General features: G+C 69.2%; 56 protein-coding genes (2 of these 56 cut by a window edge). 16 read left to right on the top strand and 40 right to left on the bottom strand.

Features of this window, described 5'->3' with window-relative positions; translation table 11 throughout:
- The 10 genes from PP359_RS00850 to PP359_RS00805 form a co-directional block, all read right to left on the bottom strand.
- A protein-coding gene (locus PP359_RS00850; RefSeq protein WP_112931661.1) for a UDP-N-acetylglucosamine--N-acetylmuramyl-(pentapeptide) pyrophosphoryl-undecaprenol N-acetylglucosamine transferase crosses the window boundary here: on the bottom strand, positions 1–743 show its 5' portion. Its footprint begins 355 nt before the window's first position; only the first 743 of its 1098 coding nucleotides appear in the window; it begins with the start codon at positions 741–743; its stop codon lies off the left edge, out of view.
- Positions 744–753: 10 nt separating this feature from the next.
- Positions 754–2016, bottom strand: a complete 1263-nt coding sequence (ftsW, locus tag PP359_RS00845; RefSeq protein ID WP_499249713.1) for a putative lipid II flippase FtsW — start codon at positions 2014–2016, stop codon at positions 754–756.
- Complete coding sequence (gene murD / locus PP359_RS00840; RefSeq protein ID WP_499249712.1) at positions 1979–3580, bottom strand: UDP-N-acetylmuramoyl-L-alanine--D-glutamate ligase; 1602 nt, start codon at positions 3578–3580, stop codon at positions 1979–1981. The genes ftsW and murD overlap by 38 nt, the downstream gene beginning before the upstream one ends.
- Positions 3562–4671 carry a phospho-N-acetylmuramoyl-pentapeptide-transferase gene (gene mraY, locus PP359_RS00835; RefSeq protein WP_499249711.1) on the bottom strand — a complete coding sequence of 370 codons (1110 nt, stop codon included), beginning with the start codon at positions 4669–4671 and terminating at the stop codon, positions 3562–3564. Before mraY ends, murD begins: the two co-directional genes overlap by 19 nt.
- On the bottom strand, positions 4668–6071 hold the full coding sequence (locus PP359_RS00830; protein WP_499249710.1) for a UDP-N-acetylmuramoyl-tripeptide--D-alanyl-D-alanine ligase: 1404 nt from the start codon (positions 6069–6071) through the stop codon (positions 4668–4670). The genes mraY and PP359_RS00830 overlap by 4 nt, the downstream gene beginning before the upstream one ends.
- 49 nt (positions 6072–6120) lie before the next feature.
- Positions 6121–7932, bottom strand: coding sequence for a peptidoglycan D,D-transpeptidase FtsI family protein (locus PP359_RS00825; protein WP_036316624.1), 1812 nt, complete (start codon positions 7930–7932; stop codon positions 6121–6123).
- Positions 7933–7936: 4 nt separating this feature from the next.
- Positions 7937–8542: a cell division protein FtsL gene (ftsL, locus tag PP359_RS00820; RefSeq protein WP_039416149.1), complete on the bottom strand. Its 606-nt coding sequence runs from the start codon at positions 8540–8542 to the stop codon at positions 7937–7939.
- On the bottom strand, positions 8539–9498 hold the full coding sequence (gene rsmH, locus PP359_RS00815; RefSeq protein WP_499249709.1) for a 16S rRNA (cytosine(1402)-N(4))-methyltransferase RsmH: 960 nt from the start codon (positions 9496–9498) through the stop codon (positions 8539–8541). The genes ftsL and rsmH overlap by 4 nt, the downstream gene beginning before the upstream one ends.
- A gap of 97 nt (positions 9499–9595) precedes the next feature.
- Positions 9596–10027 (bottom strand): division/cell wall cluster transcriptional repressor MraZ, encoded by a 432-nt coding sequence (gene mraZ / locus PP359_RS00810; RefSeq protein ID WP_036316618.1) that lies wholly within the window; start codon positions 10025–10027, stop codon positions 9596–9598.
- Positions 10028–10240: 213 nt separating this feature from the next.
- Positions 10241–10618 (bottom strand): SCO2097 family morphological protein, encoded by a 378-nt coding sequence (locus PP359_RS00805; protein WP_036316616.1) that lies wholly within the window; start codon positions 10616–10618, stop codon positions 10241–10243.
- A 79-nt stretch (positions 10619–10697) separates the two neighbouring features.
- Here PP359_RS00805 and PP359_RS00800 point away from each other — a divergent pair, with 79 nt between their 5' ends.
- On the top strand, positions 10698–11786 hold the full coding sequence (locus PP359_RS00800; protein ID WP_112931666.1) for a polyprenyl synthetase family protein: 1089 nt from the start codon (positions 10698–10700) through the stop codon (positions 11784–11786).
- Between the two features lie 18 nt (positions 11787–11804).
- Here the strand turns inward: PP359_RS00800 and PP359_RS00795 are convergent, their stop codons facing one another.
- Positions 11805–12152, bottom strand: a complete 348-nt coding sequence (locus PP359_RS00795) for an Rv2175c family DNA-binding protein (protein ID WP_005049107.1) — start codon at positions 12150–12152, stop codon at positions 11805–11807.
- 166 nt (positions 12153–12318) lie between these two features.
- Here PP359_RS00795 and PP359_RS00790 point away from each other — a divergent pair, with 166 nt between their 5' ends.
- Both PP359_RS00790 and pknB read left to right on the top strand, forming a co-directional pair.
- Positions 12319–13341: a LysM peptidoglycan-binding domain-containing protein gene (locus tag PP359_RS00790; protein ID WP_292682335.1), complete on the top strand. Its 1023-nt coding sequence runs from the start codon at positions 12319–12321 to the stop codon at positions 13339–13341.
- A 90-nt stretch (positions 13342–13431) separates the two neighbouring features.
- Positions 13432–15357: a Stk1 family PASTA domain-containing Ser/Thr kinase gene (gene pknB / locus PP359_RS00785; RefSeq protein WP_135949323.1), complete on the top strand. Its 1926-nt coding sequence runs from the start codon at positions 13432–13434 to the stop codon at positions 15355–15357.
- A 29-nt stretch (positions 15358–15386) separates the two neighbouring features.
- On the opposite strand, the gene PP359_RS00780 is transcribed toward pknB, so the two are convergent.
- The 3 genes from PP359_RS00780 to PP359_RS00770 all read right to left on the bottom strand — a co-directional run bounded on the left by PP359_RS00780 (position 15387) and on the right by PP359_RS00770 (position 18464).
- Positions 15387–16724, bottom strand: a complete 1338-nt coding sequence (locus PP359_RS00780) for a class II 3-deoxy-7-phosphoheptulonate synthase (protein ID WP_036286495.1) — start codon at positions 16722–16724, stop codon at positions 15387–15389.
- A gap of 51 nt (positions 16725–16775) precedes the next feature.
- Entirely contained in the window at positions 16776–17459 is a 684-nt protein-coding gene (locus PP359_RS00775; RefSeq protein WP_005049096.1) for a lysophospholipid acyltransferase family protein, read from the bottom strand.
- Positions 17460–17525: 66 nt separating this feature from the next.
- Positions 17526–18464 carry an ROK family glucokinase gene (locus PP359_RS00770; RefSeq protein ID WP_499249708.1) on the bottom strand — a complete coding sequence of 313 codons (939 nt, stop codon included), beginning with the start codon at positions 18462–18464 and terminating at the stop codon, positions 17526–17528.
- A 191-nt stretch (positions 18465–18655) separates the two neighbouring features.
- Between PP359_RS00770 and PP359_RS00765 the strand changes: the two genes are divergently transcribed.
- A complete protein-coding gene (locus PP359_RS00765; protein ID WP_378794777.1) occupies positions 18656–20491 on the top strand; it encodes an AMP-dependent synthetase/ligase in 1836 nt (611 codons plus the stop codon).
- A 60-nt stretch (positions 20492–20551) separates the two neighbouring features.
- On the opposite strand, the gene PP359_RS00760 is transcribed toward PP359_RS00765, so the two are convergent.
- The 3 genes from PP359_RS00760 to PP359_RS00750 form a co-directional block, all read right to left on the bottom strand.
- Positions 20552–21043 (bottom strand): peptide deformylase, encoded by a 492-nt coding sequence (locus tag PP359_RS00760; RefSeq protein ID WP_499249707.1) that lies wholly within the window; start codon positions 21041–21043, stop codon positions 20552–20554.
- Complete coding sequence (locus PP359_RS00755) at positions 21043–22401, bottom strand: MinD/ParA family ATP-binding protein (protein ID WP_499249706.1); 1359 nt, start codon at positions 22399–22401, stop codon at positions 21043–21045. Before PP359_RS00755 ends, PP359_RS00760 begins: the two co-directional genes overlap by 1 nt.
- A 150-nt stretch (positions 22402–22551) precedes the next feature.
- Positions 22552–25959, bottom strand: coding sequence for a pyruvate carboxylase (locus PP359_RS00750; RefSeq protein WP_499249705.1), 3408 nt, complete (start codon positions 25957–25959; stop codon positions 22552–22554).
- A 116-nt stretch (positions 25960–26075) separates the two neighbouring features.
- Here PP359_RS00750 and PP359_RS00745 point away from each other — a divergent pair, with 116 nt between their 5' ends.
- Entirely contained in the window at positions 26076–26882 is an 807-nt protein-coding gene (locus PP359_RS00745; protein WP_036286515.1) for a ParA family protein, read from the top strand.
- 90 nt (positions 26883–26972) lie between these two features.
- On the opposite strand, the gene PP359_RS00740 is transcribed toward PP359_RS00745, so the two are convergent.
- The 3 genes from PP359_RS00740 to PP359_RS00730 all read right to left on the bottom strand — a co-directional run bounded on the left by PP359_RS00740 (position 26973) and on the right by PP359_RS00730 (position 28796).
- Positions 26973–27518, bottom strand: coding sequence for a MerR family transcriptional regulator (locus PP359_RS00740; RefSeq protein ID WP_036286573.1), 546 nt, complete (start codon positions 27516–27518; stop codon positions 26973–26975).
- A gap of 103 nt (positions 27519–27621) precedes the next feature.
- Entirely contained in the window at positions 27622–28305 is a 684-nt protein-coding gene (gene ftsR / locus PP359_RS00735) for a transcriptional regulator FtsR (RefSeq protein ID WP_039416160.1), read from the bottom strand.
- The gene (locus PP359_RS00730; RefSeq protein ID WP_187289962.1) at positions 28302–28796 is read right to left on the bottom strand and encodes an FHA domain-containing protein; all 495 of its coding nucleotides are present in this window, start codon (positions 28794–28796) and stop codon (positions 28302–28304) included. Before PP359_RS00730 ends, ftsR begins: the two co-directional genes overlap by 4 nt.
- Before the next feature lie 208 nt (positions 28797–29004).
- Between PP359_RS00730 and PP359_RS00725 the strand changes: the two genes are divergently transcribed.
- The gene (locus PP359_RS00725; protein ID WP_135949328.1) at positions 29005–29349 is read left to right on the top strand and encodes a hypothetical protein; all 345 of its coding nucleotides are present in this window, start codon (positions 29005–29007) and stop codon (positions 29347–29349) included.
- A gap of 21 nt (positions 29350–29370) precedes the next feature.
- Here PP359_RS00725 and PP359_RS00720 read toward each other — a convergent pair whose 3' ends face one another.
- Entirely contained in the window at positions 29371–29769 is a 399-nt protein-coding gene (locus PP359_RS00720; RefSeq protein WP_347417136.1) for a four-helix bundle copper-binding protein, read from the bottom strand.
- 101 nt (positions 29770–29870) lie between these two features.
- Between PP359_RS00720 and PP359_RS00715 the strand changes: the two genes are divergently transcribed.
- Together PP359_RS00715 and lpdA are read left to right on the top strand one after the other, a co-directional pair.
- Entirely contained in the window at positions 29871–30449 is a 579-nt protein-coding gene (locus tag PP359_RS00715; protein WP_499249704.1) for a copper resistance CopC family protein, read from the top strand.
- A gap of 9 nt (positions 30450–30458) precedes the next feature.
- The gene (lpdA, locus tag PP359_RS00710) at positions 30459–31859 is read left to right on the top strand and encodes a dihydrolipoyl dehydrogenase (RefSeq protein WP_499249703.1); all 1401 of its coding nucleotides are present in this window, start codon (positions 30459–30461) and stop codon (positions 31857–31859) included.
- Between the two features lie 101 nt (positions 31860–31960).
- On the opposite strand, the gene PP359_RS00705 is transcribed toward lpdA, so the two are convergent.
- The 4 genes from PP359_RS00705 to PP359_RS00690 are packed head-to-tail and all read right to left on the bottom strand — an operon-like array spanning position 31961 to position 35389.
- On the bottom strand, positions 31961–32605 hold the full coding sequence (locus PP359_RS00705) for a CYTH domain-containing protein (protein ID WP_499249702.1): 645 nt from the start codon (positions 32603–32605) through the stop codon (positions 31961–31963).
- A complete protein-coding gene (locus PP359_RS00700; protein WP_039416402.1) occupies positions 32602–32829 on the bottom strand; it encodes a hypothetical protein in 228 nt (75 codons plus the stop codon). Before PP359_RS00700 ends, PP359_RS00705 begins: the two co-directional genes overlap by 4 nt.
- Positions 32830–32883: 54 nt before the next feature.
- Entirely contained in the window at positions 32884–34413 is a 1530-nt protein-coding gene (locus tag PP359_RS00695; protein ID WP_499249701.1) for a CoA-acylating methylmalonate-semialdehyde dehydrogenase, read from the bottom strand.
- Between the two features lie 40 nt (positions 34414–34453).
- Entirely contained in the window at positions 34454–35389 is a 936-nt protein-coding gene (locus PP359_RS00690) for an NAD(P)-dependent oxidoreductase (RefSeq protein ID WP_499249700.1), read from the bottom strand.
- 161 nt (positions 35390–35550) lie between these two features.
- On the opposite strand from PP359_RS00690, the gene PP359_RS00685 reads away from it, so the two are divergent.
- Together PP359_RS00685 and PP359_RS00680 are read left to right on the top strand one after the other, a co-directional pair.
- Positions 35551–36441, top strand: coding sequence for a LysR family transcriptional regulator (locus PP359_RS00685; RefSeq protein WP_499249699.1), 891 nt, complete (start codon positions 35551–35553; stop codon positions 36439–36441).
- On the top strand, positions 36438–37169 hold the full coding sequence (locus tag PP359_RS00680; protein ID WP_499249698.1) for a glutamine amidotransferase: 732 nt from the start codon (positions 36438–36440) through the stop codon (positions 37167–37169). Before PP359_RS00685 ends, PP359_RS00680 begins: the two co-directional genes overlap by 4 nt.
- A 59-nt stretch (positions 37170–37228) precedes the next feature.
- Here PP359_RS00680 and PP359_RS00675 read toward each other — a convergent pair whose 3' ends face one another.
- The 5 genes from PP359_RS00675 to adhE form a co-directional block, all read right to left on the bottom strand.
- Positions 37229–39751 (bottom strand): glycogen/starch/alpha-glucan phosphorylase, encoded by a 2523-nt coding sequence (locus PP359_RS00675; protein WP_499249697.1) that lies wholly within the window; start codon positions 39749–39751, stop codon positions 37229–37231.
- Positions 39752–39815: 64 nt separating this feature from the next.
- On the bottom strand, positions 39816–40844 hold the full coding sequence (locus PP359_RS00670) for a YihY/virulence factor BrkB family protein (protein WP_499249696.1): 1029 nt from the start codon (positions 40842–40844) through the stop codon (positions 39816–39818).
- Positions 40845–40904: 60 nt separating this feature from the next.
- On the bottom strand, positions 40905–41384 hold the full coding sequence (locus tag PP359_RS00665; RefSeq protein WP_499249695.1) for a prepilin peptidase: 480 nt from the start codon (positions 41382–41384) through the stop codon (positions 40905–40907).
- The gene (locus PP359_RS00660; RefSeq protein ID WP_499249694.1) at positions 41377–41673 is read right to left on the bottom strand and encodes a DUF1905 domain-containing protein; all 297 of its coding nucleotides are present in this window, start codon (positions 41671–41673) and stop codon (positions 41377–41379) included. The genes PP359_RS00665 and PP359_RS00660 overlap by 8 nt, the downstream gene beginning before the upstream one ends.
- Before the next feature lie 124 nt (positions 41674–41797).
- Positions 41798–44518: a bifunctional acetaldehyde-CoA/alcohol dehydrogenase gene (gene adhE / locus PP359_RS00655; protein WP_499249693.1), complete on the bottom strand. Its 2721-nt coding sequence runs from the start codon at positions 44516–44518 to the stop codon at positions 41798–41800.
- A 144-nt stretch (positions 44519–44662) separates the two neighbouring features.
- On the opposite strand from adhE, the gene PP359_RS00650 reads away from it, so the two are divergent.
- A complete protein-coding gene (locus PP359_RS00650; RefSeq protein ID WP_112931682.1) occupies positions 44663–45868 on the top strand; it encodes a lipase family protein in 1206 nt (401 codons plus the stop codon).
- 34 nt (positions 45869–45902) lie between these two features.
- On the opposite strand, the gene PP359_RS00645 is transcribed toward PP359_RS00650, so the two are convergent.
- Complete coding sequence (locus PP359_RS00645; protein WP_499249692.1) at positions 45903–46781, bottom strand: hypothetical protein; 879 nt, start codon at positions 46779–46781, stop codon at positions 45903–45905.
- A gap of 94 nt (positions 46782–46875) precedes the next feature.
- Here PP359_RS00645 and nrdI point away from each other — a divergent pair, with 94 nt between their 5' ends.
- The 3 genes from nrdI to PP359_RS00630 all read left to right on the top strand — a co-directional run bounded on the left by nrdI (position 46876) and on the right by PP359_RS00630 (position 49163).
- Complete coding sequence (gene nrdI / locus PP359_RS00640; RefSeq protein WP_039416393.1) at positions 46876–47316, top strand: class Ib ribonucleoside-diphosphate reductase assembly flavoprotein NrdI; 441 nt, start codon at positions 46876–46878, stop codon at positions 47314–47316.
- An 81-nt stretch (positions 47317–47397) separates the two neighbouring features.
- On the top strand, positions 47398–48726 hold the full coding sequence (locus PP359_RS00635) for a flavin monoamine oxidase family protein (protein WP_499249691.1): 1329 nt from the start codon (positions 47398–47400) through the stop codon (positions 48724–48726).
- Positions 48727–48770: 44 nt separating this feature from the next.
- A complete protein-coding gene (locus PP359_RS00630) occupies positions 48771–49163 on the top strand; it encodes an HsmA family protein (RefSeq protein WP_499249690.1) in 393 nt (130 codons plus the stop codon).
- On the opposite strand, the gene PP359_RS00625 is transcribed toward PP359_RS00630, so the two are convergent.
- The 6 genes from PP359_RS00625 to PP359_RS00600 all read right to left on the bottom strand — a co-directional run bounded on the left by PP359_RS00625 (position 49144) and on the right by PP359_RS00600 (position 52983).
- A complete protein-coding gene (locus PP359_RS00625) occupies positions 49144–50340 on the bottom strand; it encodes a cation:proton antiporter (RefSeq protein ID WP_499249689.1) in 1197 nt (398 codons plus the stop codon). The two genes, PP359_RS00630 and PP359_RS00625, sit on opposite strands and share 20 nt — an antisense overlap.
- Positions 50341–50344: 4 nt before the next feature.
- Positions 50345–50737, bottom strand: coding sequence for a hypothetical protein (locus PP359_RS00620; RefSeq protein WP_294945599.1), 393 nt, complete (start codon positions 50735–50737; stop codon positions 50345–50347).
- Positions 50738–50783: 46 nt separating this feature from the next.
- Entirely contained in the window at positions 50784–51341 is a 558-nt protein-coding gene (gene msrA, locus PP359_RS00615; RefSeq protein WP_294945596.1) for a peptide-methionine (S)-S-oxide reductase MsrA, read from the bottom strand.
- Positions 51338–51826, bottom strand: a complete 489-nt coding sequence (gene msrB / locus PP359_RS00610) for a peptide-methionine (R)-S-oxide reductase MsrB (RefSeq protein ID WP_499249688.1) — start codon at positions 51824–51826, stop codon at positions 51338–51340. The genes msrA and msrB overlap by 4 nt, the downstream gene beginning before the upstream one ends.
- Positions 51827–51934: 108 nt before the next feature.
- A complete protein-coding gene (locus PP359_RS00605) occupies positions 51935–52390 on the bottom strand; it encodes a hypothetical protein (protein ID WP_499249687.1) in 456 nt (151 codons plus the stop codon).
- Positions 52387–52983, bottom strand: coding sequence for a PadR family transcriptional regulator (locus tag PP359_RS00600; protein WP_499249686.1), 597 nt, complete (start codon positions 52981–52983; stop codon positions 52387–52389). The genes PP359_RS00605 and PP359_RS00600 overlap by 4 nt, the downstream gene beginning before the upstream one ends.
- Before the next feature lie 129 nt (positions 52984–53112).
- Here PP359_RS00600 and PP359_RS00595 point away from each other — a divergent pair, with 129 nt between their 5' ends.
- Complete coding sequence (locus tag PP359_RS00595; protein WP_499249685.1) at positions 53113–53757, top strand: HD domain-containing protein; 645 nt, start codon at positions 53113–53115, stop codon at positions 53755–53757.
- Here PP359_RS00595 and PP359_RS00590 read toward each other — a convergent pair.
- Together PP359_RS00590 and PP359_RS00585 are read right to left on the bottom strand one after the other, a co-directional pair.
- Positions 53741–54229 carry a GNAT family N-acetyltransferase gene (locus PP359_RS00590; protein WP_499249684.1) on the bottom strand — a complete coding sequence of 163 codons (489 nt, stop codon included), beginning with the start codon at positions 54227–54229 and terminating at the stop codon, positions 53741–53743. The two genes, PP359_RS00595 and PP359_RS00590, sit on opposite strands and share 17 nt — an antisense overlap.
- Positions 54230–54320: 91 nt before the next feature.
- Entirely contained in the window at positions 54321–55157 is an 837-nt protein-coding gene (locus PP359_RS00585; protein ID WP_499249683.1) for an SDR family oxidoreductase, read from the bottom strand.
- Between the two features lie 98 nt (positions 55158–55255).
- Here PP359_RS00585 and PP359_RS00580 point away from each other — a divergent pair, with 98 nt between their 5' ends.
- The gene (locus tag PP359_RS00580; protein ID WP_167487160.1) at positions 55256–55966 is read left to right on the top strand and encodes a TetR/AcrR family transcriptional regulator; all 711 of its coding nucleotides are present in this window, start codon (positions 55256–55258) and stop codon (positions 55964–55966) included.
- Here PP359_RS00580 and PP359_RS00575 read toward each other — a convergent pair.
- Positions 55955–56308, bottom strand: partial view of an NAD(P)-dependent oxidoreductase gene (locus PP359_RS00575; protein ID WP_499249682.1) — the 3' end only. Its footprint extends 582 nt past the window's final position; only the last 354 of its 936 coding nucleotides appear in the window; the start codon falls outside the window, past its right edge; it ends in the stop codon at positions 55955–55957. The two genes, PP359_RS00580 and PP359_RS00575, sit on opposite strands and share 12 nt — an antisense overlap.

Genomic DNA, 56308 nt, shown 5'->3' with positions numbered 1-56308 from the left:
GCGACGATGCGGTAGTCAGGGTGTCCCGGGTCGACGATCGGGTCGCGCTCCCCCGCCGCGTGCAGCAGCTGCCACCCGGCGTCGACGACCGCAGGCCACGCGTCGGCGAACGTCTCGTTCAGTCGCCGCGCTCCCAGCGATCCGCCGAAGACGAGAAGCACGGGGCGCGCCGGATCGAGACCGAAGAATCGTGCCGCGTCGTCTCGCGTCGATGCGCGGTCGAGGTCGACGATCTCTGCGCGGAGCGGCATGCCGACCGTCTCGGCACCGCGCAGCGGGGTGTCGGGGAAGGCGACGCCGACGCCCGCCGCGCGCCGGGCGCCCAAGATGTTCGCCAGTCCAGGGCGCGCGTTGGCCTCGTGCACGACGTACGGCACGCCTTCGCGGCGGGCGGCGACATACGCGGGAGCCGAGGCGTAGCCGCCGAAACCGGCGACCACATCGACCCGGCGGTCTCGGATGTGCCGCCGCACCTGCCCGACGGCGCGATGCCACGCCAGCGGGAACCGGAGCGCGGCGAGGTTCGGCCGTCGCGGAAAGGGGACCTTGTCGACGATCAGCAGCTCGTATCCGCGTTCGGGCACGAGACGGGCTTCGAGCCCTTCGCGCGTGCCGAGGACGAGCACGGATGCCGCGGCATCCCTCTCCCGCAACCCGTCGGCGACGGCGAGCAGCGGATTCACGTGCCCGGCGGTGCCGCCGCCGGCGAGGAGATAGGTCGTCGAGGAAGCCGGCGTCGTCACCCGAGAGAGCCTACCGGCGGCGGGGCAGCGGCTCAGCGGCGATCGCGGTCGAGGCGGGACCGACGGGGATCGTCCGCGCGAAGGACAGCAGCACACCGCAGGCGAACAGGACCGACAGCAGCGAGGTACCGCCCTGTGACATGAACGGCAGCGGCACCCCCAGCACCGGCAGCAGACGCAGGACGACACCGATGTTGACGAGGGCCTGTCCGACGATCCAGACGATGATGCCGCCCGTGACGATGCGGATGAAGGGGTCGCGGGTCTTACGGATGATCTGGAAGGCGGCGATCGCGAACACCGTGAACAGCAGGAGCACCACGGCGCAGCCGACGAGTCCGAGTTCCTCACCGAGGATCGCGAAGATGTAGTCGTTCGACCGGGCCGGCAGCCAGCCGTACTTCTCGCGGGAGTTTCCGAGCCCGAGTCCGAACAGTCCCCCGTTGGCGAGGGCCCACACCCCGTGCACCGCCTGATAGCAGTCACCGACGGCCGCGTTGTAGCAGTCCATCGAGTCGAAGTTGACGAAGCTGCTCATGATGCGCGCCATGCGGTTCGAGTTGGTCACCGCGAAGAACACGGCGGAGACCACCACGACGATCAGCGGGATGATGAAGATGCGCAGCTTCACACCGGAGAAGAACAGGCAGCCCAGCAGGATCGCCATGAGGATCATTCCCGTGCCCAGGTCCTCGCTGCCGACCGCGACCAGTCCGATGACGAGACCGCCGACGGGAACGACCGGGATGAACACGTGGGCCCAGGACCCCAGCAGCGTCTGCTTGCGAAACAGCACGTAGCCGAGCCAGAGCGCGAGAGCGAGCTTGAGGAACTCGGAGGGCTGCGCCTGAATGCCGCCGATCTGGATCCAGTTCTGGTTGCCGTCGTTGGCCACGCCGAGGCCCGGGACGAACACGAGCATCTGGAAGCAGGTGGCCGCGATCAGAGCGGGCCAGGCGATCCGCTTCCAGAACGTGACGGGCAGCCTGCTCGCGATGAACATGAGCGGGATGCCGATGACGGCGAAGATCGCCTGCTTCATGACGATCTCGAACGGGCTCTGACCGGCGGCCATGGCCGAGGCCATCGTCGCGGACAGGACCATCATCAGTCCGAACCCCGTCAGCAGCAGAGCGGTCGAGGCGACGAGCAGGAACTCGCTGGACACTGGCGCGAACACGCGTCCCAGGGAGACGCGTGCGGCGAAGCCCGACGTCGCGGCGTCGTCGGGCCCGTCAGCGGCGGGACGGGTCGGCGGGGTCGTCGTGGTCATCGGCTCCCCCTCCGTCTGTCGCGCCGGTCTCGTTCGGTGTCTGCGGGGCGGACGAGGAGGTCCATTCCCGCACGGCCATCGCGAAGCGGCGACCGCGGTCGGCGTACGAGTCGAATTGATCGAAGGATGCCGCGGCGGGGGCGAGGAGAACCACGTCACCGTCACGGGCGATCCGTGCCGCCGCAGCGACCACGTCTGCCATGACGTCTTCAGTCTGAGCGTGGTCGACTTCGATGACGGGAATGGCCGGCGCGTGTCGCGCGAACGCCTCCGTGATCGGCGCACGTTCGACGCCGATGACGATGACCGCCTTGACACTCGGACCACGTGCGGCGACGAGATCGCCGATGTCCACGCCCTTCATATCACCGCCGACGACCCAGACCGCTCCTGGGAACGCCGCCAGCGATGACGCGGCCGCGTGCGGGTTGGTCGCCTTGGAGTCGTCGATCCACGTGATGCCGTCTGCGGTGGCGACGACCTCGATGCGGTGGGCATCGAGCCGGAAGCTGCGCAGGGCCTCCGCGATGCGCGTGGGCGGCACATCCAGCGCGCGGGCCAGCGCGGACGCGGCGAGGATGTTCGCGACGATGTGTGGAGCGATCAGACCCTGAGCGGCGAGCTCGTCGAGCGTGGTGATCTCCAGCGCGCTGGTGCGTCGATCCTCCAGGAAGGCGCGGTCGACGACGATCCCGTCGACGATGCCGAGATCGCTCGGACCTGGAACCCCGAGATCGAAGCCGATCGCGCGACACCCGTCGACGACATCGGCCTGTTCGACCATGATGCGGGTCGCGACGTCGGACTTGTTGTAGACACAGGCGACGCGCGTGTGCTGGTACACGACCGCCTTCGCATCGCGGTACGCGGCGAATGAGCCATGCCACTGCAGGTGGTCATCGGCGAGGTTCAGGCACACGCTCGCGAAAGGCGACACCGGCTCCGATCCCTCCTGCAGTGAGAGGTACCACAGCTGATGACTGGAGACCTCGACGACGAGCACGTCGAACCCGCTCGGGTCACGCACGGCGTCCAGGATCGGTACGCCGATGTTGCCGCACGGCGCGGCACGCAGTCCGCCGGCGATGAGCATCGTCGCGGTGAGCTGGGTCGTCGTCGTCTTGCCGTTGGTACCGGTGATCAGCACCCAGTCCACGGGCGTGCCGTCCGGGCGCAGGACCTTGTCGCGAACGCGCCAGGCGAGCTCGATGTCTCCCCACAGGGCCGTGCCCCGCTCGCGTGTCCAGGCGATGATCGGATGGTGGGGCGCGAAGCCGGGCGAGGCGACGACCACTTCGGGGTCGAAGTCGACGAGCTCGGCCGGAACGGAACTGAGCGCACCCACGTGCAGACGCGCTCCGATCACGGGCAGCAGCCGTGCGTACTCCTCGCTCGCCGACTCGCTGAGCACGAGGACCTCCGCGCCGAGCTCCGCGAGGGTGTCGGCGACGGAGAACCCGGTCATCGACAAACCGAGGACGGCGACGCGCAGTCCGCGCCAGGGCGCATTCCAGCTGCGCAGGGCGTCGAGGTCGCGGGTGCCCGTCACAGCGCCGACAGCCATTCGACGTAGAACAGGGCGACGCCGGTCACCGCGAGCATGCCGGCGATGATCCACATGCGCACGACGATCGTGATCTCGGGCCAGCCGCGCATCTCGAGGTGGTGGTGGAACGGGCTCATCAAGAAGAGACGCTTGCCGCCGGTGGCCTTGAAGTAGATGCGCTGCAGGATCACCGACCCCGGCCCGATGATGAAGACGCCGGCGATGATGACGGAGAGCAGCTCGGCGCGCGCGAGGATCGCCATTGCGGCGATCACACCTCCGATGGCCATCGAACCGACGTCTCCCATGAAGATCTTCGCCTTGGGCGCGTTCCACCAGAGGAAGCCCACGAGGGCACCTACGAAGGATGCCGCGATGATCGTGAGGTCCATCGGGTCGGGCGTGGCATAGCAGCCGCCGACGTAGGCGTTCACGAGCGCCTCACTGGCACAGCGCTGCTGGAACTGCCAGAAGGTCACGAGACTCAGCGCGGAAACGGTGAAGATGCCGGATCCGGTCGCGAGGCCATCGAGTCCGTCGGTGAGATTGGTCGAATTCGACCACGCGACAGAGATGAACGTGATCCAGATCAGATACACGATCCAGCCGACGACCGCTCCCAGGGCGAAGAACGACAGCATGGGGATGTCGCGGAAGAAGGAGACGTACGGGGACGCCGGCGTCTCCCCCCGTGCGTCGGGGAAGTTCAGCGCCATGATGCCGAAGGGCACCGCGACGAGCACCTGGCCGACGATCTTGCGCCACCCCGACAGACCGAGGCTGCGCTGCTGGCGCACCTTCATGAAGTCGTCGATGAAACCGACGATGCCGAATCCGACCATCATCCAGATCACGAGCAGGCCCGAAATCGACGGCGGCGCTCCTCCGGTCAGCGTGCCGACGACGTAGCCGACGATCGAGCCCACGATGAAGACGATCCCGCCCATCGTGGGTGTTCCGCGCTTCGTCTGATGGCTGGGGTTGTGCGCGTTCTCGGGGGTGCGGATGACCTGACCCCAGCCGAGCTTATCGAACAGCCGGATGAACAGCGGCGTGAGAAAGAGGGTGAACGCGAGCGAGATCGTCGCAGCCGCCAGCAGTGATCTCACGAGAACGATTCTCCCAGACGATCGCCGAGGTGCCGCAGGCCCGCGGAGTTGGACGACTTCACGAGCACCCGGTCGCCGTCGCGGAGCTCACCGCGAAGATAGTCGAAAGCCTCGTCCGCCGTCTCGAAGAAGACCGCTTCGCCGTCCCACGAGCCCTCGCCGATGGCGGCGAGGTACAGACGGCGGGCGTCGCGTCCGACCACGACGATGCGCTCGATGCGCAGGCGCACCGCGAGCAGACCGACACGGTCGTGCTCTTCGCCCGCGAGGTCACCGAGCTCACTCATCGCGCCCAGCACGGCGACCTTGCGCTCGCCCGGGCCGGCGATCTGCGCGAGCGTGCGCAGAGCCGCGGCCATCGAGTCGGGACTCGCGTTGTACGCGTCGTTGATGATGCGGACCCGGTCCGAGCCCATCGGCTGCATCCGCCAGCGCTCGGCGATCTCGAGCGTCTCCAATCGCGCGATCGCCGCGTCGGGGGCGACCCCGAGCTCGCGCGCCGCGGCCAGCGCGGCCAGCGCGTTCATGACGTGGTGCTCGCCGAGTACGCGCAGTCGCAACGGCCATCGTCCCTCAGGGGTCACGACGGTGCAGGTCGTGCCCGCGGCGGTGACCTCGACGTCCTCCGCGCGCACCTCCGCTGCGGATCCTCGCCCGAACCACCGCACGTCCACACCTCGGGATGCCGCGACGTCGGCCATCGTGACGACACGCGCGTCATCGCGGTTGAGGACGGCGACTCCACCGGGGCGCACCGCCTGGACGAGCTCGGTCTTCGCCTTCAGCGTCGCCTCGACTCCGCCGAAGCCTCCCGCGTGGGCCAAGCCCACCATCAGGACGACGCCGACGTCGGGCGTGACGAGTCCGGCGAGCTTCGCGATCTCGCCGGGGCCCGACGCGCCGAACTCGCTGACCAGGAAGCGGGTGTCCGCGCCGACACGGAGCATCGTCAACGGTGCGCCGACCTCGTTGTTGAACGAGCCGCGCGGAGCGATGGTCTCGCCCTCGCCCTCGAGGATGCGGGCGAGCATGTTCTTCGTCGTGGTCTTGCCGTTCGACCCCGTGATGCCGACGATCCTGAGCCGACCGTGCTCGCGCACGGCGGCGACGACCGCGCGCGCCAGGTGCGACAGGGCCGCCACGGCGTCTGCGACGACGATCTGACTGACCGGCGCGTCGACGAGCCGCTCGACGATCGCGAGGACGGCTCCGGAGGCGACGGCACCGGCGACGAAGTTGTGGCCGTCGGTGACTTCTCCGGGCTTGGCCACGAAGATGTCACCGACGCGGATCTCGCGGGAGTCGGTGTCGACGTTGCCGTCGACCACCGTGTCGGGGGTGTCATCGGCGGCCAGGTGCAGGGTGCCCGCCACAGCGGCGGCGACCTCGGCGAGCGTCATCCGGATCATAGGCTTTGTTCCTCACGCGCGGTGGCGCGTCACGGTGTCGTCATTGTGTCACGGGCAGCAGCGGGGTGTCCGAGCCCGAGGGCATCACCCGGTAGTGCGTCAGCACCTGGGTCATGGCCTTCTTGAAGACCGAGCGGTTGGCCGAAGACATCGTGTTGGTCTTCGGCTCGTTGAAAAGGGTCAACACAACGTACTGCGGATCATCGGCGGGTGCGTAACCGGCCAGCGAGGTCATGAAGAGGTTGTCTTTGTAGCCGCCGTGTCCGTCCGGCACCTGTGCCGTTCCCGTCTTGACGGCCAGCCGGTAGCCGGGGATCTTGATGTCGTCGGCAAGCGTGCCCTGGGCGTAGACGTTCTCGAGCATCTGGGAGACTTCGGCGGCGGTCTGCGGCTTGATCACCTGCACCGGTGCCGGCAGGTCGGGGGTGACGACCGTCCCGTCGGGCTTCGTGCAGGACTCCACCAGCTGTGCCGGCATGCGCACCCCGCCGTTGGCGATGGTCTGGAACAGGCTCGTGACCTGCGTCGGCGTGACGGTGAAGGCCTGCCCGAAGGTGGTCGTGTAGAAGGTCTGGTTGTCCCAGGTCGACGCGTCCCGGATCTCTCCCGTGGGCTCGCCCGACCAGTTCAGGGCCGTGCCGTCGCCCACGCCGAAACGCTTCAGGTAGTCGTAGCGCGTTTCGGCGGGCACCTGCGCGCCGAACTGCGACATGGCGACGTTCGAGGACTGCACGAGACCGCCGGTGAGGGTCAGATTCTCGGTGGGGTGGCTCTCGGAGTCGTTGATGACCGCGCCGTTGGGGAACTGGATGCGATCGGGCGTCTCTACCGTGGAGGTCGGCGTGAGACCGCCCTGCTCGATGACGGTGGCGGCCGTCACGGGCTTGAACGTCGATCCCGGCTCGTAGGAGACGCGAAGCAGGCGCGAGCCACGGTTGTCGGGATCGGAGGCGCCGGGATCGTTGGGGTCTACCGTGTTGGTCTCGGCGAGGGCGCGGATCTTGCCGGTCTTCGCCTCCATGACGATGATGCCGCCCCAGTCGGCCTGGTAGCGCGCCGTCTCCTCGGAGATCAGCTGCTGCATGAACCACTGCAGATCGCTGTCGATCGTGAGCTTGAGCGTGCCGCCGTTGACGGCCGGCTTCTCGACCTCGGTGCCGGGGATGATCACGCCGTCGGCACCGCGCTGGTAGGTCAGCGAGCCGTCCGTTGCCTGGAGGCACGAGTTCTGCAGAGACTCCAGTCCCTCCAACGGGTCGCCGTCGGAGCCGACGAAGCCGATGAGGTTGCCGGCGACCGCACCGTCGGGGTAGGTCCGGGCGGGGTGGAGGGGGAAGGTGAGGAACGGGAGCTTCAGCGCCGCGAGCGCGCGATACTCCTCGGTGGAGACGTACCGCTTCACATACGCGAAGCGCGACGCCGAGTTCTCGGCCAGCGCGTCGGACACGATCTTCTCGACGTCGGCGGTCGACTGGCCCGTGATCGCGGCGATCTTGGGGGCCACGTCGGTCCACGGAGTCATGATGTTCTTGCCGTCGGCATCCGTCATCGCGTTGCCGCTGGCATCGGTCTGCACGGCTCCCTGCGCCGCGAGCATGGGGTCGATCTGCACATCGTAGAGCGTCGTGCTGCTGGCGAGGACGACGCCGTTGTCGTCGACGATCTCGCCGCGCGCTCCGTAGAGCGTGGTCTTGGCCCCGGTCGCGAACTGCTCGGAATCGTCGACGTGCTCGCGCGCATTGACCACCTGGATGTCCACCAGACGCACGACGAAGGCGGACAGCACCACCAGGACGACGGCGAGGGCGACGACGGTGCGGCGCCGCGGGCTGCGAGTTGCTCGTGTCGTCATGGATTCAGTGTGTGGCGGGGACGGGCAGACCGTCGGCGATGGCGGGGGGTGTCGGCGTATCAGGGATGGCCTTGTCGACCACGGAGCTGCCGCCGGTCGCGCCGAGGCTCGCCGCGGGGTCTCCGACGAGCGGACGCCCGCTGACGAGGGCGTTGCCGACGGCGGCCTTGCTCAGCGCGTTCACCGCGCTCGCACCGGTCAGGCCGGCGGCCGTGCCGATGACGGCGTTGTCGCTGAGCCGCAGATAGGTCGGCGCCTGGCCGGTGACCATGCCCATCGCCTCCGCATTCGCGGCGAGGTACTGCGGCGAGCTCAGGCCGGCGATGCTGTCCTGCAGCATCTGCTTCTGCCAGTCGAGACTGCGCTGCTGATCGCTGAGCGTCGACAGCTCGTAGGAGGACTGCGTCGTCAGGATCGACAGCCCCATCTGCGCGCCGCCGATCAGGAGCGCACCGCTGACCGCGACGATGCCGTAGACGAGCCGAGGACGCCGTCGCGGCGCGGGCTGCTCGACCGCGTGGAGGCGTCGCGCCGGCTCCCCAGGGGTGCGCAGCGGAAGGGGCGCAGCCCCCACGAACGGATCGAGGTTGCTCTCTGCCGGCACGCTCATGCCGCCTCCCGGATGCGTTCGGCCGCGCGCAGACGCACGGGTGCGGCCCGCGGGTTGCGTGCCTTCTCTTCTTCGGAGGCCAGCTCGGCGCCCTTGACCACGAGCCGGAATCGCGGAGCATGCTCGGGAAGCTCGACGGGCAGTCCCGCCGGTGCCGTGGATGCCGCGGCATCCGCGAACATGCGCTTGACGAGACGATCCTCGAGCGACTGGTAGCTCATGACGACGATGCGTCCGCCCACGTTCAACAGGTCCATGCTCGGCGGGAGGGCACGCTCCAGCACCGACAGTTCGGCGTTCACCTCGATGCGCAGAGCCTGGAAGACACGCTTGGCGGGGTGCCCTCGTCCCTCGCGCTGGACGGCGACCGGCGTCGCCGCGACGAGGATGTCGACCAGCTGCCCGGACCGCTCGATCGGAGCCTCGGCGCGCGCGGAGATGATGGCCCGTGCGTAGCGTCCCGCGAGCTTCTCTTCGCCGTAGCGCTCGAAGATGCGGCGAAGATCGCCTTCGCCGTAGGTCGCGACGATCTCCGCTGCCGTCGTGCCGGATGTCTGGTCCATGCGCATGTCCAACGGCGCATCCTGTGCGTACGCGAACCCGCGATCGGCCTCGTCGAGCTGCAGCGAGGAGACACCGAGGTCGAAGAGGATGCCGTCGACGCGATCGACGCCGGCGGAGCGCACGGCCGATGCGATCCCGTCGTAGACGGTGTGCACCAGCGTGACGCGCTCACCGAACCGCGCCAGCCGCTGCCCCGCGATGCGGAGGGCGTCGGTGTCGCGATCGAGCCCGATCAGGCGGATGTCGCCGAATCGCTCCAGCAGGGCCTCGGAGTGACCGCCCATGCCCTCGGTCGCGTCGACGAGAACGGCGCCCGGATGCGCGAGGGCGGGCGAGAGCAACTCGACGCAGCGCTCGAGCAGAACCGGGGTGTGGATGTCGGAGGTGCTCATGATGAGGCGGGTGTGGGCCGGAGTCGTGATCCCCATCCGCCTGACCTGACACCGGGGAAGTGCGTCAGGGCGTGCGGCTGGGAGTCACGGCCACGGCTCAGAACAGACCCGGGATCACCTCCTGCTCCATGTCCGAGTAGCTGTCTTCGTTGCTGTCTGCGTAGGCGTTCCAGGCCTGCGCATCCCAGATCTCCGCGTGGGCCCCGACGCCCGTGACCACGAGTTCGCGGTCGAGGTTGGCGTAGGCACGCAGGTGCGGCGGGATCGTGATGCGGCTCTGGCTGTCGGGCTTCTCGTCGCTGGCGCCCGAGAGGAACATGCGCTGGAAGTCGCGCGCCTGCTTGTTGGTGAGGGGCGCCTCGCGGATCTTCTCGTAGACCCGCTCGAACTCCTTCGTGCTGAACACGTAGAGGCAACGCTCCTGGCCTCGCGTCACGACGACCCCGTCACCCAGGTCGGTTCGGAACTTCGCCGGAAGGATGAGGCGGCCCTTGTCGTCGAGCTTGGGGGTGTAGGTGCCCAGCAGCATCGGCCACTCCCCCTTCCTCCGGCCCGATCAAGGTGCGCACCACTTTACTCCACTTTCCTCCACCTGACTATGGTTTCGTGGGCGCAACGCTCCCCTGGGCTCCCCCGCTGCGAATCGACGGGAGCGCCCGGCGCCGCGCAGCGCCGTCGCCGGGCACAAAAAAGAGCACCGACCTCGTGGTCGGTGCTCTTCGCGTCGTGCGCGGCGCTGCGGTCAGGATCCGTCTTGGCGGCGGTCCCAACGGTCGTTCATGCGGTCCATGAAGGACGAGGATCCGGTGCGGGACGGCTTGCGCTGCCCCTTGTGCTCCGGCGAGGTCTTGAGCGCAGCGAGCCCCTTGGCAGGGGTGGCGGCGAGCACGACGCCGGCCACCATGACAAGGAAGGCGATCACGCCGATGGCGATGATGCCGGTGGACACACCCGCGATCAAGCCTCCGAGACCCACGAGCACGAGGATGGTGCCGTAGACGATGTTGCGATAGCTGAGGGTGCGGCCGTCTCGGGACGCGCTCACGACGTCTGCGTCCTTGTTCATGAGATGGCGCTCCATCTCATCGAGCAGACGCTGCTCCTGCTCTGACAGCGGCATGCTGCCCCCTCCTCGCCGTTTCGGACCGGCATCTCGTGCGGTCGATTCTACGCGTGCGGTCGAGAACTAGGCTAGGCCCGTGCACGCTTCCGCCGACCCGATCGAGGCCATTTCCCAGCGACTGGCAAGGTTCGTGACAGCGCAGCGCCTCGCGTGGGCGGATGCCGGCCCCGAAGCGCAGGTCTTCCTGGATGCCGCGACGCGCACCCTGGCCGGGGGAAAGCGTCTACGAGCGCGGTTCTGCGTCACGGGATGGCTGGCCGTGGCGGGCGTCGACACCGACGTCAAAGAGGTCCCCGACACCGTGCTCGATGCGGCCGCCGCACTGGAGGTCTTCCACGCCGCGGCGCTCGTCCACGACGACATCATCGACAACTCCGACACGCGGCGCGGACAGCCCGCCGCACACCGTGCTCTCGAGGCGGCGCACGCGGGGTCCGGCTGGGTGGGCGACGGTTCGGCGTTCGGGCGGTCGGCGGCGATCCTGCTCGGCGATCTCCTCGTCGCCTGGAGCGACGACCTGCTCGAGCAGGGACTGGCGCGTGCGCCGCACGCGGCATCCGCGCGGGAGGTCTACGCCCTGATGCGCCGGGAGGTCACCATCGGCCAGTTCCTCGACATCGCCGAGGAGGCGGCGTTCACGACGGCCCCCGACGAGGAACACGCCGAGCGCGCCCTCCGCGTCGCGTCACTGAAGTCCGCGCGCTACAGCATCCAGCACCCCCTCCTGCTGGGTGCGGCGCTCGCCGGAGCCGACGCCACGCAGTCGGCGGCTCTGGCCGCCTTCGGTCATCCGCTGGGACTGGCGTTCCAGCTGAGGGACGATGTTCTCGGCGTCTTCGGCGACACTGCCGTCACCGGTAAGCCCTCCGGCGACGACCTCCGCGAAGGCAAGCGCACGCTGCTCATCGCCTACACCCGCGAGGCGCTCGCCCCCGATGACCGTGCCGCGCTCGACGCCCTCATCGGCGATCCCGCCCTCACTGCCGAGCAGATCGCCCAGATCCAGCAGAGCATCATCGACACCGACGCACTGGCGCGCGTCGAATCGGCGATCAGCGCCTACGCGGGCGAAGCGGAGCACGCCCTGCAGAGTGCACGACTGTCGTCGTCGGCGCTGGACCAGCTGAGAGAACTCGCCGACGCATCCATCAGCCGTACGGCGTGAGGCGGGTCGTGCTCGGTGTCAGGCCAGCGTCTGCGCGACGCGGCGGACCTCGCTCTTGCGCCCCTGACGGAGGGCAGAGATGGGCGCCTGGCCGATGGAGTCCTCCTCGCTGAGCAGCCAATCGATGGCCTCGTCGTCGGTGAACCCGGCGTCCTGAAGCACGATGATCGTGCCGCGCAGCGACGACAGCGGATGCCCGTCGACGATGAAGATCTCCGGCACGGCGAACGCGCCGCCGCGACGTGAGCCGATCAGGTGCTTGTCGTCGAGCAGCCGGCGCACGCGACCGAGCGGTTCATCGAGAACCTCGACGAGGTCGGGAAGAGTGAGCCAGCGGGTGGACGCGGGGACGATGTCGTCGGTCACCCTTCCACTATCGCATCTCGAGGCCGCAGCGTTGACGAGATCGAGCCTGTCGAAGCAGGAGTCACTTCTGTCACAGAAGTCACTTCTTATAGCACCCGTTGACATGAATTTACTTCCATGACACGGTGTCGTCGGTAGGAAACGGGTGCGAACAAGGAGAAGACCGTTGTCACGACTCGACCACCGCCCGAGCGCGTCGCGCGCGGCCACCACCGGTGTGATCGGCACGATCGGCACATTGGCGTTGACCCTGAGCGTCGCGCCGGCCTCGGCGGCGACGGCCGATCCGCGTCCGGCAGCCGGCGATCAGACGCGCATCGGCGCGCCGACGCCCCTCACTACCACCCGGCAGGCGGCCGCACCGGCGACCTACACCGTGGAGAGCGGCGACACGCTGTGGGATATCTCCCGACGGGTCGGAATCGAGCTGTCCGCACTGCGTGCGGCGAACGGGCTCGAGGCCACCACGGTGATCCATCCCGGGCAAGTGCTGGTTCTTCCCGGCGGGATCGCCCCGGCCGCGGAGTCTTCGGCTCCGGTCGCGAGGGCCGATACGTCGACCGGCGCGACCGCGACCTACGGAGTGAACGCGGGTGACACCCTGTGGGCCATCGCCGACGCGCACGGCGTGAGCCTCGATGCCCTGTTGCAGGCCAACGGGCTCGGGCGGGATGCCATCATCTACCCCGGCCAGACCCTCGCGATCCCCGGGCCGGCCGCCGTGCTCCAGGCCACCCCCGCCGCGGTCGAGACACCCCTGCCCGCAACGGCGCCGGCCACCGATCTCGACGCGGAGCAGACCGCGAATGCGCGGACGATCATCCGGGTCGGGCGCGAACTGGGCGTCCCCGATCGCGGCATCGCGATCGCTCTGGCCACGGCGATGGTCGAGTCGTGGATCCGCAATCTGGACTGGGGCGACCGTGACTCGCTCGGGCTGTTCCAGCAACGCCCGAGCACCGGATGGGGCACTCCCGATCAGGTGCGCGACCCCGTGCGCTCGACCACCGCGTTCTTCGAAGGCGTCTCGGGCCCGGACGGCCTCATCACGCGCGGACTGTTGGACGTGCCCGGATGGGAGTCGATGGACTTCGGCGCCGCCGCCCAGTCCGTGCAGGTCTCGGCGTATCCGGAGCGCTACGGGCCGTGGGAGCAGACCGCCTACGCGTGGCTCGCGGCACTCGACTGAGAGCGAGGACGCCGTGGCATTGCCTGCGCACATGCCGTGAGGGGTGAGCCGCTCCCGGGCCCGAGCGCTCCGGCTCCCTAGAATCGCAGGGTGAGCACGAGCCAGCAGACCGACCCGCTGATCGGCCGTCTGGTCGACGGGCGGTATCGCGTCCGCGCTCGCATTGCGCGCGGCGGGATGGCAACCGTGTACGTCGCGACCGATCTGCGCCTCGAGCGCCGCGTCGCCCTGAAGGTGATGCACAGCCATCTCTCCGATGACACGGTCTTCCAGAGCCGCTTCATCCAGGAGGCGCGCGCGGCGGCGCGCCTTGCCGACCCCCACGTGGTCAACGTCTTCGACCAGGGCCAGGACGGCGAGATGGCGTACCTGGTGATGGAGTACCTCCCCGGCATCACCATGCGCGAGCTGTTGCGAGAGCAGAAGCGCCTCAGCATCCCTCAGACGATCACGATCATGGATGCCGTCCTGTCCGGCCTCGCGGCCGCGCACCGCGCGGGCATCGTCCACCGCGACGTGAAGCCCGAGAACGTCCTGCTCGCCGAGGACGGGCGGATCAAGATCGGCGACTTCGGCCTCGCGCGCGCGACCAGTGCGAACACGGCCACCGGACAGATGCTCCTGGGAACGATCGCGTACCTCGCGCCCGAGCTCGTCACCCGCGGAACCGCCGACGCCCGCAGTGACATCTACGCCCTCGGCATCATGCTCTACGAGATGCTCGTCGGCGAGCAGCCCTACAAGGGCGAGCAGCCGATGCAGATCGCCTATCAGCACGCGACCGACTCCGTCCCGCGCCCGAGCGCGCGCAACCCCGGCGTCCCGGAGCAGTTCGACGAACTCGTGATGTGGGCGACCGAGCGCAATCCCGACGAACGTCCGGTCGACGCGCGCGCGATGCTCGACCGCCTGCGCGAGATCGAGAAGGAACTCGGCGTCTACCCTCACGTGGTCCGAACGCCGACCGCCGGCGTGGTCGCGGTCGATGACGGAGTCGACTCGGGCGAGCTCACCAAGGTGATGCCGGGGACCTTCACGGCCCCGACGGTCACCGAGACGGTGGACAACTCCACGCGACTGCGACTGCGCAGCCGCCGCCGAGCGCGACGCGGCGGATGGCTGGTCGTGCTCGTGCTGCTGCTCGCCGTGCTCGCAGGGGGCACGGGTTGGTGGTTCGGATCCGGACCCGGTTCGCAGGTCGGCGTTCCCGACGTGGCGGGGAGCACTCTGGACGCCGCGACGGCCACCCTCGCTGCTGAGGGGCTGACCGCAACGCCGGCGCAGGATCACAGCCGCGACGTGCCCGTCGATCTCGTCATCCGCACCGACCCCGGCGCCGGCTCCCGCGTCGACAAGAACAGCGCCGTGATCGTCGTGGTCTCGCTGGGCCCGGCATCCCACGACATCCCCGCCCTGGCGGGACAGAGCGTGGATGCGGCCACCGCCGCGCTCGGCACCTTCTACATCACCCCGTCGGGAGATCCGACCCAGATCTTCACCGATTCCGCCGCAGGCACCGTGGTGAGCGCATCGATCACCCCGCCCGGCGGCGGCGCCGCGGTGGACTGCTCGAAGGGCTGCACGGCACTGGAGGGCTCGAGCGTCGCTTTCGAGACCTCTGCGGGGCCGGTGCCCGACGTCTCGGGCCAAACGGTCGACGCCGCCACGTCGGCGCTGAAGGCCGTGGGGCTGGGCGCGACGACGACGCAGGCCTACGACGACGAGGTCGCCGAGGGCCGTGTGATCCGGATCGCGGACAAGGACGGCGGCGCGCCGTTCCGACCGGGCGACACCGTCACCCTGGTCGTCTCGAAGGGACCGCAGCCGATCGCCGTCCCCGACGTCACCGGCAAGACGGTCGCGCAGGCCATGGACCAGCTGAAGCAGGCGGGATTCGAACCGGGCACCGCCCTCCCCGAGATCGTGTGGGGAATCTTCACCGTGTCGAGCACGAGCCCCGCCGCCGGCACCATGCAGCTCCCCGGGACCAAGATCACGGTCCGCTCCACCGGCTGAGCCGGACGCGCACGCCGCGCGGGCGCGGATCAGCGCTTCTCGAGCTCCTCGGCGACGAGGAAGGCGAGCTCGAGGCTCTGCATGTGGTTCAGGCGCGGGTCGCACAGGCTCTCGTAGCGCGTCGCGAGAGTGGCCTCGTCGATGTGCTCCGACCCGCCGAGGCACTCGGTGACGTCGTCACCCGTGAGCTCGACGTGGATGCCGCCCGGGAACGTTCCGACCGCACGGTGTGCCTCGAAGAAGCCGCGCACCTCGTCGACGACATCGTCGAAGCGACGCGTCTTGTAGCCGGTCGGGGTCGTGATGCCGTTGCCGTGCATGGGGTCGGTGACCCACAGCGGTGTCGCACCGGAATCGCGGACGGCCTCGAGCAGCGGCGGAAGGGCATCGCGGATCTTGCCGGCACCCATGCGCGTGATGAAGGTCAGCCGGCCCGGCTCGCGCTCGGGATCGAGCTTGTCGATGAGCTCGAGCGCCGTCTGCGGTGACGTCGACGGGCCGAGCTTCACGCCGATGGGGTTGCGGATCTTCGAGAAGTAGTCGACGTGGGCGCCGTCCAGCTCGCGCGTGCGCTCACCGATCCACAGGAAGTGCGCCGAGGTGTTGTACGGCGTGCTGGTGCGCGAGTCGATGCGGGTCATGGGGCGCTCGTAGTCCATCAGCAGACCCTCGTGCCCCGTGTAGAACTCGACGCGGCGCAGCTCGTCGAAGTCGGCGCCCGCCGCCTCCATGAACTTGATCGCTCGGTCGATCTCGGTTGCGAGACGCTCGTACTGCTGGTTGGCCGGGTTCTGCGCGAAGCCCTTGTTCCAGCTGTGCACCTCGCGAAGGTCGGCGAATCCGCCCTGCGTGAACGCGCGGATGAGGTTGATGGTCGATGCCGCCGTGTGGTACCCCTTCAGCAGGCGCTGCGGGTCTGCGGTGCGGGAGGCTTCGGTGAAGTCGTAGCCGTTCACGATGTCGCCCCGGTACGCGGGCAGGGTGACGTCGCCACGGGTCTCCGTGTCGCTCGAGCGGGGCTTGGCGAACTGGCCGGCCATCCGCCCCATCTTCACGACGGGCATCGAGGCACCGTAGGTCAGAACGACGGCCATCTGCAGCACCGTCTTGATGCGGTTGCGGATCTGCTCCGCGGTCGCGCCGGCGAAGGTCTCGGCGCAGTCACCGCCCTGCAGAAGGAACGCCTGGCCGGATGCCGCGCGCGCGAGGCGGTCGCGGAGGTTGTCGACCTCGCCGGCGAAGACCAGCGGCGGCAGTGTGGCCAGCTCCGCCGACACCGCGGCGACGGCATCCAGGTCGGTCCAAGAGGGCTGCTGCTTGATCGGGAGCGTGCGCCAGTGATCGAGATCGGCGTGCAGGGTGGGCATCCGCTCAGTCTAGTGGCGACCCGGACGGCGCGGATGCCGCATGACGGCGGCTCACGCGCGCGCTGCCCGCTCCTTCACCGTGGACGCGTAGACGTCGTCGTACTGCTGCTCCCCCAGCCGCTGCAGCGCCACCATGATCTCGTCGGTGACGGAGCGCAGGACGTACCGATCGGATTCCATGCCCTGGAATCGTGAGAAGTCGAGCGGTTCTCCGATCACCATGCCCACCCGGCCGACGCGCGGGATCGTGCGGCCGATCGGCATGACGGCGTCGGTGTCGACCATGACGACGGGGATGACCGGCACCCGTGCTTCCAGCGCCATGCGCGCGAGCCCGGTGCGTCCGCGGTAGAGCTTGCCGTCCGGGCTGCGGGTGCCCTCCGGGTAGATGCCCAGCAGGTCGCCCCGACCGAGCACCTGCAGTCCGGTGTTCAGCGATGCCTCCGACGCCTTGCCTCCGGTGCGATCGACGGGAATCTGGCCCGTCGCCTTCATGAACATCCGCGTCGCCCAGCCTTTGAGTCCCGTGCCGGTGAAGTAGTCGCTCTTGGCGAGGAAGCTCATCGGCCGGTCGATCATGAGGGGCAGGAAGATCGAATCGCTGACGGAGAGATGGTTGCTCGCGAGGATGGCGGCTCCCGATGACGGGACGTTCGTTCGCCCGACGATCCACGGTCGGAAGATCGCTTTGACGATCGGCCCGATCACGATGTACTTCATGACCCAGTAGAACATCAGGCGTGACTCACCTCTCTGTGACGTCTGTCCGTGTCCACGATGCGACGAGGATATCCCGACGGCTCACTGGCTGCGCAGCCCCGCGAGATCGGCGACGCCCACCATCCCCGCATCGTTGCCGAGTGTCGCCGTGACGAAGCGCGCGGTCGGTCGATCGCCGAAGCCGGGCAGAGAGGTCTCGTACGCCAGCCGCGTGGGCTCCAGCAGAACCTCGCCGAGGTCGGCGACGCCGCCGCCGATGACGTAGAGGTCGGGGTCGAGAACCGCCTGAAAGGCTCCGCAGGCCTCTCCGAGCGCGGTGGCCACGCGGCGCACGGCCTCGACGGCACCAGCGTCGTCCTCGGCGAGGAGGCGCGCCAGGTCGGGCCCGTGGACGATGCCGTCCGCATCGCGGTGCGCGGCCAGACGCTCGCCGATGCCCCCGGCCTCGGCGATGTCACCCAGCTCGCGCTGCAGGGCGCGCCCCGACGCGTACTGCTCCAGACAGCCGTTCTGTCCGCAGCCGCACGGGCGACCACCGCGGACGAACCGCAGGTGACCGAGCTCCGCCGCGCTGCCGTTGGCACCGATGAGGAGACGTCCGTCGTTGATGACGGCGCCGCCCACGCCCGTGCCGAGGGTCACCATCACCATGTCGGTGGATCCCTGACCCGCTCCGAAGCGATACTCGCCCCACCCCGCGGCGTTCGCGTCGTTCTCCAGCGTGACGGGACGGCCGATGCGTGCTTCGAACTGCGCACGCAACGGCTCGTCGTGCCAGTCGATGTTGGGCGAGAGCAGCATCACCGACCGACTGCGGTCGATGTAGCCCGCCGCAGCGACACCGACCGCCGCGACCTCGTGACGCGAGGCCAGCTCGTGCACCATCGCGGCGACGGCGTCGGCGAGTTCGCCGGCGTCCACCGGCGTGGCGACGCGGGCGCGCTCGATGATCGCGCCCGTGTCGTCGACGACACCTCCGGCGATCTTCGTCCCCCCGATGTCGATGCCGACGTTGAGCACGGCGCTCCCTTCCGGCCGGCCCGGGCGGCACGGCATCCGAGAGTCTAGTGTGGACAGGACAGACCCACGGTCGGGGCAGGCCGTGCTTTTCGGGCGACGCTGTCTTCTGTGGGACTGAGTTCCACCAGGAGTTAGACTCGATTCCAGCCGTCGATCGCCGACGCCACCCGGTACCGAAGGAGTTGCCGCCCATGAGCGCCGTACAGTTCGAAGTCCCCGCCGTCGTTCCCGCCGACCCGCAGGCCAACATCGCCGATCTGCTCGTCGAACGCGTCAAGGCGACACCGTCCCTGGCCCTGTTCGCCGTCCCCGATGGTGACGGCTGGCGAGACATCACCGCCGCCGAGTTCGAACGAGAGGTGATCGCGCTCGCGAAGGGCTTCGCCGCCGCGGGCATCGCCCCGGGCGACAAGGTGGGCTTCATCGCCCGCACCACGTATGAGTGGACGCTCGTGGACTTCGCCCTCTTCTTCGCCGGCGCCGTCATGGTGCCCATCTACGAGACGAGCTCGGCGGCGCAGATCAGCTGGATCCTGTCCGACTCGGGCGCCGTCGCGGTGCTCGGCGAATCGGCCGAGCACGCGGCCCGCATCGCGGAGATCCGTTCCGAGGTGCCGCTCGTCCGCGACGTCTGGTCGATGGAGGCCGGCGACCTCGACACGCTCCGCGCGGGCGGCGGCACCGTCGAAGATGCCGAGATCGAGCGTCGTCGCCGCATCGCCGTCGGCTCGGACATCGCCACGCTCATCTACACCTCGGGATCCACGGGACGCCCCAAGGGCTGTGTCCTGACCCACAGCAACTTCGTCGAACTCTCTCGCAACGCCGCCAAGGCGTTGGCCGAGGTCATGAACACCCCTGGCGGCGCATCGACACTGCTGTTCATCACGACCGCGCACGTCTTCGCCCGCTTCATCTCGATCCTCGACGTGCACGCCGGCGTGAAGACCGGGCATCAGCCCGACACCAAGCAGCTGCTGCCGGCCCTCGGCTCCTTCAAGCCCACCTTCCTGCTGGCCGTACCCCGCGTGTTCGAGAAGGTCTACAACTCGGCGGAGCAGAAGGCGGAGGCCGGCGGCAAGGGAAAGATCTTCCGCGCCGCGGCCCACACGGCGATCGAGCACTCCCGACTGCTCCAGGAAGGCAAGAAGATCCCGCTGGGCACGAAGGTGAAGTTCGCCCTGTTCGACAAGCTCGTCTACGGCAAGCTCCGCGAAGCCATGGGTGGACGCGTCACCTATGCCGTCTCGGGGTCCGCTCCCCTGGGCCCCCGTCTCGGCCACTTCTTCCACAGCCTCGGCGTGACCATCCTCGAAGGCTACGGACTCACCGAGACGACGGCGCCGGCCACCGTCAACCTCGCGACGAAGTCCAAGATCGGCACGGTGGGGCCGGTGCTCCCCGGCGTCGGCGTGCGTCTGGCCGACGACGGCGAGGTCGAGGTGCGGGGCGTCAACGTCTTCAAGGAGTACTGGCGCAACCCCGATGCCACGGCCGCCGCGTTCGACGACGGCTGGTTCAAGACCGGTGACATCGGCGCGTTCGACACCGACGGCTTCCTCACGATCACCGGACGCAAGAAGGAGATCATCGTCACCGCCGGCGGCAAGAACGTCGCTCCCGCGGCACTGGAGGACCCGATTCGAGCGAACCCGATCGTCGGTCAGGTGGTCGTCGTGGGCGACCAGAAGCCGTTCATCTCGGCGCTGATCACCCTCGACCCCGAGATGCTCCCCGCCTGGCTGGCGAACAACGGCCTCCCGGCGGACATGTCCCTCTCGGATGCCGCGAAGAACCCGCAGGTGCGGGCCGAGGTGCAGCGTGCGGTGGACATCGCGAACAAGAACGTTTCGCGCGCCGAGTCCATCCGCAAGTTCACGATCCTCGACAGCGAATGGACCGAGGCGAGCGGACATCTCACGCCCAAGATGAGCATCAAGCGCAATGTCATCCTGAACGACTTCGCGAACGAGATCGAGGAAATCTACACCGTGCCGGTGACGACGACCAACGTGTCGCTGGGCTGATCTCGAGACGCGACGGCGGGGCGGCCCGGATGGACCGCCCCGCCGTCGCATCTCCCGAGGTCAGAACCAGGAGGACTCGCGGATGCGACGCATCGCGATCTTGCGCTCATCGGGGCTGAGCCGCGAGATGTAGAGCATGCCGTCGAGGTGGTCGGTCTCATGCTGCAGCGCCTGCGCCATGAGTCCCTCCCCCTCGAGCACGAGTTCGTCGCCGTCGAGATCGATGCCGACCACGCGAGCCCAGGGATAGCGCAGCGTCTCGTGCCAGAGATCGGGCACCGACAGGCATCCCTCACCGACCAGCGCCGGCTCACCCGACACCTCGGTCAGCACCGGGTTCAACACGTACCCGATCTCTCCGTCGATGTTGTAGCTGAAGGCGCGGAGACCGACACCGATCTGCGGCGCCGCCACTCCCGCACGGCCCGGCAATTCGACCGTGTCGAGCAGGTCCTGCACGAGCGACCGGATGCCGTCGTCGATCACGTCGATGGACGCGCTGGGAGCGCGCAGGACGGGGTCTCCGAACAGGCGGATCGGGCGGACGGCCATCAGGCGGCGACCCGCTGACGCAGGCTTTCGACGACGATGGCGGCCAGCTCGCGCGCAGCCTCACGCGTCTCGGGCTGCAAGTCACGGAAGACGATCGCGCTGCCCGATGCGATGTGCGCGTCGTAGGGCACGCGGACCACGTGCCCTACCCGTGTCTGGAAGTGGGACTGGAGCTCGCCCGCCCGCACGAGTGCAGCGCCTGGACGTGCCGTGTTCAGCACGACCACGGCGGAGCGCACGAGATCGGCGTAGCCGTTGCTCTCCAGCCAGGTCAGCGTCTCCGAGGCCAGGCGCGCCTCGTCCACGCTCAGCCCTGCGACGACGATGAGCTGATCGGCGCGCGCGAGGGTCGCCTCCATGACGGAATGGACGATGCCGGTGCCGGTGTCGGTGAGCACGAGCGAGTAGAAGTGCGCGGCGACATCGGCGACCGCGTCGTAGTCGCTGTCGTTGAAGGCCTCGGACACATGCGGATCGGTGTCGGAAGCGATGATGTCGAGCCGAGTGTGATCGCGGGCGACGATCTCGGAGATGTCGTTGAACCCCTGGACGTCGGCGTGGGCTCGCACCAGATCGCGAACCGTCTTGCCGCTCGAGCGCCCGATGCGCTCGGCGAGGGTGCCGCGGTCGGGGTTCGCGTCGACGGCGATCACCCGGTCCTCACGGGCATCGGCGAGCGCCATGCCCAGCAGCGTCGTGATCGTGGTCTTTCCGACACCGCCCTTTCGCGAGAGCACGGGGACGAACTTCGCGCCGCCGTGCAACGGTGCCGCAATGCGCCGGTCGAGAGCCTTGCGCGCACGCGCGCGCTTGCTGTCGCCGAGGTTGATCCGACGTCCCGACAGTGTGTAGACGAGGTGCTGCCACGCACCGTCGGGCTCCGGGCGCACCGCGTGGGCGGGATCCAGCAGCCGATCCGGCGTCAGCAGGTCGGAGCTCTCCCGCCCCGCCTCGAAGTCGCCCAGTCGGCGCGACTGCAGGGTGATCTCGGACGTGCGCGGCCGCAGGCGCTCGTGCTGAGCGGCATCCGCGGTCGCAAGGGAAGCCGACGTGAGCGCGATCGCCGCCGCATCGGGCGCCGACGCATCAACCGCCTCCTCGACCTCCTCGACGTCCTCGGCGACTGCCGATGCGGCGACGGCGTCCACCTCCTCGACGACACCCTCATGGATCTCGACCTCGTCATCGAGCACGACGTCGTCGTCGAAGTCGTCATCGTCGACCGCTACGGGCAAGGCGACGTCGATCTGCGCGGTGGCTCCCTCGACGATGCCGATCCCGGTCGTCTCGGCGCCGGTCACGCTCTCCAGCACGCCGTTGTCGGCGTCCTCGCTCGCATTCTCGTTGCGGTCAGGCACGGCTACACACTCCAGTTCCGGGCCGGCGCCGTCGGGCTCCGGCCGATTCGGGTCGTCCTCGGGACGGCGCAGCCGCGGCGTCACCGCCGGGCCGCGGGGCGGGGTCCCGACCCCCATGGCTCGCGGGACGACTCACGCCCCCGCTCCAGGCTACTCGGAGGGTCGGACCACCAGCAAAAGATCGCCGGCCTCCACCGCGGCCGCCGCGCCGATGACGAGACGCTCGACGATGCCGTCCATCGGCGCCGTGATGGCTGCCTCCATCTTCATCGCCTCGATGGATGCCACCGGCTGACCCGCCGAGACGCGATCGCCCACCGCGGCCTTCGGGGTGACGACACCCGAGAACGGGGCGGCCACGTGGCCCGCTACGGTCGCATCGGCCTTCTCCGACTGACGCACCTCGACCGCGACGGCGTGGTCGCGCACGAAGACGGGACGCAGCTGACCGTTCAACGTCGTCATCACGGTGCGCATGCCGCGCTCGTCGGCGTCGCCGATCGCTTCCAACCCCACGTACAGCTGGACGCCGCGCTCGATCTCGACGACGTGCTCGGTTCCGGGCGCGAGCCCGTACAGATAGTCCGCGGTGTCGAGGACGCTGAGATCGCCGTAGGTGTCGCGGGTCTCCCGGAAGGCCGCCGTGGGGGCGGGAAACAGCAGGGAGTTCAGTGTGGCGCGCCGGGTCGCACTGTCGGCTTCGAGGTTCGCGGCATCGGCGTCGGAGATCTCGGTGATCCCGCCGCGGATCTCGCGACCACGCAGCACCTTGGTGCGAAACGGCTCCGGCCAGCCGCCCGGAAGCTCACCCAGCTCCCCCGCCATGAAGGCGACGACGGAGTCGGGGATGTCATAGGTATCGGGGTTCTCGGCGAAGTCGGCGGGGTCTGCGCGCACCGCGGCGAGGTGCAGGGCAAGATCGCCGACGACCTTCGAGGAGGGGGTCACCTTCGGGACGCGCCCGAGGATCGCGTCCGCGGCGGCGTACATGTCCTCGATCAGCTCGAAGTCCTCCGACAGGCCGAGAGCGATCGCCTGCTGGCGGAGGTTCGACAGCTGACCGCCGGGGATCTCATGCCGATAGACGCGTCCCGTCGGCCCGGGAAGACCCGACTCGAACGGGCGGTAGAGGCGGCGCATCGCCTCCCAGTACGGTTCGAGTTCCGAGACGGCACCGAGGTCGAGTCCGGTGTCGCGCTCGGTGTGCGCGAGGGCGGCGACGAGCGCGGACAGCGAGGGCTGGCTGGTCGTTCCCGCCATCGGCGCCGCAGCGGCATCCACGGCGTCGGCGCCCGCGGCGGCGGCGGCCAACAGCGTCGCGAGCTGACCACCGGCGGTGTCGTGCGTATGGACGTGGACCGGGACGTCGAAGCGGTCCCGCAGAGCCCGCACCAGACGCGCAGCGGCGCCGGGGCGCAACAGCCCCGCCATGTCCTTGACGGCGAGCACGTGCGCCCCGGCATCCACGATCTGCTCCGCCACGCGCAGGTAGTAGTCGAGGGTGTACAGATCCTCGGTCGGCGACAGGAGATCACCGGTGTAGCAGAGGGCGACTTCCGCCAGCGTGGTGCCGGTGTGCAGCACGGCGTCGATGGCGGGCCGCATCTGGGAGACGTCGTTGAGGGCATCGAAGATGCGGAAGATGTCGACGCCCGATGCCGCGGCCTCCGAGACGAAGGCATCGGTGACGCGCGTCGGATACGGCGTGTACCCCACCGTGTTACGCCCCCTCAAGAGCATCTGGATCGCCACGTTCGGCACCGCTGCCCGGAGGGCGTCCAGCCGCTCCCAGGGGTCTTCGCCGAGGAAGCGGAGCGCCACGTCGTAGGTGGCGCCGCCCCAGGCCTCGACCGAGAGCAGCTGAGGGGTGAGCCGGGCGACGTAGGGCGCGACCGTCACCAGGTCCCGTGTGCGCACGCGCGTGGCCAGCAGGGACTGATGTGCGTCTCGGAACGTCGTCTCGGTGACGGCGAGCGGCGTCTGGGCGCGCAGCTGCGCCGCGAACTGGGCCGGGCCCTGGCTGAGAAGGCGCTGTCGCGAACCTGCGGGCGGTGGCGTGGACAGATCGATGGACGGGAGCTTCGCGCGCGGGTCGGTGACGGCGGGGATCTCTCCGTGCGGACGGTTGACGGTCGTCTCGGCCAGCCACGCGACGATCTTCGATCCGCGGTCCTTCGACCCGCGACCGCGCAGCAGCTCGGGGCGCTCGTCGATGAACGACGTGCTGACGTCACCGGCCACGAAGGCGGGATCGTCCAGCACCGCCTGCAGGAAGGGGATGTTGGTCGAGACCCCGCGGATGCGGAACTCGGCGAGGGCTCGACGCGATCGCACGACCGCGGCGCCGAAGTCCCGTCCGCGGCACGTGAGCTTGGCCAGCAGCGAGTCGAAATACGCACTGACCTGGGAACCCGCGGCCGTCGTCCCCCCGTCGAGGCGGATGCCGGCGCCGCCCGGCGAACGGTAGGTGGTGATCTTGCCCGTGTCGGGGCGGAACCCCTGGGTCGGGTCCTCGGTGGTGATGCGGCACTGCAGCGCCGCCCCGCGCAGGCGGATCTGGTCCTGGCGCAGGCCGAGCTCGGCGAGCGTCTCGCCGGCAGCGATGCGCATCTGCGATTGCACGAGGTCGACGTCGGTGACCTCCTCGGTCACGGTGTGCTCGACCTGGATGCGCGGGTTCATCTCGATGAAGACGACCTCGCCGGCGCGGGGACCGGCCGTCTCGAGGAGGAACTCCACCGTTCCGGCGTTCTCGTAGCCGATCGACCGGGCGAACGCGATCGCGTGGGCGTGCAATGCCGAGGCGATGGTGGGGTCGAGGTTGGGCGCCGGCGCGATCTCGACGACTTTCTGATGACGGCGCTGCACCGAGCAGTCCCGCTCGAACAGGTGCACGGTCTCGCCGGTCTTGTCGGCGAGGATCTGCACCTCGACGTGACGCGGCCGCTGCACGGCCTGTTCCAGGAAGACGCGGGCATCGCCGAACGCGGCATCGGCCTCGCGCATCGCCTCCGCGATCGCCGGGGCCAGCTGCGGCGCGGCTTCGACCCGGCGCATTCCCCGCCCACCGCCGCCGGCGACCGCCTTCACGAAGATCGGGAAGCCGATCTCGTCCGCGCGCGCGACGAGCGCGTCGACGTCGTCCGACGCGGGCGTCGAGCGCAGCACCGGCACCCCGGCCGCGATCGCATGCTCTTTGGCGGTCACCTTGTTGCCCGCCATCTCGAGGGCGCGCGACGCCGGGCCGATGAAGACGATGCCGCTGCGCGCGGCGGCCGCGGCCAGCTCGGGGTTCTCGGAGAGGAAGCCGTAGCCGGGGTAGATGGCGTCGGCGCCCGCCTGCTCGGCCACGCGGATGATCTCATCGACGTCGAGGTACGCACGCACGGGTTGGCCGATGGTGCCGATCTGGTACGCCTCGTCGGCCTTGAGCCGGTGCAGCGAGTACCGGTCCTCGTAGGGGTAGACCGCCACCGTCCGCGCACCCAGTTCGAAGGCGGCACGAAAGGCACGGATCGCGATCTCTCCGCGGTTGGCCACCAGGATCTTGCGGAACATGCGGACCTCTTCTCCGAGCGGCTCCCGCGCGCCGAGGGAGCAGATTCCCCGACGAGCCCACTTTTCACGAGGGCCTGAGTGTCCTCACAGCCTAGGGGACGGTAACGTAGAGCCTCGTGCACGTACTCTCCGTCTCCTCGCTCAAGGGGGGTGTCGGCAAGACCACCGTGACTCTCGGCCTCGCCTCCGCGGCGTTCGCCCGAGGGGTGCGGACTCTCGTCGTCGACCTCGACCCGCAATCTGACGTGTCGACGGGCATGGACATCCAGGTGGCCGGCCGGCTGAACGTGGCCGACGTGCTCGCCAATCCCAAGGAGAAGGTGGTCCGCCAGGCCATCACCGCCAGCGGCTGGGCCAAGGTGCACCCGGGCACGATCGACGTCATGATCGGCAGCCCGTCGGCGATCAACTTCGACGGCCCGCACCCGAGCGTGCGCGACGTGTGGAAGCTCGAAGAGGCTCTCGCCACCATCGAGGCCGACTACGACCTCGTCCTCATCGACTGCGCCCCCTCGCTCAACGCACTGACGCGTACCGCATGGGCGGCTTCGGACCGGGTCATCGTGGTCACCGAACCGGGACTGTTCTCGGTCGCCGCCGCCGACAGGGCGTTGCGGGCGATCGAGGAGATCCGCCGTGGCCTGTCTCCCCGCCTGCAGCCGCTCGGGATCGTCGTGAATCGCGTGCGCCCGCAGTCGATCGAGCACCAGTTCCGCATCAAGGAGCTGCGCGACATGTTCGGTCCGCTCGTCCTGTCGCCGCAGCTTCCCGAGCGCACGTCGCTGCAGCAGGCGCAGGGGGCGGCGAAGCCGCTGCACATCTGGCCGGGCGACTCGGCTCAGGAGCTGGCCGGCGACTTCGACGCACTGCTGGACCGCGTCATGCGCACCGGTCGGATCACCGCGGGCGAGCAGCGGGCCTGACCTTTTCCGTCACACAGCGGTCGGTCGTCGATCGGACGCCGAAGACGCGAGTCGACAAGCAGCGCGTTGGACTGCGGCGCCGTTGCCTTCTCAGGCGGACTTGACGGCGCGACGAGCGGCGAGTTCGTCGACGGGGTCCGGAGCCTGCGGATCGAAGTCGAGCAAGGTCGATTCGACCTCGTGCAGCACTTTGCCGACGGCGATGCCGAACACGCCCTGTCCTCGACTGACGAGGTCGATGACTTCGTCGTTCGAGGTGCACAGATAGACGGACGCGCCGTCGCTCATCAGCGTGGTGCCGGCGAGATCGCGGATGCCGGCGGCACGAAGCTGCTCGACCGCCGTGCGGATCTGCTGCAGGGAGATGCCGGTATCGAGAAGCCGCTTCACCAGTTTGAGCACGAGGATGTCGCGGAAGCCGTAGAGACGTTGCGATCCCGAACCGCTGGCGCCGCGGACGGTGGGCTGGACGAGTTCGGTACGCGCCCAGTAGTCGAGCTGACGATAGGTGATGCCGGCTGCGCGTGCAGCGACGGCGCCGCGGTAGCCGACCTCGTCATCCATCTGCGGCAGACCGTCCGTGAACAGCAGCTCGGTGGCGAAGCGGACCTCATCAGGCGCATCGTGCGCGGTCATGCTCGCCTCCATGTGGACAGTGCGTCGTTTCCTCCACGGTAGATCAGCGGAGTGCCTGCGGCAACGACATCCGCATCCCGACGCTCGGCGTGTCGCGCCGCCGTCACGGCGCGATGCGGTCCAGCGCCGCGTGCGCGAACGCCGCGCGCACTTCGTCCAGGCGACGAAGCAGCTCGGGAGCGAGCTCGCCCGCACGTGCACGCGACACGGCGTCCGAGCGGCGCAACAGGGGCGTCAGCGCGCTCTCGACGAGCGCGACCTCACGCTCCGCCGCCTGCCGGACGCCCCGCACGTGGCGGGGCTGGATGCCGTGCCCGTCGAGGGCCACGAGCGCACGAAGCACACTCAGCGTCTTGTCGTCGTAGCTCTCGGCTGCCGCGATGAGCCCGGCGCGTACGGCATCGTTCAGCAGCGCCGCCGACGCTCCTGCCGTCTGCAGCAGTTCCTCGCGGCGATAGCGGCGCGGGGCGGTGACGATCGACGCCGTCGCCGGCGGCGCGACGGTACCGCCGTGCTGTTCGTCGAGATACTCGCGAATTCGCGCAAGGGGCATGTAGTGGTCGCGCTGAAGCGTGAGCGCGGTGCGCAGTCGCTCGACGTCCAGAGGCGAGAACTTGCGGTACCCCGACTCGGTTCGCAGGGGCGTGACGATGCCCTGCACCTCGAGGTAGCGCAGCTTGCTCGCGCTGAGATCGGAGAACTCCGGCGTCAGGCGTGCGAGCACCTGACCAATGCTGAGATAACCCGAGGACGACGCGCGTCCACGGGGTGAGACAGCCGGGCTCACCCGCTCGTCACCTGACCGCGGTCGACCGGCGACGCGAAGAAGTTGAGGCGGAACTTGCCGATGCGCACCTCGGAGCCGTCGACGAGCACGGCACGGTCCACCCGTTCACCGTTGACATAGCTGCCGTTCAGGGAGCGCTGGTCGACGAGCTCGAAGACGGCGCCGGTGCGGGTGATCTCCGCGTGACGACGAGAGACGGTGACATCGTCGAAGAAGATGTCGGCCTCGGGATGGCGCCCGACCGTGGTGACATCGGTGTCGAGCAGATAGCGTGCGCCCGCCGTGGGACCGGAGCGGACGAGCAGCAGCGCAGCGCGAGACGGAAGCGCATCGATGGCCTCCCGCTCGACGTCCGTCAGGTCCGTTCCGAACGGCACGAAGGAGAGGTCGGAATCGTGACCGAAAGTCTGGGTGGTGTCGGCAGAGCCGGCACTCCCGGCGTCACGTCGGATACCGCTGACACCAGCGTCTCGAGCGTTCTCTTCCACCATGGCCTCCTTCCTCTTCACCCTAACGGATCGACCCGGGCTGCGAACCCCCGCCGGGGAACCGGGTTTCGCGCCGCGCCAGCCCCGATCCCGCCGAGCGGTGCGACTCAGCGGCGTGTGTCGATGTGTGACGCCGTCCGCGCGGACGGCCTTCGCCCCGACGTAGCCTGATCGGACCGCCACCACGGGCGGCATCCACGAGAGGAACCCCGTGTCCGCAGCGCAGAACCGCCTCACGCCCGCACCGGTGCGTCAGGACGCCATCTGCATGTGCGCGACGGGCCGGGCCTGCTCCTCCTTCGCGGCCGGACACGCCGTCCACCTGATCCAGTCGCGACTGGTGTCGGCAACGCCCGGAGAATGGGTCGACGCGATCGCGGTCGCCTCAGCGGCCGACGGCACGCTCACGATCGTCACCCTCGAGGGGCGCGAGATCGAACTGTGGAACGGCGCCGGGGCCGCGGCGTCCGCGCAACGGGGTACCCCGGTCGCGTTCCACCCGCGCTATCACGCGCTCCACGCCGGAGGACGGCTCTTCAACGTGCTCGCGGTCTGAGTCGAGAGTGACGGGTGCCGCTCAGGCGGCCGCCATCATCGCGTCTTTGACCGCCATGCAGGCGTCCATGCAGGCCCGGCACGCGTCCGCGCACATGGCGCACACGGGGCTGTCATCAGCGTGCATCATGCACATGTCCATGCACGTCTGACACATCGCGATGCAGGCGTCGAGCATCGCCATCATCGACGCCGGCGTCATGCCCGGCATCCGCAGCATGGCACGCATCATGGTGTTGCACATGTCGGCGCAGTTCATGCACGACGGGGCACAGTCCATCATCTGCATCGAGCACACCGTGCAGGCCTGCTCACAGGCGGCACAGGCGTCCATGCAGGCCTGCATGACCGCGGCATCCATCGCGGGCATCTCGGCCATCGACATCTCGCCGGCCATCGCCTCCATCATCCTGGCGTCCATCTCGCACCGTCCTTCCGGTCACGGCGAGCGCGACGCTCGCCTGCCGCCATGCTAGGACTCCGACCCGGCGCACAACAGGCGCGGATAGGGTCGAGGACGTGATGTCACACAGAGTTCATACGTTCCGTTCGGTCCTCGTCGGCCTCGTCGCACTCCTGCTCGGCGGACTCTCCGTCGCCGTGGCCTCCCCCGCGTCGGCGCACGATGAGCTGATCGGCGCCGACCCGGGCGTGAACGCCGAGGTCGGCACGCTGCCCGCCCAGATCACCATGACGTTCAGCGGCGTGCTGATGGACGAGCCCGGCGCGACGCAGGTCGTGGTGACGGATGCCGCGGGAGCCTCGCTCACCGACGGCGATCCGACGCTGGACGGCACGCATCTGACGCAGGGGCTCGCCGGCAACGCGTCCGGCCCGGTGACCGTGACCTGGCGCGTGGTCTCCAGCGACGGCCACCCGGTCTCGGGGCAGTACACGTTCACCGTGGCGGGCGGCTCGTCGCAGACGGCCGCTCCCGCCGAAACGACGACCACACACACACTCACCGCGACGCCGACATCGAGCGGCGATGGAGGTGTCCCGGTGTTCGTCTGGGTGCTGCTCGGCCTGGTGGTCGCGGCCGCGCTCGGCGCCCTCGTGGCGGTGCTTCTGCGGAAGTCCCGAGCCACCCCCGAGGACTAGGCTGAGAGCATGCCTCATTTCAACGTCGTCGTCCTCGGTGCCGGCCCTGGTGGCTATGTCGCGGCGGTCCGCGCCGCCCAGCTCGGCCAGTCCGTCGCCATCATCGAAGAGAAGTACTGGGGCGGTGTCTGCCTCAACGTCGGCTGCATCCCCTCCAAGGCGCTTCTGAAGAACGCCGAGATCGCCCACACCCTGAAGCACAAGGCCGACTTCTTCGGCATCACGGGTGAGTTCAGCCTCGACTTCGGCACGGCGTGGGACCGGTCGCGCGTCGTCGCCGACGGCCGCGTCAAGGGCATCCACTACCTGATGAAGAAGAACAAGGTCACCGAGTTCGAGGGCCGGGGCACCTTCACCGGCCCCAAGGCGATCTCGGTCGCCAAGAGCGACGGCTCCACCGAAGAGGTCACCTTCGACAACGTCATCATCGCGACCGGCTCGACGGTGCGCCTGCTCCCGGGCGTGACGCTGAGCGAGAACGTCGTGACGTACGAGGAGCAGATCCTCACCCGCGATCTGCCGAGCTCGATCGTCATCGTCGGCGCCGGCGCCATCGGCATGGAGTTCGCCTACGTCATGACGAACTACGGCGTGAAGGTCACGATCATCGAGTTCCTCGACCGGGCCCTCCCCAACGAGGACGCGGACGTCTCGAAGGAGATCGCGAAGCAGTACAAGAACCTCGGCGTCGACATCCTTGTCTCGACCAAGGTGGAGTCGGTCGTCGACTCCGGCGACAAGGTCACGGTGACCTACACCGACAACAAGAGCGGTGCGCAGGGCTCGATCGAAGCCGACAAGGTGCTCATGTCGATCGGCTTCGCTCCCCGGGTCGAGGGCTTCGGCCTGGAGAACACCGGTGTGAAGCTCACCGAGCGCGGCGCCATCGAGATCGACGACTTCATGCGTACCAACGTCGAGGGCATCTACGCCATCGGTGACGTCACGGCCAAGCTGCAGCTCGCCCATGTCGCCGAGGCGCAGGGCGTCGTCGCCGCCGAGACGATCGGTGGCGCGGAGACCATGGCCCTCGGCGACTACCGCATGATGCCGCGTGCGACCTTCTGCTCGCCGCAGGTGGCGTCGTTCGGCTACACCGAGGCGCAGTACAAGGAGACCGGACGCGAGTACAAGGTCGCGACCTTCCCCTTCATGGCCAACGGCAAGGCGCACGGCCTCGGCGAGCCGGTCGGCTTCGTCAAGCTCATCGCGGATGCCGAGCACCTCGAGCTCGTCGGCGGCCACCTCATCGGCCCCGACGTGTCGGAGCTGCTGCCGGAGCTCACCCTCGCCCAGAAGTGGGACCTGACCGCTCTGGAGCTGGCGCGCAACGTGCACACCCACCCGACGCTGTCCGAGGCTCTGCAGGAGGCCTTCCACGGTCTCGCGGGACACATGATCAACCTCTGAGCTCCGTGAGCTCTGGAGTACGCTGACTCCTACGACTGACGCCGCCCCAACCGAAGCCGGGGGCGGCGTCAGTGGTTTCCCGGCATCCGAGCGAGCCGCGATCAGAGGCCGAGCGTGCGGGCGAGCTTCGAATCGGATGCTGCAGGGCGTCCGCCCACCGCCGCGACGGCAGCGGTGACCGCATCGAAGAGCGCAGTGCGTGCGGCGCCGACGGGCGCCGCAGGTCCGAGCTCGAACTCCCACTCGCGCCATGTCGTCTGCACACCGCGGGTCTCGTCGGTCGCGACCACGTGGTCGTCGACGAATTCCGCGACGAGCGCGCCCGCCTCATCGCGGAGGGCGTAGGCATGGCGATCGTTCACGATGCGGGCGATGGGTGCCAGGGCGCCGGAGGCGATCTCTGCCACGGCGGCGGCGACGGCATCCGGGACGCTCACTTCGACCGCGGACGCGCCACCCTTGGCTCCATCGAGCGGCCAATGCGTCTCCAGCCGCCCGCCGTCAGCGGTCTTGGGGCCCTTGATGTGCCATCCCTCGTCCGGTCCGCCGGTGCGACGGCGCACCGCGTAACCGGAGCGTCCCAGGGCGAAGCCCGGCACATCCAGATACCGGGCATCGAGGTCGCGACGCGCAGGCCCCTCGACGACGGCGACACCCGGCAGACCCGACAGGTCGGGAAGCGGGGTGTCGCCGTGGACGTCGAAGGTCAGCTCGATCTCGAGCGCGCGTGCCGGCGCCGGCGTCACTCGTCCCGGCCGTCGGGGTCGGGATCGATATCGTCCTCCGCCTCCACGAAGTGGAACTCAGCGGATGTCGGGCCATCGCCCTCGCCCGTGTTCTCCGCCGCGCCCGCGCGCTCGTAGACGATCTGGGTCTCGCTGTAGGGCAGGATCAACCGGTCCTGGCTCTCGTCGTCCAGGGGAAGGACCTGCCCGTCCAGCGGGCCTCCGTGCAGTCGTGCGATCGCCATGGTGTACCTCCGACGATGAAGCGGAATGTGGAACTCCAGCCTAGCCCGGCGCGTTCAGTGGGTCGGGAAGCCGAGGCTGATCTGGCTTTCGCTGGGGTCGGGCCACCGCGTCGTGACGACCTTGCGGCGCGTGTAGAAGTTGAACGCCTCCGGCCCGTACATGTGCGTGTCGCCGAACAGCGAGTCCTTCCAGCCGCCGAACGAGAACGCGCCGATGGGCACCGGAATGGGCACGTTGACGCCGACCATGCCGACCTCGATGTCGTACTCGAACTGGCGCGCGGTCTTGCCGTCGCGGGTGAAGACGGCGGTGCCGTTCGCGTAGCGGTTGGCGTTGATCAGCGCGACCGCGTCGTCGTAGGTGGCGACACGCACCACGGACAGCACGGGTCCGAAGACCTCCTCGTCGTAGACGCGCATGCCCGGCGTGACGCCGTCGACGAGCGAGGGACCGATGAAGAACCCGCCCCCGTCCACGGTGACCTCGCGGCCGTCGACCACGACGCGGGCTCCCTCGTCCGCGGCCCCCGCGACGAAGCCGGTCACGCGATCGAGCGCGTCGCGGGTGATCAGCGGACCCATGTCGGTGGCGGGATCGGTGCCGTCGCCGACGACCAGTCCGCCGATGCGCTCGGCGACCTTGCCGATGAGCGCGTCGGCGACCTCGCCCACCGCGACGACGACCGACACGGCCATGCAGCGTTCCCCCGCCGAGCCGTACGCCGCCGACACCGCCGCATCCGCAGCGGCGTCCAGATCAGCATCCGGCATGACGATCATGTGGTTCTTCGCTCCGCCCAGCGCCTGAACGCGCTTGCCGTTCTCGGCCGCCCGCGCGTAGATGTACTTCGCGATCGGCGTCGATCCCACGAACGACACCGCCCGCACGACCGGATCGTCCAGCAGCGCATCGACGGCCTCCTTGTCGCCGTGGACGACGTTGAGGATGCCGTCGGGAAGCCCCGCCTCGGCGAAGGCCTCGGCCAGCCAGACGGCCGCCGACGGGTCGCGTTCGCTGGGCTTGAGGATCACGGCGTTGCCCGCGGCGATGGCGGTGGTCACCATCCACAGCGGCACCATCGCGGGGAAGTTGAACGGAGTGATGCAGGCGACCACGCCGACGGGCTGACGAACCTGGTGGACGTCCACGCCCGAGGCGACCTGCTCGGAGTAGTCGCCCTTGAGGTGGTGCATCAGACTCGTGCAGAACTCGACGTTCTCGAGCCCTCGAGCGACTTCGCCGAGGGCGTCGTCGACGGTCTTGCCGTGCTCGGACGTGATGATGCGCGCAAGCTCCTCGGCGCGGGAGGCGACGATCTCGCGGAGGCGGAACATCACCTGCTGGCGCTTGCCGAGACCGGTGTCGCGCCAGCCGCGCTGAGCGGCCTGCGCGCGGCGGGCGACGTCATGGACGAACGCGGCCGAGGCGAGGGCGACCTCTGCGCTCTGCCGGCCCGTGGCGGGGTTGAAGACGGGACCGGTGCGCCCTGTCGGGCCGACGCGTTCGCCCGCGACGATGTGCGGGATCACCGCGAGCGAGCCGATGGGCTCGTCGGTGGTGGCAGATGCGGATGCGGTGGTCATGAAGTGCCCTCTCGATCGGGGTGTGCGGGAGATATCGGCGTCAGGCCGCGGAGACGCCGTCACGCGACGGGTCGTAGCCGCGGAGGGTGCCGTCCGGCGAGGCGAAGCGCGCGACCAACGTGCAGTCCTTGCCGCCCAGCCCTTCGGCGATGAGTTCGTCGAGCTGGCGGAGCGCAAGACGCGCCGCCGGCAGGTGCACACCGGTGTCGTCTCCGGCTTGAACGGCCAGTCCGCAGTCCTTGCGCGCGAGATCCACCGAGAAGGTCGCGTCGAAGTTCTTGTTGGCCGCCGAGGTCTCCACGATGCCCGGCACCGGATACCAGGTGCGCAGGGCCCACGAGTCGGCGGACGAAACGCGCGCGACGTCCCAGAACACCTGCGGATCCAGACCGAGCTGCTCCGCCAGCTGCGAGCCCTCCGACACGGCCATGACGGAGATGAAGAGCATCATGTTGTTGACGAGCTTCGCGGCGATGCCGGCGCCGGGCTCCCCGCAGGCGATCACGTTGCCCGCCATCGGCGCCACGACCTCCCGCGCCCGCTCCACGTCGGCGGCGCGTCCGCCGAGCATGAACGTCAGCGTGTGGGCCTCCGCGCCCGCGGTGCCGCCGGAGATCGGTGCGTCCACGAACGAGAGCCCGTGCCGTTGCGCTTCGGCGTGGCACCAGCGCGAGGTCTCGACGTCGACGGTGGAGGTGTCGAGCAGCAGGGTCGACGGCGCCGCATGCGCGAGGATGCCGTCCGCTCCCCCGTACACACCGCGGACGTGCTCGGGCTTGGGCAGCGAGGTGATCGCGGCATCCGCACCGTCGAGCGCCGCGGCGACCGAGGGGAAGATCTGCACTCCCCTCTCGGCGGCGGCCGCCGCGGCGACGGGGTTGAGGTCGACACCACGCACGACATGGCCGGCGGCGACGAGGTGCGCCGACATGGGCGCGCCCATGTGGCCCAGTCCGATGAAGGCGATCGTGGACATGAGACTCCCTTCGACGCCGGCGACCTTCGTCGTCGCCGGCGGTGACGGCTGTCGTCCTCGACGCCGCTCGTGGCCAGCGTAGGCACCCGAAGACCGTTGATCAATGCACACGTGAGCAACAAACTTGCACTACCGGTGTGCACTGGTGCACACTCGTCGGCATGCCCGCCGCCGCCCCGGATCCCCCTCTGGACGCACTCATGACGTTCCTGTCGGTCGCGCGCCTGGGTCGCTACACGGCGGCCGCCGACGTGCTGGGGGTGAATCACTCCACGGTGTCGCGTCGCATCACCGCACTCGAGTCCGCCATGGGCGGACGCGTGCTCGTACGGACGACCGGAGGATGGGAGGTCACCGAGCTCGGCCACCGCGCGGTGACCATTGCCGAGCGCATCGAGGCATCGCTGCGAGAGCTCGTCGACGGCGAGAACGCCGACGCGGTTCACGGCATGGTGCGAATCTCCGCCCCGGACGCCTTCACGTCGGTCTTCCTCGCTCCGGCGATGACAGCCCTGCGCCGGGAACACCCGCAGCTCGCGGTCGAATTGCTGTCGGCGACGCAGCGCGTGCGCCAGAACCGCTCCGGCGTCGACCTGGAGATCGTCGTCGGACGCCCCCAGGTGCTGCGGGCATATGCGACACCGGTCTGCGCGTACGCACTGCGTCTGTACGCGACACCCGACTATCTCCGAGAGGCGGGGACCCCCGACTCGATCGCTCAGCTGGCCGCACACCCGCTCGTGTACTACGTGGAGAGCTCCCTGCAGGTCGATGAGCTCGACCGCGCACTGCAGGAGTTGCCGGACTCCCCCGCCTCGGTCCGTTCGACCAGCGTCTTCGCGCACGTCGAGGCGACGGCCGCGGGAGCGGGGATCGGCATCCTGCCCGACTTTCTCGGCGATACCGACCCGCGCCTGACCCGGGTGCTCGACGGCGCCTACGCGCATCCCCTCGCCTACTGGGCCGTCGCCCGCGACGAGGGGCCGCGCAACCCCACCGTCGCCGCCACCCTCGATGCGCTGCTCGCCCATATCGAGGCGGTGCGAGGATGAAGCCGTTCCTGTTGCTCGCGACCCGGGCCGAGGATGTGCCCGCCGACGAGGAGTACGCCCTCTTCCTCCGCTTCACCGGGCTGACACCGGATGAGCTGGTCCGCGTGCGGATGGAGGCGGGGCCTCTCGGACCGGTGGATCTGGACGCCTACTCGGGCGTCTTCGTGGGCGGCGGGCCCTTCAACGCGTCGGACCCGATCGCGAAGAAGTCATCCGCGCAGCGCCGCGTCGAGGCGGAGATCGCCGCCCTTCTCGACCAGGTGGTGGCGCGCGACTTCCCCTTCTTCGGCGCGTGTTACGGTGTGGGAACTCTCGGTGCACATCAGGGCGCGATCATCGACGGCACCTACCGGGAGCCCATCAGCGTCATCGAGGTCGAGAAGACGGGCGCCGGGCGCGACGACCCGCTGCTGGCCGGGCTGCCCGACCGCTTCGCGGCCTTCGTCGGCCACAAGGAGGCGATCTCGACGCTGCCGGCGACGGCGACGCTGCTGGTTCGCGGCGAGGCGTGTCCCGTGCAGATGTTCCGCGTGGGGAGCAACGTGTACGCCACGCAGTTCCACCCGGAGTGCGACCTCGAGGGCATCAGCACGCGCATCCGCGCGTACGCCGGCTACGGGTACTTCGGAGCGGACGAACTGGATCTCACGCTCGCGGCGGTGCGCCGACGGGCGGTCATGCACACGGGCGGCATTTTGCGTGCGTTCGTCGAACGCTACGCCCGCTGAACCGAGCCTCGACTCGCCGCTGCGCTCCGCGCTCAACGACCGGGAAGGGCCCCCTCCCGTCAGAGCAGCGGGGGCGTGTGCCAGATGCGCTCGATGTAGTCGCGCATCGAGCGGTCGGATGAGAAGAAGCCGGAGCGTGCGACGTTCAGGATCGCCGACCGCGTCCACGCGTCCCGATCGACGTAGGCGGCATCCACCTGGTCCTGCGCCGCGACGTATGACGAGTAGTCGGCCAGCACCATGAAGCGGTCGTCGTAGAGCAGGTTCGACACGATCGGCTCGAACACGCTGCGATCGCCGCCCGAGAACGCGCCGGAGGCGATGAGATCCATCGCGCGGCGGAGGTTCTCGTCGCCCTGGTAGAAGTCGGCGGGCTTGTAACCCCGGGCCCACAGCGCCTCGACCTCGGGCTCGCTCATGCCGAAGAGGAAGAAGTTGTCATCGCCGACGAGCTGACGGATCTCGACGTTCGCGCCGTCGTCGGTTCCGATCGTCAGCGCGCCGTTGAGGGCGAACTTCATGTTGCCGGTGCCGGAGGCTTCCTTCCCGGCGAGCGAGATCTGCTCCGACAGGTCGGCGGCCGGGATCAGGCGCTCGGCGAGTGTGACGTTGTAGTTCGGCGGGAACAACACCTTCAGACGCCCCTCGACGCGCGGATCGGCGTTGACCACTTCTCCGACGGCGTTGATGAGGTGGATGATGCGCTTGGCCATGGCATAGCCGGGCGCCGCCTTCGCCCCGAAGATGACGGTGCGCGGCAGGACGTCGGATGCCGCGACACGGCCCGACACGATGCTCTCGTACTGCGTGACGACGTGAAGAAGCTTGAGCATCTGCCGCTTGTACTCGTGCAGACGCTTGACCATCACGTCGAGCATGTGGCCGTCGCTGATCTCGAGACCGTCCCGCGCGCGCAGCACATCGCCGAGGCGGCGCTTGTTCGCGGATTTGACCTCGGCGAACGCCTCGCGGAACCGGGGATCTTCGGCGTACGCCTCGAGTTCGCGGAGGCGCTCGAGGTCGGTGAGCCAGCCGGTGCCGATCGCCTCCGTGATCAGCTCCGACAGTCCGGGGTTCGCCAGCCGCACGAAGCGGCGCGGCGTGATGCCGTTCGTGACGTTCGTGAACTTGCCCGGGAAGAAGTCGTTGAAGTCCGGCAGCACCTTGTCGCGCAGCAACTGCGAGTGCAGTTCGGCGACGCCGTTCACCTTCGCACCGGCGACCGTGGCGAGGTACGCCATCCGGACGCTGCGCTCCGGGAACTCGCCGATGATCGACATGTTGCGGATGCGCATCTCGTCATCGCCGTAGCGTTCGCGCACCGCCTCGAGGAACTCTTCGTTGATGCGGTAGATGATCTCCAGGTGTCGCGGCAGAAGCCGCCCCAGAAGGTCGACCGACCACACCTCCAGCGCCTCCGGCAGCAGCGTGTGGCACGTGTAGGCGAAACACTGCTGTGTGATCGCCCACGCGGCATCCCACTCGAGTTTGCGCTCGTCGACGAGCACACGCATCAGTTCGGGGACGCCGATCACCGGGTGGGTGTCGTTGAGCTGGAAGATCACACGGTCGGGGAGCTTGTCGATGTCGAAGTCCGCCGGGAGGGTGTGCTCCAGGAAGTCGCCGATGGATGCCGCGACGAAGAAGTACTGCTGCTGCAGGCGCAACTCCTTGCCCTGGGGCGTGGAGTCCTCGGGGTAGAGCACCTTGGAGATGTTCTCGGCGAAGGTCTGGGCACGCACGGCTTCCTCATAGTCGCCGGAGTTGAAAACGCGGAGGTCGAACGAGTCGGTCGCCTTCGCGCTCCACAGCCGCAGCGTGTTGACACGACCGTTGAGGTAGCCGGGCACCATGTAGTTGTACGGTACGGCGAGCACGTCCCACCCCGGCACCCAGCGGGACCGGGTCACACCGGCGTCGTCGTACGTCTCGGTGTGACCGCCGAAGGAAATCCGGCGTGCCGCTTCGGGATGCGGGAACTCCCACGGTGAGCCGAGCGTCAGCCAGGCGTCGGGCTGCTCGACCTGCTGGCCGTCGACGAACGTCTGGCGGAAGATGCCGTACTCGTAGCGGATGCCGTAGCCGATGTTGGGCACACCCATCGTCGCGAGCGAATCGATGAAGCAGGCCGCGAGGCGGCCCAGACCGCCGTTGCCGAGCCCGGGTTCGACCTCCTGGGCGCGCAGGTCGTCGATGTCGATGCCGCACGCCGCCATCGCCTCGGTTGCGATCTCGGTGAGACCGCTCGCGAGCAGGTTGTTGTCGAGCTGACGGCCCAGCAGATACTCGGCGGAGAGGTAGCACACGCCCTTGGCCTGAACCACGCGCTGTCGGCGGAGGTCTTCGAGCCACCGGGCCATGAGGTAGTCGCGTACGGTCATCGCGAACGCGAAGTAACGGTCGTTCGGGCTGGAGGCTGACAGTGCGACGCCCCGCTCGTAGTTGAGGTTGCGCAGGAACTGTCGGACGAATCCGTCCACGGAGCTCGCGGGCCCGGTGACCGGCGCCAGCGCCAGCGGATGGGTTGCGTGGAGCGGATGGGGCGCGGGGGTGGGACCGGTCACAGCTTCGGGTTCTGACACAGATCACACGCTAACGTGCACCCCCGCCGGATGCACATCGACGGGGGTCATCTTCACGAGGCCCTTACCTGGTCGTTACATCCGCCCGCGACGAGGCGGCGGAGCGCTCGCGCTCGCCGCGTTCGGCGCGGCGCGCCGCTTCGAGCTCGGCCGTGGCGAGCGCGACGGCGTTCTCCGCCGTCCGCACCCGACGCTGGAGGAAGGTCGTCGACCCGTAGCGCGCACGCACGCGGTCGTCCTGCTCCTCCGCGACGGTGAAGATGTACGACGTGGAGATCAGGATCACCTGCGCGGACAGGTTGACCCAGAGCAGCAGTGCGATGAGCGCTGCGAACGAGGCCAGCAGCGGGTTCGACGTGGCTCCGCCGACGAAGAGCCCCGACAGCTGCTGCAGCACCGTGAGCCCGACGGCGCCGATCAGGGCCCCCGTCCACAGCGCCGTAGCCGACGCCCGCACCCCCGACAGCACCCGGAACAACACCGCGACGACGACGGCATCCAAGACGAAGGTGACGAGAATGGCGAGCCAGCGGGTGCCCCACGCGATGGCCGGGTCTTCACGGGCCAGACCCAGCCACTGGGCGACCACGTCGAGTCCGGCGGTGCCGATCATGGTGACGGCGGCGGAGGCCAGCAGCGCGGCGCCGACGCCGATGGCCAGCGCGAGGTTGCGCAGCAGGACGAGCCATGCGGGAACGTCGTCGGTGAGTTTCTCGCACACGATGCGCATCGCCGTCCGCAGCGACCCGATCGCACCGATCGCGGCACCGACGAGACCCACCAGCGAGAGCGCGCCGGCGATCGACAAGCCGACCGGGAACGAGATCTCGTCGACCTTCACGAGGCCGTTCTCGCCGACGAGGCCCGGCACAGCCCGGTCGACGGCCGCCACCAGCGCCCGCCACGCATCCGTGTCGCCGGAGAGCCACAGAGCGGCGATCGAGAATCCGAGCAACACCGCCGCGAAGAGGCTGAACAGCGTGCGATAGGTGACGCTGTCGGCGAGCATCGGCCCCCGCCGTTCGCTGTAGCGCAGGAACGCCCGCACCGGCGTGAGCGTCAGGGCGCGCGCGATGATGCGGGACAGATCCATGCCGCCCAGGATATGCACCTCACGCACGACGCGCAGGGCCTTGACAGCGGCCGCCGTGCGTCACACGAGGTCGGCCAGCACTCCGATCCACGTCCCGATGACGAGGAACGGCCCGAAGGGGATGCGGGTCGACCTGGTCGCCCGTCGCGCGGCCAGCAGGACGATGGCGACGACGCCCGCGGCAAGGAAAGCGGCGACGACCCCGAGCAGCACGGCAGACCATCCGACCCAGCCGAGAAGCACGCCGACGAGCGCGGCCAGCTTGACGTCGCCGCCGCCGATCGCCCCGCGCCCCGCCACGCGCAGCAGTACGAAGAAGACGAACAGCGCCGCGCCGGCACCGAGCGCGCGCACCAGCGCGGCCCATGGGGTGCCGAACGCACAGGATGCCGCGAGAAGCGCGATCGTCACGATCAACGCCGGAAGAACGATCCTGTTCGGCAGGCGGTGCGTGCGCACGTCGACGACGGTGAGAACCACGCCGGCCACGGCGGCGACGAGGTAAGCCGACGCGGCGAGGATCGTGGCCGGATCAGCCATCGAGAACCTCCAGCGCCACCCGTACGGTGCCTGCGGAACCGATGCCCTCGGCCTCGCGAACCGATCGCTTCAGCGGCAACACGTAGCGTGCGCGCTGCGCATCGGGGAAGACGGACGTGCGCCACTGCGAGCCGCCGATGACGGCCGCGACGCGGACGGCGCCGAATCCGCGCGGCGGCCGCGGGAGGTCGCGGATGTCGGCACTGAGCTCGCCCGGCAGCTCGACGAAGTACCAGTCCTCGCGCCGGGCGGCCCAGCGAAAGATCTCCCCGTCGAACTCGAAGTGCACGCGGTCATCGTAGCGACCTCGTGCGCGCCGCCGTCGACAGTGTGCACAGCCTCGAGGGCGCCCGGCAGGCACGGAGAAGGGGGCCGGGTATGCTCCCCCGGCCCCCTTCGTTCCGCAGCGTCGGTCAGGCGCTGGCCTTGGCCTTCTTGGCCGTCGCCTTGGCGGGCGCCGTGCGCACGGTTCCCGTCACGGCCTCGCTCTCGGCGTGGGCGACCTTGCGGGCCGCGCGGACCTCCTCGAAGGAGGTGCCGTAGTAGGCGGCCTCCATGAGGGTCTTCATGTCCTCGATCATCGGCATCCGCGGGTTCGCCGGAGCGCACTGGTCGCGGTACGCGGCCAGGGCGAGATCCTGCAGGCCCGAGATGAAGGTGGTCTCGTCGACGCCCTGCTGCTGGAACGAGCGCTCGATGCCGACGCGGTCGCGCAGCTCCTCGACGGCGCGGGCGTAGCTTTCCACACCCTCCTCCGGGGTGGATGCCGGAAGGCCGAGGTGCTTGGCGATCTCCTGGAACCGCTCGGGCGCGATGTAGCGCTCATACTTCGGCCAGCTGGTCAGCTTGGTCGGGACGGTGCCGTTGTAGCGGATCACGTGGGGCAGGTAGACCGCGTTCGTGCGGCCGTGCACCAGGTGATAGGTCGCGCCGGTCACGTGCGCCATGGCGTGGACGATCCCGAGGAACGCGTTTCCGAAGGCCATACCCGAGATGGATGCCGCGTTGTGCATCTTCTCGCGGGCCTTGATGTCCTCGGCATCCGTCGAGTTCGGCTGCGCCTTGGTGCTGCGCTCGATGTTCTCGAAGATGAGTTTGATCGCGTGCAGGCACAGGCCGTCGGTGTAGTCGTTCGCGTACACCGACACGAAGGCCTCGGTGGCGTGCGTCAGCGCGTCGAAGCCCGCGTCGGCGACCAGGAAACCGGGCAGCACCTTGGTGAGCACGGGGTCGATGATCGCGACCGACGGGGTGAGCGCGTAGTCGGCGAGCGGGTACTTCATGCCCGTCTCGTCGTCGGTGATGACGGCGAACGGGGTCATCTCGCTGCCGGTACCCGAGGTGGTCGGGATGCAGACGAGCTTCGCCTTCTTGCCGAGCTCGGGGAACTTGAACGCGCGCTTGCGCACGTCGAAGAACTTCTCGCACATGTCGGAGAACTCCACCTCGGGGTTCTCGTACAGCAGCCACATCACCTTGGACGCGTCCATCGGCGATCCGCCACCGAGGGCGATGATCGTGTCGGGCTGGAACTGACGCATGAGGTCGGCGCCGGCGCGCACCTCGGAGACCTTCGGCTCCGGCTTGACGGTGTTGATCAGCTGCACCTGCACGCGGTTGTCACGCCGGTTCAGCACATCCATGATCTTGTCGACGTAGCCGAGCTTGGTCATGGTCTCGTCGGTGACGATGGTCACGCGCTCGACGCCGCGCATGTCGGCGAGGTAGCGGACGGCGTTCGGCTCGAAGTAGGTCTTCGCAGGGATCTTGAACCACTGCAGGTTGTTGTTGCGACGCCCGATGCGCTTGACGTTCAAGAGGTTCACCGCCGAGACGTTGTTGGAGACCGAGTTGTGTCCGTAGGAGCCGCAGCCGAGGGTCAGCGACGGCATGAACGCGTTGTAGATGTCACCGATACCGCCGAGGGCCGACGGGCTGTTCTCGATGATGCGGACGGCCTTGACGACGGCGCCGAACTGAGCGATGACGTCCTGGTCGTTGGAGTGGATCGCACCCGAGTGGCCGAGACCGTCGAAGTCGACCATCTGGCGCGCGAGGTCGATGCCCTCCGCCGGCGTCTTCGCGCGCAGCACGGCGAGCACCGGCGCGAGCTTCTCGCGCGTGAGGGGCTCCTGCGGGCCGACGCTGCCGACCTCGGCGAGGATGATCGACGTGTTCTCCGGAACGGCGAAGCCCGCGTGCTCCGCGATCCACTGCGGAGACTGGCCGACGACGGTCGGGTTCAGCTTGGCGCCGGCACAGTTCTCGCTGTCGGCCGTGACGCCGAAGATGAACTCCTCGAGCAAGCGCTTCTCGGCGGCCGTCGCCATGTAGGCGTGCAGACGCGCGAACTCGGCGAGGGCCTCTGCCGCGATCGGCTCGTCGAGGATGACGGCCTGCTCGCTGGCGCACACCATGCCCATGTCGAAGGACTTCGACAGGACGATGTCGTTGACGGCGCGGCCCACCTTGGCGGTGCGTTCGATGAAGGCCGGGACGTTGCCGGCGCCGACGCCGAGGGCGGGCTTGCCGCACGAGTAGGCGGCACGGACCATCGCGTTGCCACCCGTGGCGAGGATGAGGGCGACGCCCGGGTGGTTCATCAGCTCGCCGGAGGCCTCCATCGAGGGCTCTTCGATCCACTGGATGCAGTTCTCCGGAGCGCCCGCGGCGATCGCCGCGTCGCGGACGATCTTCGCCGCGGCGACGGAACACTTCTGGGCCGCCGGGTGGAAGCCGAACACGATCGGGTTGCGGGTCTTCAGTGCGATGAGCGACTTGAAGATGGCGGTCGAGGTCGGGTTGGTGACGGGGGTCAGGGCGCAGATGACGCCGACCGGGTCGGCGATCTCGGTGATGCCGGTGATCTCGTCGTGCGAGATGACGCCGACCGTCTTCTGATTGATGATCGAGTTCGTCACGTGCTCGCAGGCGAACATGTTCTTCACGGCCTTGTCCTCGAACAGGCCGCGGCCGGTCTCTTCGACCGCCATGAGCGCGAGTTCGCCATGGAAGTGCAGGGCCGCGACGCTCGCCTTGCGGACGATGTGGTCGACCTGTTCCTGCGTGAAGGATGCGTACTCTGCGAGCGCGGCTTGTGCGCCTTCGACCAGAGCATCGATCGAGGTGGACATTGTGGGTTCTCCTACCCGGCGCGGACACGGTGTCCGCGTCATCGCTTTCCGGGTCCGAGGGCTCTCGGGCCTGTTCTGACCCCAGTATGACACTTGTGGTCTGACCACACAAGACCCGCGTGATTCCGGCGGTAGGCTCCGGCCATGAATAACGATGCGAGGCGGGGGCGCCGTCGGCATCCGCTCGTGCGCGCCGCACTCCTCGTCACTCTGATCATCGTCATCGCGACCGTTGCGGTCGTCGGTGCGCGGCTGATCGGAGACGACGCGGAACGGCGTGACGAGGCCGCCTTCTACGCGCAGCCCGCGGATGCTGCGGCCGGTGATCCCGGGACGCTCATCCGCTCGGCCGAGCTGGTCGGGGTTCCGTTCGAGGCGCGGGCGTGGCGCGTGATGTACCGGACGACGGACGTGCAGGGCCAGGCGGTCGTGTCGACGGGGATCGTGGTGGCGCCGCGCTCTGCCGCGCCGCGAGAGGGGCGGACGGTGCTCGCCTGGGCTCACCCGACCACGGGAGCGGCCGAGGACTGCGCACCATCGCGTTCGTTCGACCCCTATGCCCTCATCGAGGGGATGCGGTTCCTTCTGGATCGCGGCTACGTGATCGCCGCCACCGACTACGTCGGGATGGGCACGGCCGGCCCCGATTCGTACCTCGTCGGCGACACGGGCGGCAACGCCGTTCTCGATGCCGTGCGGGCTGCGCAGCACCTCGAAGACACCCGCGCGTCCGAGCGCGTGGTTCTGTGGGGTCACTCACAAGGCGGCCAGGCGGCTCTCTTCGCCGCACAACGTGCGCCTGCCTACGCGCCCGACCTCACCATCGCAGGGGTGGCGGTGGCCGCTCCGGCAGCCGATCTGACAGCGCTGCTCAGCGACCACATCAACGACATCTCGGGAGTCACGATCGGCTCGTATGCGTTCACGGCGTATGCGCAGGTCTATGCCGACCGCGGGGCCACACTCGACGGCATCCTGACTCCGGCCGCGTACGCCGTGCTCCCCGAGATGAATCAGCTGTGCCTGCTGAGCGACATGACGCAGTTGCATCACATCGCCCAACCCGTCGTCGGCCACTTCGTCACCGCCGATCCGGCGAAGGTGCAACCCTGGGCGAGCATCCTCGCGGAGAACTCCGCGGGCGGCACAGGATTCTCCGCGCCCCTGTTCGTGGCGCAGGGCCTGAAAGACACTCTGGTCCTCCCCGCGGCGACGGAGCAGTTCGTTGCCCACGAGAAGCAGCTCGGCGTGGACGTCGACTTCCACCCGATCAGCGATGCCGACCACGGCACGGTCGCCTATCTGGCCCTTCCTGCGCTGATGGCGTGGCTGGACAGTCACCGGCTGTGACGGCGCCGGCCATGAGCCGAGAAACGACGGAGGGTCAGGGGGCGAAGCCGCAGGCCGAGGCGACGAAATCGTACAGGCGGGAGCGCTGCTCGTCGCTGGCGACAAGGGTGAGGGTGCCGCTGTCGATCGGGTCGCTCAGCACCGACACCGCAGCGTCGAAGCGGGTGCCGACCTTGTCTTCGGCGATCGCATGCATGTCGCAGCGGGCGGGCACGGCATCGATGCGAAGCGTGACGCTCTCCCCCGCCGCCACGACCTGGGCCGGTTGCCACAGCCATCCGCCGGCGGCCGGCTGCAGCAGCGTGGTGCTCTTGACGGTGTCGAGCCGCACGGACGTGGCGCCATGGTTGGCGATGCGCACGGTGAGCTCCGCCACCGCGGCACCGTCGCGGGTCACGGTGGCGACGTCGACGAGATCGACGGCGGCGGTCGCCGCGAACCGGCTCGCAAAACACCCCTGCTGCACGGCGCGCGCGACGAAGCCGAAGGGGTCGTCGACGGCGTAGTCGTCGGATGCCGCGCCACGGTCGGTCTGGAAGACCAGATGCGCCGTGCCCGCGGCATCCGTCGGGCTTGCGCACGCGGGCGACATCAGGTCGGCGGTGACCGAGCGGGCACGGCGCGGCGGCACCGGCAGCGCGCCGGCCCATTGCAGCACGGACGCCCAGTGCGGGTCGGCGTACGTCAGAGCGGTGAGCGTCACCGCATCGGCGCCGTCGTTGTGCACGACGACCGACATCTTGCCGCGCGCGATGTCCAGCCTGTTCTGCTGCACCGAGACGCTGATGTGCGCGGGGGCGGGCAGGGCGGACGATGGGGCGACGCACCCGCTGAAGGCCACGGCGAGGGCGAAGAGGACAAGAACGCCGGCCAGCACCCGCCCCGGACGGCTCGAGCAGGCCTCCTCGATCATGGCGGCCAGTGTACTGACCGCGCCGCGGACACCAACCGGGTTTGTCACGCCGATGCGGCCAGCGCGCGTGACGACATCCGATCAGACTGGCGACATGCGGAAGATCCCCGTGTACTACTACTCCTCGTCGTCGAACCTGACCGGGCGGTTCGCTGAGGCTCTCGCGCGGATCGACGGCCGGCGCGTACTCAATCTGGCCCGCTCCGATGTCCGTCGCGGCGAGCCCAGCGGCCCCTGGGTGCTGCTGACGCCGTCGTACAAGGCCGGCAATGCGGATGAGGTGACCCTGCCCGCCGGGGTGCGCGCGTTCCTGCGCTCGCCGATGACGCGACGGCGCATGGTGGGCATCATCGGCTCGGGCAACCGCAACTTCGGGGACTACTACCAGGCGGCGGCGCGCCAGCTCTCGCACACGTCGGGACGGCCGGTGCTCTTCGAGTTCGAGCTCTCGGGTACCCGCGAGGACGTGGAACGATGCGCGGCGATCCTCGCCACCCTCGACGAAGCCCTCGACGAGGTGCGCGGCGCGAGCTGAGCGCGGCGCGCTGAGCGCGGCACGCTAACGTCGGCACAGACCGCATCGAGGACGACGCGGTCATCGACGAAGGAGAGCGCTGTGGCGGAATCACTCGACACCATCGTGGTCGGCGCCGGTGTCGCCGGGCTCACGGCGGCACGACTGCTGACGGATGCCGGTCATCGCACGGTCGTCATCGAGGCTCGGGACCGGATCGGTGGACGCGTCTGGACCGACCGCTCCGGCGGGTGGGTCACCGACCGCGGCGCCTCGTGGGTCCACGGCATCACCGACAGCCCCGTCGCCGCGGCGGCGAGCGCGTTCGGCATGCGGATGGTGGAGTTCACGGTCGGCGGCTATCAGCCCGACAGCCGCCCGATGGCGCACTACTCCCCTGACGGCCGGAGGTTGAGCGCGGAGGAGGCCGCGGCCTACGTCGCCGACATCCATGCGGTGGATGCCGCGCTGGCCGATGTCATCGCGGCATCCGGACCTCTCGCCACCTACCGCGACGTGACCGAGACCGCGCTCGGGGCTCAGGGGTGGCCGCCGGAACGTACCCAGCGCGTGCGGGAGTACCTGGAGCACCGCAGCGAGGAGCAGTACGGAGCCGCGATCGCGGAGCTTGCGGCCCACGGTCTCGACGACGACCAGATCGAGGGCGACGAGGTCGTCTTCCCCGACGGCTATGACCGTCTCGCGGAGGGGCTCGCGACCGACCTGGACATCCGGCTCTCACACGTCGTCTCGCACGTGCGCTGGGGGGCCGATGGCGTGGTGGTCACCAGCGATCGGGGCGTCTTCACGGCGCGGCACGCGGTCGTGACGGTGCCGGTCGGCGTGCTGCAGTCCGATGCCTTCGCGATCGAGCCGTCGTTGCCGGATCCGATCGCGAGCGCGCTGGCTCGGCTGCGCATGAATGCCTTCGAGAAGGTCTTCCTGCGATTCGGGGAGCGGTTCTGGGACTCGGACGTCTACGCCGTGCGCCAGCAGGGACCGGGCGGACGGTGGTGGCATTCCTGGTATGACCTGACGGCGCTGCATGACGAACCGACACTGCTCACCTTCGCCGCGGGCCCGGCCGCCGTCGCGACGCGCACCTGGACGGATGCCGAGGTCGTCGCCTCGGTCATGGCACCCTTGCGCCGGCTGTTCGGCGAGGGCACTCCCGACCCGGTGGCCGTGCGGCGCACCGCGTGGCAGGACGACCCGTTCGCGCGGGGCTCCTACGCCTATATGCTGCCCGGATCGACGACGGCTGACCACGATGCCCTCGCCGCTCCGATCGGCGATGTGCTCCATCTCGCCGGCGAAGCGACCTGGACGGACGATCCGGCCACCGTCACCGCGGCCCTGTGCTCCGGCCATCGGGCGGCGCAGAACGTGCTCGGGATGTCCCTTCCGATGGAGCGCATCTGGAACCGATAAGGGAACCTTCAGCAAAGCTGAAGGATTTGTCGTAGAGTGACGACATGCTCCCTCTTGCCATCGTCATCATCACCGCCGCCCTCGTCTTCTACAGCATCGGTGTCTGGGCCGAACGCATCCAGCGCACGCTGCACTGGTGGCACGCCGGCATGTTCGCCCTGGGCCTGGCCGCCGATACGACCGGCACACTGCTCATGACCCAGATCGCGGCCGATCGCCGCGCCGACGGCATCGGCGAGACGGCCGCGGGCACGCTCATGGCGTGGACCGGCACGGCGGCGATCGCTCTGATGGCGGTGCACCTCATCTGGGCGGTGATCGTGGTCGTCCGCGGTCGCGAGAGCGAGAAGCGCGCGTTCCACCGGTTCAGCATCGTCGTGTGGGCGATCTGGCTGATCCCCTACATCGCCGGCGCCGTCAGCGCGATGGCGGGCTGACGGCGCCGCCTCTCGAGGCCGCCTCCGCGGCATCCGTCGACTCGCCCTGGAACGCGGGCCGGCGCGCGGCGAGGGCAGCGGATGCCGCGAGCGCGGCGATCGTCACGACCGCGCCCAGCACCAGCGCGGCCTGCTCGCCGGCGGTGAGCAGGCCGGTGTCCGCACCGATCGTCGCCGCCGCGATCGGAACCCCGAGCTGGGCCGCCGAGATCACCGACCACAGCGCACGTTGGCGCAGGACGACGCCGATGAGATGGGCGAGCAGCGCGCAGACACCGAGCAGAATGCCGAGCCCCAGGTAGGCGGGGGCATCGATGAGGCTGGCGAACGAGAGCGACGCGCCGAGCCAGACGAAGTACAGCGGCGAGAGGAACCCCTCCGTCACGGCGAACAACTGCCGGGCCAGCCGTCGCGGCTCCCCCGCACTGGCGACGGCGAGGCCACCGGCGAAGCCGGCGAGCAGGACCGAGACGTGGGAGAAGGCGGCGAGGGCTCCCAGAGCGCAGACGAGGATCAGACTGATCCGCAATTCGAGCGCCAGCGCGTGCGCCTTGCTGGTCTCGCGCACGCGCTTCCAGCGATCGTGGTGGGCAGCCCACCGCAGGGCGAGCGCGAGCAGCACCGCGACGACGGCGATGCCCAGCGCGCCCAGCGCCGCAGCGGGGGCCCGTTCGGGATCCATCGCGAGCGGCAGCGCGACGATGCAGGCCGTGTCGGCGATGGCGACCTGCGCGACGGTCGGGAGCAGCTGGGCGCCGCCGAGTCGGGTCTGCTGGATGGCCGGCAGCACCAGCGCCGCCGAGGACGAAGCCATGACGACGGCATAGACCGCTGCATGTCCGGTGCCGAACACACTCGCGAGCCCCCACCCGGCGGCGACCGCGGCCAGGCCGACCACGACCGCGTGCAGGGCGCCGCGACCGAGCGCAGGTCGAAGCCGGGCATCGCGCAGGGGCACGTGGGTGCCCGCGACGAACATCGTCAGCCCGAAGCCGAGCGTGGCGAGAAAGGAGAAGGTGGCGTCCGTCGTGTCGACGAGGTGAAGGCCGGAGCGGCCGACGATGATCCCTGCGATCAGCTCTCCGATCACGACGGGAACCCGCCAGCGCGTGCCGGCCGCCAGCAACGGACCCAGCAGCGCGACCGCACCGATGAGGGCGAGCTCCTGCAGGTTCATCGGATCACGCCGCGTCGACGGCGTCGAGTCCCACGATCCGGCAGGGAATCTCGGTGTTCTCGTCGAGATACCAGCTCGCGCAGACGCGATGGTAGCCGTCGGCGATCTGGGCGGGGATGCCGCGCGTCAGCTCGCCGCGCACGATCAGCACGGGCGACAGGGGCTTGCCTGCACGCACCTTGCGCAGATCGTCGACGACATGCGGGTTGTCGGCATCCAGAAGCGGCAGACTCGTGGCGCGCAGGATGTCCTTGGCCTTCTTGGCGACCGTCGCCCCTGATCGAAGAGCCGCGATCAGGGCGTCGACGACGTCGGGTGCGGCGATGAGAGCGAGGTAGTCGGCGGCAGCGGGGAAATCGTGCTCGTCGGGCTCGTTCTTCCAGATCGGGTCGGCCATGAGCCCATTGTGCTCCCGGCCGACCCGATCACGCCGTCACCGGCGCTCAGCTCGTCGTCGCGGCGTTTCGCGCGGGAAGGACCCAGCCGGCACGCGGGAAGTGGCACGTGTAGCCGTTGGGATAGCGCAGCAGGTAGTCCTGGTGCTCGGGCTCCGCCTCCCAGAACGCGCCCAGGGGCTCGATCGTCGTGACGGCCGGGGCCGGCCACAGCCCGGACGCGTCGACGTCGGCGATCGTGTCACGGGCGACGCGCTCCTGCTCGGGCGTGACGGGGAAGATGGCCGAGCGGTAGCTCGTACCGATGTCGTTGCCCTGGCGGTTCAGCGTCGACGGGTCGTGGATCTGGAAGAAGAACGCCAGGATGTCGCGATAGGTCGTCACACCCGGATCGAAGACGATCTCGACCGCTTCGGCGTGGCCCGGGTGATGCCGGTAGGTCGCGTGGTCGTTCTGGCCGCCCGTGTACCCGACGCGGGTGCTGATCACCCCGGGCTGGCGGCGGATCAGATCCTCCATCCCCCAGAAGCAGCCACCCGCGAGGATCGCGGTCTCGGTGCCGGCCGGCTGGGTGATGGCTCCGGTGTCGCTCGGTCCGCTGGTCATGCTGCATCCTCCTGGGTGGTCGTCGGGTCGGTGGTGGGGGCGGTGGGGAATCGGTCGAGATAATCACCGTAACCCTGGTCGGCGAGCTCATCGACGGGCACGAAGCGCAGCGATGCCGAGTTCATGCAGTAGCGCAGGCCGCCCTCGGCGCGTGGGCCGTCGTCGAAGACGTGACCAAGGTGGCTGTCGGCACCGGAGGAGCGCACCTCGGTGCGCGTCATCCAGAGCGTGCGGTCGGTCGTGGTGACCACGGCATCCGGATCGATCGGGCGGGTGAAGCTCGGCCATCCCGTGCCGCTGTCGAACTTGTCCGTGGATGAGAACAGGGGCTGGCCCGAGACGACATCGACGTAGATGCCGTCGTCGTGCAGGTTCCAGTACGCGTTTCGGAACGGCGGCTCGGTGCCCTCGTCCTGCGTCACGGCGTACTGCTGGTCGGTGAGGCGTTTGAGCGCCTCGGGAGTCTTGCGGTAGTCCTTCGACATGGTGTCTCCTCTGCGAATACCGCTGGCTGCGGCATCACTCGTTGCAACAGAGGATGCGCCCGTTTTGGTCCCCGGAGGCTGGGTGCCGGCTGTGAGTTCGTGAGCGCCTCACCGGCCGTTCGCCGCCAGGTGATCGGCCGAGCGCGCCCGCGCGAGGAGCACGGCGCGCTGCACCAGGATCACCACCCCGACGTACAGAAGGAGAGTGGCCTGGGCCAGCATCGGCACCGTCATCAGCAGCTCGGACAGCAGGTGCTGCGCGAGACCGACGATCCACAGGAGCGCGGTGAGTGCGGTGCCCTGCTGGATAAGGGCGTCACCCTCGCGGCGCAGGCGCACCGTGAAGGCGCGCAGGGCGGCGAGCGCACAGCCGAGGATGGCGCTGCCGATGAGCACGGCGACGTCGACGACGGTCACCGGCGCGGAGGCGGGGAACGTGGATGCCGCGAAAACCCCGTAGGCGAGGATGACGACACCGAACAGTGACTTCTCCTTGACCGGGCGCGGGGTGAGCTGGCGGATCAGCAGCCACACCACAACGACGCAGGCGATGACGAGGTTCATCCCCGGTGCTCCTCGGCGCTCGCCGCGGGCGCCGCCGCCAGCGCTGCGTCGACGCGATCGCACCAGCCGAGGTTGAGATCGCAGTACTCGATGCCGAACACGCGGATCAGCTCCGGAACACCCGCCGCGGACGCCCGCTCCTCGTCGGTCCAGCTCTCCGCGGGGGTCAGGTCGAGCAGGTGCGCTCGAAAGGCAGTGAACTGTCGACGCCTCTCCTCCACGAGGGCGGCGGCCGCGGCGTGGTCGGAACGCGCGGCGAACAGGAGCTTCGCCATGTTCTCGTCACGCGTCGCGACGGGTGCGGACGGCGAGCGCAACCAGGAGCGGAGGGCGCGCATCCCTGCGTCGACGAGACGCCACACCCGCGTGCCGCGGGCATCCGACCCTCCCGGCTCGACAGCGATGAGCCCCTCGGCCTCGAGCGTGCGCAGCTGCGGGTACAGCTGGCCGTCGCTGACCCCCCAGAACGGGGTGCGTTCGGAGGCGCGGCGTATCTCGTAGCCGCTGCGCGGGTGGGACGCCAGGTATCCCAGAATCGCATGCGCGGTGGGCGTGAGCGATGTCGAGCGGGACGTGGATGAAGGATCGGTCACGAGGCATCATCGTATACCTCTGGCAGAGATATCGAAGTATCACCGGGAGTGAACGATGTGGCAGGAATACGTCGATGCTCGGCCGCTCGCGCGGTCCCTTCCCCGGACGCCCGTCGGGAAACTAGATCGATGCGCATCACTGACTTCCATCCGCCCGAGACCGTGGCCGCGCGCGGGGCGCTCGAACTCGCCCGCCAGTACCAGTCGCCGGCGATCACGGCGCACGCGCTGCGGTCCTGGCTCTGGGCCGAGGCGTTCGCGCGCATCGACGGTCTCGGCGAGGTGGACCACGAGCTTCTCTACGTCGCCGCCGTGCTTCACGACATCGGCACGGTGACCGCGTTCGACAACCACACGATCTCGTACGAGCACGCCGGCGGCCACGTCGGTGTCGCCCTCACTGCCGGGGCGGGGTGGCCGGCGGAGCGACGCCAGCGTGTGCTCGAGGTGATCGTGCGGCACAACTGGCCGAGCGTCGACGCCACGATGGATGCCGAGGGCTACCTCCTGGAAGTCGCGACCGGACTCGACATCTCCGGGGCGCGCCCCGACGCCCTTCCCGAATCGTTCCGGCGCGAGGTGCTCGCGGTCTACCCGCGCGGTGAGCTCGCGGCGGAGTTCGGGGCGTGCGTGATCGATCAGGCCGCGCGCAAGCCCGGCACCGCCGCACGGCGTCTCGTCGAGGGCGGCGTCATCGAGAAGCTGGCCGCGAATCCGCTGGAACGGCTGACGGCGAGCTCGCTCGCGTCCGCGAGGATCACCTCAGATCGCTGATGCCGACGGCGCGCTGGAAGCAGACCGACACGTCGGATCCGATGTAGGAGCCGAACAGCGGAATGGGCGCGTAGCCCTCACGCTGGTAGAAGCGGATCGCATCGGGCTGAGCCGTGCCGGTCTCCAGCACGAGACGTCGGGCGCCGAGAAGGCGAGCCTGCTCCTCCAGCTCGCGCAGCACCGCCCTGGCGACACCGGTGCCGCGAACCGAGGGCGCCGCGTACATGCGCTTGATCTCGACGACGCCCGGACCGAGAACATCATCGGGCAGCGGGCGAAGCCCGCCGCAGGCGACCGGGGTCCCCTCCTCGTCCCGCGCCACGATGAAGACCGGCACGTCGGCGGCTGACGGTGCCACACCCGGCTCGTGGTCGTCAGAGCCGTAACGCGCGTCGAGCTCCTCGCGCTGGGCCCGTCGCAGGAGGTCGGCGTCGGGGTCGTCGAACGGAGTGAGCGCGAGAGCCCAGGGCATGGAGGCCTTTCGTCAGCCGCAGAGCGGCGGTCGCACGCTCCGAAGAACATTCTGGCCGATGGCGTCACCGCACGACGGCGAGCGGCTGGGCTCAGCGGAAGAGGTCCAGATTGTCGCGGACCCAGGTGCGGAAGGATCGCGCAGGGCGACCGGTGATGCGCGTGTACTCGTCGGAGATGTCCGGCACCGCACCGACGGCTTCGCGCCAGTCCTTGATGATCTGACGGACCCACGGCTCCGGCACGTGCGGGGACAACATCGCAGCCGCTTCTTCTTCCGTCTGCTCGACGACGATCAGGTCCCGCCCGATCTCAGCGCCGATGACGGCGACCTGCTCGCGCAGGCTGAGCCGCGCGGGGCCGGAGAGCACGGGGGCGCCACCGATCAAGGCGTCCGTGGTCAGCGCCGCGACGGCGACATCCGCGATATCCGCCTCGTGAATCGGCGCCTGCACCGCATCCGGGTAGGGAAAGGCGACCGCGCCGTCCGACGCGATGCCCCACCTCCAGCGCGCGGCGTTGCTCGCGAACCCGCCCGGACGCACGAAGGTGTAGTCGACGCCCGATTCGCGGATCGCCCGCTCGACGCGCAGGAACCTCGAGGCGTTGAAGTCACTGCTCGCGTCCGGAGACGTGACGGATGAGGACGACAGCAGCACGACATGACGCACCCCCGACGCCGCGACCTCGAGAGCCACCGCCTCGGGGTCGTCGACATCCGCGTAGAGGAAGACCCGCTCCGCTCCCGACAGGGCAGCACCGAGAGAGCGCGGATCGTTCAGGTCGGCGGCCGCCACCGGCACCCCGGGCGGCACCGCGAGCGCGTCAGGGCGACGGCTCGTCGCCCGCACATCGGCCCCACGTTCGCGCAGGCCGGCGAGCACGGCTCCCCCGACCGCGCCGCTGGCACCGAAAACCACGACCGTCATGGCGACCTCTTCTCCTGATCGGCTCGCACATTGCGAACACTGTTCGCGAACAATGTTCGTCTAGAACAGCGATCGCGTCAAGTCGCTACTCTCAAGACATGTCCTCACGCGCGGAACCCACCTCCCGGCGGACCCGACCCGCGAAAGCCCCGTTGTCGCGGCGGTCGATCCTCGAGGCGACGATGGCACTCATCCGCGAACGCGGCGTCGAGGCGGTGTCGTTGCGCGACGTCGCGAAGGCCGTGGATACCGGAGCGGCATCGCTTTATGCGTACTTCGAGAATCGCGACGTGCTGCTCGAACACGCGCTCGACGACGCCTACGGCCGCGTGCCACTGGTGCCAGCCGTGGACGGAGACTGGCGGCCCGCCCTGGCCGCCACCATCACCAACACGATCACCACGCTCGAGAGCTACCCCGGCTTGGGCGCGGTGGCGCTGGGGCCCATTCCCACCCATCCGGGGGCGCTGCGACTGGCCGAGCACGAACTCGCTCTGATGGAGATCGGCGGTGTGGAGCCCAAGACCGCCGCGTTGGCAGTCGACCTCATTGCGCAGTTCGCGGCAGCCACGGCAGTCGAGGGCACCGGGCGACGGCGCCTGATGCGCGCCGACCATCAGCGCACCGAGGCCACGTCGGCCTACGCGAACGCAGACACGCAGCAGTTCCCTCGCGTGTCGGCACTCGCGACCGCGTTGACAGACGCCGATGAGCGCTCACGACGCGACTTCGCGATCGAGGTCATCCTCGGCGGCCTGGTGCACGTGTCGTCCACCGGTCACCCTCGTCAGCGGCCGTCACAGCGCTGACGGCGGGATGACACGAGGAGCCGCTCCGGCGTCAGCGGGCGCGCGTCCGTCGGCGCGCGCCTCGAGAGCACCGATCACGCCGATCATGTCGAGCGCTCCCCGGCCCTCGACGACCGCGCTCTCGTAGAGCTCGCGGCTGGCCGTGATGAGCGGGTGGGCGGAGCCGGCCGCGTCCGCCGCCGCCTCGGCGAGCCGCGCGTTCTTGAGCACGTCGGCGATCGCCGCCTGCGCCGTCAGGTCACCCTCGGTCAGTTTCTGCGCCTTGCCCCGCGATACGACCGACGCCATGGGTCCGGCGTCGAGCACGTCGCGCAGAATGTTCGCGTCGACGCCGGCGCGTTC

The sequence above is a fragment of the Sphingomonas sp. BLCC-B65 genome (assembly GCF_028550675.1).
Taxonomy (GTDB): Bacteria; Actinomycetota; Actinomycetes; order Actinomycetales; family Microbacteriaceae; genus Microbacterium.
Note: the sequence above shows the minus strand (reverse complement) of the source record. Positions and strands in the feature narration are given on the sequence as shown.

Bases quoted from the DNA above. Each gene is read 5' to 3' on its own strand.
- PP359_RS00580 (WP_167487160.1), top strand. From the start codon at position 55,256: ATGTCCTCACGCGCGGAACCCACCTCCCGGCGGACCCGACCCGCGAAA.
- PP359_RS00825 (WP_036316624.1), bottom strand. From the start codon at position 7,932: ATGACGACACGAGCAACTCGCAGCCCGCGGCGCCGCACCGTCGTCGCC.
- ftsL (WP_039416149.1), bottom strand. From the start codon at position 8,542: ATGAGCGTGCCGGCAGAGAGCAACCTCGATCCGTTCGTGGGGGCTGCG.
- PP359_RS00630 (WP_499249690.1), top strand. From the start codon at position 48,771: ATGCTCCCTCTTGCCATCGTCATCATCACCGCCGCCCTCGTCTTCTAC.
- PP359_RS00750 (WP_499249705.1), bottom strand. From the start codon at position 25,959: ATGTTCCGCAAGATCCTGGTGGCCAACCGCGGAGAGATCGCGATCCGT.
- PP359_RS00625 (WP_499249689.1), bottom strand. From the start codon at position 50,340: ATGAACCTGCAGGAGCTCGCCCTCATCGGTGCGGTCGCGCTGCTGGGT.
- PP359_RS00650 (WP_112931682.1), top strand. From the start codon at position 44,663: ATGAATAACGATGCGAGGCGGGGGCGCCGTCGGCATCCGCTCGTGCGC.
- PP359_RS00585 (WP_499249683.1), bottom strand. From the start codon at position 55,157: ATGACGGTCGTGGTTTTCGGTGCCAGCGGCGCGGTCGGGGGAGCCGTG.
- PP359_RS00690 (WP_499249700.1), bottom strand. From the start codon at position 35,389: ATGTCCACGATCGCCTTCATCGGACTGGGCCACATGGGCGCGCCCATG.
- PP359_RS00695 (WP_499249701.1), bottom strand. From the start codon at position 34,413: ATGACCACCGCATCCGCATCTGCCACCACCGACGAGCCCATCGGCTCG.
- PP359_RS00805 (WP_036316616.1), bottom strand. From the start codon at position 10,618: ATGCCGCTGTCAGAGCAGGAGCAGCGTCTGCTCGATGAGATGGAGCGC.
- PP359_RS00780 (WP_036286495.1), bottom strand. From the start codon at position 16,724: ATGCCCACCCTGCACGCCGATCTCGATCACTGGCGCACGCTCCCGATC.
- lpdA (WP_499249703.1), top strand. From the start codon at position 30,459: ATGCCTCATTTCAACGTCGTCGTCCTCGGTGCCGGCCCTGGTGGCTAT.
- PP359_RS00720 (WP_347417136.1), bottom strand. From the start codon at position 29,769: ATGGACGCCAGGATGATGGAGGCGATGGCCGGCGAGATGTCGATGGCC.
- PP359_RS00645 (WP_499249692.1), bottom strand. From the start codon at position 46,781: ATGATCGAGGAGGCCTGCTCGAGCCGTCCGGGGCGGGTGCTGGCCGGC.
- PP359_RS00665 (WP_499249695.1), bottom strand. From the start codon at position 41,384: ATGGCTGATCCGGCCACGATCCTCGCCGCGTCGGCTTACCTCGTCGCC.
- PP359_RS00685 (WP_499249699.1), top strand. From the start codon at position 35,551: ATGCCCGCCGCCGCCCCGGATCCCCCTCTGGACGCACTCATGACGTTC.
- PP359_RS00605 (WP_499249687.1), bottom strand. From the start codon at position 52,390: ATGAACCTCGTCATCGCCTGCGTCGTTGTGGTGTGGCTGCTGATCCGC.
- ftsW (WP_499249713.1), bottom strand. From the start codon at position 2,016: ATGACCACGACGACCCCGCCGACCCGTCCCGCCGCTGACGGGCCCGAC.
- PP359_RS00590 (WP_499249684.1), bottom strand. From the start codon at position 54,229: ATGCCCTGGGCTCTCGCGCTCACTCCGTTCGACGACCCCGACGCCGAC.
- PP359_RS00730 (WP_187289962.1), bottom strand. From the start codon at position 28,796: ATGGTGGAAGAGAACGCTCGAGACGCTGGTGTCAGCGGTATCCGACGT.
- PP359_RS00760 (WP_499249707.1), bottom strand. From the start codon at position 21,043: ATGGCCGTCCGCCCGATCCGCCTGTTCGGAGACCCCGTCCTGCGCGCT.
- murD (WP_499249712.1), bottom strand. From the start codon at position 3,580: ATGGCTGTCGGCGCTGTGACGGGCACCCGCGACCTCGACGCCCTGCGC.
- msrB (WP_499249688.1), bottom strand. From the start codon at position 51,826: ATGTCGAAGGACTACCGCAAGACTCCCGAGGCGCTCAAACGCCTCACC.
- PP359_RS00680 (WP_499249698.1), top strand. From the start codon at position 36,438: ATGAAGCCGTTCCTGTTGCTCGCGACCCGGGCCGAGGATGTGCCCGCC.
- PP359_RS00620 (WP_294945599.1), bottom strand. From the start codon at position 50,737: ATGGCCGACCCGATCTGGAAGAACGAGCCCGACGAGCACGATTTCCCC.
- nrdI (WP_039416393.1), top strand. From the start codon at position 46,876: ATGCGGAAGATCCCCGTGTACTACTACTCCTCGTCGTCGAACCTGACC.
- PP359_RS00830 (WP_499249710.1), bottom strand. From the start codon at position 6,071: ATGACGCTCGCCGAGGTCGCCGCCGCTGTGGCGGGCACCCTGCACCTG.
- PP359_RS00670 (WP_499249696.1), bottom strand. From the start codon at position 40,844: ATGGATCTGTCCCGCATCATCGCGCGCGCCCTGACGCTCACGCCGGTG.
- PP359_RS00595 (WP_499249685.1), top strand. From the start codon at position 53,113: ATGCGCATCACTGACTTCCATCCGCCCGAGACCGTGGCCGCGCGCGGG.
- PP359_RS00715 (WP_499249704.1), top strand. From the start codon at position 29,871: ATGTCACACAGAGTTCATACGTTCCGTTCGGTCCTCGTCGGCCTCGTC.
- PP359_RS00775 (WP_005049096.1), bottom strand. From the start codon at position 17,459: ATGTTCTACTGGGTCATGAAGTACATCGTGATCGGGCCGATCGTCAAA.
- msrA (WP_294945596.1), bottom strand. From the start codon at position 51,341: ATGACCAGCGGACCGAGCGACACCGGAGCCATCACCCAGCCGGCCGGC.
- PP359_RS00740 (WP_036286573.1), bottom strand. From the start codon at position 27,518: ATGACCGCGCACGATGCGCCTGATGAGGTCCGCTTCGCCACCGAGCTG.
- PP359_RS00700 (WP_039416402.1), bottom strand. From the start codon at position 32,829: ATGGCGATCGCACGACTGCACGGAGGCCCGCTGGACGGGCAGGTCCTT.
- mraZ (WP_036316618.1), bottom strand. From the start codon at position 10,027: ATGCTGCTGGGCACCTACACCCCCAAGCTCGACGACAAGGGCCGCCTC.
- PP359_RS00765 (WP_378794777.1), top strand. From the start codon at position 18,656: ATGAGCGCCGTACAGTTCGAAGTCCCCGCCGTCGTTCCCGCCGACCCG.
- rsmH (WP_499249709.1), bottom strand. From the start codon at position 9,498: ATGAGCACCTCCGACATCCACACCCCGGTTCTGCTCGAGCGCTGCGTC.
- adhE (WP_499249693.1), bottom strand. From the start codon at position 44,518: ATGTCCACCTCGATCGATGCTCTGGTCGAAGGCGCACAAGCCGCGCTC.